44 protein-coding genes and 2 pseudogenes (2 of these 46 running past the window's edge) are annotated in these 57,671 nt (G+C 71.5%); 32 read left to right on the top strand and 14 right to left on the bottom strand.

Features of this window, described 5'->3' with window-relative positions; all coding sequences use genetic code 11:
* The 4 genes from rpsA to DTL70_RS06700 all read left to right on the top strand — a co-directional run.
* Nucleotides 1-1,295, top strand: partial view of a 30S ribosomal protein S1 gene (gene rpsA, locus DTL70_RS06715; protein ID WP_114020916.1) — the 3' portion only. 220 nt of this gene lie to the left of the window's left edge; the window shows 1,295 of its 1,515 coding nt (coding positions 221-1,515); its start codon lies off the left edge, out of view; its stop codon occupies nucleotides 1,293-1,295.
* A gap of 308 nt (nucleotides 1,296-1,603) precedes the next feature.
* On the top strand, nucleotides 1,604-2,578 hold the full coding sequence (locus tag DTL70_RS06710) for a proteasome assembly chaperone family protein (RefSeq protein WP_425470320.1): 975 nt from the start codon (nucleotides 1,604-1,606) through the stop codon (nucleotides 2,576-2,578).
* Nucleotides 2,579-2,616: 38 nt separating this feature from the next.
* Nucleotides 2,617-3,288, top strand: coding sequence for a dephospho-CoA kinase (gene coaE / locus DTL70_RS06705; protein ID WP_181860813.1), 672 nt, complete (start codon nucleotides 2,617-2,619; stop codon nucleotides 3,286-3,288).
* Between the two features lie 100 nt (nucleotides 3,289-3,388).
* Nucleotides 3,389-3,787: a tetratricopeptide repeat protein gene (locus DTL70_RS06700; protein WP_114020914.1), complete on the top strand. Its 399-nt coding sequence runs from the start codon at nucleotides 3,389-3,391 to the stop codon at nucleotides 3,785-3,787.
* 60 nt (nucleotides 3,788-3,847) lie between these two features.
* Here the strand turns inward: DTL70_RS06700 and DTL70_RS06695 are convergent, their stop codons facing one another.
* On the bottom strand, nucleotides 3,848-5,179 hold the full coding sequence (locus tag DTL70_RS06695; protein ID WP_114020913.1) for an amidase family protein: 1,332 nt from the start codon (nucleotides 5,177-5,179) through the stop codon (nucleotides 3,848-3,850).
* Between the two features lie 114 nt (nucleotides 5,180-5,293).
* Between DTL70_RS06695 and DTL70_RS06690 the strand changes: the two genes are divergently transcribed.
* Nucleotides 5,294-5,695, top strand: coding sequence for a hypothetical protein (locus DTL70_RS06690; protein WP_114020912.1), 402 nt, complete (start codon nucleotides 5,294-5,296; stop codon nucleotides 5,693-5,695).
* Between the two features lie 5 nt (nucleotides 5,696-5,700).
* On the opposite strand, the gene DTL70_RS06685 is transcribed toward DTL70_RS06690, so the two are convergent.
* Nucleotides 5,701-6,516 carry an endonuclease/exonuclease/phosphatase family protein gene (locus DTL70_RS06685; RefSeq protein WP_114020911.1) on the bottom strand — a complete coding sequence of 272 codons (816 nt, stop codon included), beginning with the start codon at nucleotides 6,514-6,516 and terminating at the stop codon, nucleotides 5,701-5,703.
* A gap of 163 nt (nucleotides 6,517-6,679) precedes the next feature.
* On the opposite strand from DTL70_RS06685, the gene DTL70_RS06680 reads away from it, so the two are divergent.
* Nucleotides 6,680-9,883, top strand: coding sequence for a DEAD/DEAH box helicase (locus DTL70_RS06680; protein ID WP_114020910.1), 3,204 nt, complete (start codon nucleotides 6,680-6,682; stop codon nucleotides 9,881-9,883).
* On the top strand, nucleotides 9,880-11,808 hold the full coding sequence (locus DTL70_RS06675; RefSeq protein ID WP_114020909.1) for an SWIM zinc finger family protein: 1,929 nt from the start codon (nucleotides 9,880-9,882) through the stop codon (nucleotides 11,806-11,808). Before DTL70_RS06680 ends, DTL70_RS06675 begins: the two co-directional genes overlap by 4 nt.
* Nucleotides 11,809-11,866: 58 nt before the next feature.
* Here DTL70_RS06675 and DTL70_RS06670 read toward each other — a convergent pair whose 3' ends face one another.
* Complete coding sequence (locus tag DTL70_RS06670; protein WP_114020908.1) at nucleotides 11,867-12,919, bottom strand: NAD(P)/FAD-dependent oxidoreductase; 1,053 nt, start codon at nucleotides 12,917-12,919, stop codon at nucleotides 11,867-11,869.
* 80 nt (nucleotides 12,920-12,999) lie between these two features.
* On the opposite strand from DTL70_RS06670, the gene DTL70_RS06665 reads away from it, so the two are divergent.
* From DTL70_RS06665 to DTL70_RS06645, 5 genes are all read left to right on the top strand, one after another.
* Nucleotides 13,000-13,611 (top strand): helix-turn-helix domain-containing protein, encoded by a 612-nt coding sequence (locus DTL70_RS06665; RefSeq protein ID WP_114020940.1) that lies wholly within the window; start codon nucleotides 13,000-13,002, stop codon nucleotides 13,609-13,611.
* 93 nt (nucleotides 13,612-13,704) lie between these two features.
* Nucleotides 13,705-14,442: a GPP34 family phosphoprotein gene (locus tag DTL70_RS06660; RefSeq protein ID WP_114020907.1), complete on the top strand. Its 738-nt coding sequence runs from the start codon at nucleotides 13,705-13,707 to the stop codon at nucleotides 14,440-14,442.
* A gap of 411 nt (nucleotides 14,443-14,853) precedes the next feature.
* Entirely contained in the window at nucleotides 14,854-15,579 is a 726-nt protein-coding gene (locus tag DTL70_RS06655) for a hypothetical protein (RefSeq protein ID WP_114020906.1), read from the top strand.
* Entirely contained in the window at nucleotides 15,572-16,012 is a 441-nt protein-coding gene (locus tag DTL70_RS06650) for a type II toxin-antitoxin system PemK/MazF family toxin (RefSeq protein WP_114020905.1), read from the top strand. The genes DTL70_RS06655 and DTL70_RS06650 overlap by 8 nt, the downstream gene beginning before the upstream one ends.
* Nucleotides 16,013-16,603: 591 nt before the next feature.
* Nucleotides 16,604-17,386 (top strand): PIG-L deacetylase family protein, encoded by a 783-nt coding sequence (locus tag DTL70_RS06645; protein WP_114020904.1) that lies wholly within the window; start codon nucleotides 16,604-16,606, stop codon nucleotides 17,384-17,386.
* A 115-nt stretch (nucleotides 17,387-17,501) separates the two neighbouring features.
* Here the strand turns inward: DTL70_RS06645 and DTL70_RS06640 are convergent, their stop codons facing one another.
* The 3 genes from DTL70_RS06640 to DTL70_RS06630 all read right to left on the bottom strand — a co-directional run bounded on the left by DTL70_RS06640 (nucleotide 17,502) and on the right by DTL70_RS06630 (nucleotide 20,765).
* The gene (locus DTL70_RS06640; protein ID WP_425470322.1) at nucleotides 17,502-18,860 is read right to left on the bottom strand and encodes an MFS transporter; all 1,359 of its coding nucleotides are present in this window, start codon (nucleotides 18,858-18,860) and stop codon (nucleotides 17,502-17,504) included.
* A 143-nt stretch (nucleotides 18,861-19,003) separates the two neighbouring features.
* Nucleotides 19,004-19,627, bottom strand: a complete 624-nt coding sequence (locus DTL70_RS06635) for a methylated-DNA--[protein]-cysteine S-methyltransferase (protein WP_114020903.1) — start codon at nucleotides 19,625-19,627, stop codon at nucleotides 19,004-19,006.
* A 151-nt stretch (nucleotides 19,628-19,778) separates the two neighbouring features.
* On the bottom strand, nucleotides 19,779-20,765 hold the full coding sequence (locus DTL70_RS06630) for a glycerophosphodiester phosphodiesterase (RefSeq protein WP_114020902.1): 987 nt from the start codon (nucleotides 20,763-20,765) through the stop codon (nucleotides 19,779-19,781).
* A gap of 205 nt (nucleotides 20,766-20,970) precedes the next feature.
* Between DTL70_RS06630 and uvrB the strand changes: the two genes are divergently transcribed.
* The 4 genes from uvrB (at nucleotide 20,971) to DTL70_RS06610 (ending at nucleotide 27,236) form a co-directional block, all read left to right on the top strand.
* Nucleotides 20,971-23,094: an excinuclease ABC subunit UvrB gene (uvrB, locus tag DTL70_RS06625; protein ID WP_114020901.1), complete on the top strand. Its 2,124-nt coding sequence runs from the start codon at nucleotides 20,971-20,973 to the stop codon at nucleotides 23,092-23,094.
* Between the two features lie 173 nt (nucleotides 23,095-23,267).
* Nucleotides 23,268-23,846 (top strand): TerD family protein, encoded by a 579-nt coding sequence (locus DTL70_RS06620; RefSeq protein ID WP_114020900.1) that lies wholly within the window; start codon nucleotides 23,268-23,270, stop codon nucleotides 23,844-23,846.
* 54 nt (nucleotides 23,847-23,900) lie between these two features.
* The gene (locus DTL70_RS06615) at nucleotides 23,901-25,928 is read left to right on the top strand and encodes a TerD family protein (protein WP_114020899.1); all 2,028 of its coding nucleotides are present in this window, start codon (nucleotides 23,901-23,903) and stop codon (nucleotides 25,926-25,928) included.
* A 261-nt stretch (nucleotides 25,929-26,189) separates the two neighbouring features.
* The gene (locus DTL70_RS06610; RefSeq protein ID WP_114020898.1) at nucleotides 26,190-27,236 is read left to right on the top strand and encodes a TerC family protein; all 1,047 of its coding nucleotides are present in this window, start codon (nucleotides 26,190-26,192) and stop codon (nucleotides 27,234-27,236) included.
* 102 nt (nucleotides 27,237-27,338) lie between these two features.
* Here DTL70_RS06610 and DTL70_RS06605 read toward each other — a convergent pair whose 3' ends face one another.
* Entirely contained in the window at nucleotides 27,339-30,806 is a 3,468-nt protein-coding gene (locus tag DTL70_RS06605) for a phosphodiester glycosidase family protein (protein ID WP_425470321.1), read from the bottom strand.
* A 459-nt stretch (nucleotides 30,807-31,265) separates the two neighbouring features.
* Here DTL70_RS06605 and DTL70_RS06600 point away from each other — a divergent pair, with 459 nt between their 5' ends.
* Nucleotides 31,266-32,762: a sugar porter family MFS transporter gene (locus DTL70_RS06600; protein ID WP_114020897.1), complete on the top strand. Its 1,497-nt coding sequence runs from the start codon at nucleotides 31,266-31,268 to the stop codon at nucleotides 32,760-32,762.
* Nucleotides 32,763-32,765: 3 nt separating this feature from the next.
* On the opposite strand, the gene DTL70_RS06595 is transcribed toward DTL70_RS06600, so the two are convergent.
* Nucleotides 32,766-33,200, bottom strand: coding sequence for a Rieske (2Fe-2S) protein (locus DTL70_RS06595; RefSeq protein WP_245979062.1), 435 nt, complete (start codon nucleotides 33,198-33,200; stop codon nucleotides 32,766-32,768).
* Nucleotides 33,201-33,304: 104 nt separating this feature from the next.
* Nucleotides 33,305-33,717 (bottom strand): annotated as a pseudogene (tnpA, locus tag DTL70_RS06590) (IS200/IS605 family transposase).
* A gap of 16 nt (nucleotides 33,718-33,733) precedes the next feature.
* Between tnpA and DTL70_RS06585 the strand changes: the two are divergent.
* From DTL70_RS06585 to DTL70_RS06575, 3 genes and pseudogenes are all read left to right on the top strand, one after another.
* A pseudogene (locus DTL70_RS06585) lies at nucleotides 33,734-34,961 on the top strand (RNA-guided endonuclease InsQ/TnpB family protein).
* A gap of 168 nt (nucleotides 34,962-35,129) precedes the next feature.
* A complete protein-coding gene (locus tag DTL70_RS06580; protein WP_245979061.1) occupies nucleotides 35,130-35,957 on the top strand; it encodes an alpha/beta fold hydrolase in 828 nt (275 codons plus the stop codon).
* A gap of 9 nt (nucleotides 35,958-35,966) precedes the next feature.
* On the top strand, nucleotides 35,967-36,866 hold the full coding sequence (locus DTL70_RS06575) for a helix-turn-helix domain-containing protein (protein WP_245979060.1): 900 nt from the start codon (nucleotides 35,967-35,969) through the stop codon (nucleotides 36,864-36,866).
* Nucleotides 36,867-37,137: 271 nt separating this feature from the next.
* Here DTL70_RS06575 and uvrA read toward each other — a convergent pair whose 3' ends face one another.
* Entirely contained in the window at nucleotides 37,138-40,182 is a 3,045-nt protein-coding gene (gene uvrA, locus DTL70_RS06570) for an excinuclease ABC subunit UvrA (RefSeq protein ID WP_114020894.1), read from the bottom strand.
* 207 nt (nucleotides 40,183-40,389) lie between these two features.
* Between uvrA and DTL70_RS06565 the strand changes: the two genes are divergently transcribed.
* The 12 genes from DTL70_RS06565 to pgi all read left to right on the top strand — a co-directional run bounded on the left by DTL70_RS06565 (nucleotide 40,390) and on the right by pgi (nucleotide 53,388).
* Nucleotides 40,390-41,091 carry a maleylpyruvate isomerase family mycothiol-dependent enzyme gene (locus tag DTL70_RS06565; protein ID WP_114020893.1) on the top strand — a complete coding sequence of 234 codons (702 nt, stop codon included), beginning with the start codon at nucleotides 40,390-40,392 and terminating at the stop codon, nucleotides 41,089-41,091.
* 10 nt (nucleotides 41,092-41,101) lie between these two features.
* Nucleotides 41,102-41,758 (top strand): MBL fold metallo-hydrolase, encoded by a 657-nt coding sequence (locus DTL70_RS06560; RefSeq protein ID WP_114020892.1) that lies wholly within the window; start codon nucleotides 41,102-41,104, stop codon nucleotides 41,756-41,758.
* A gap of 126 nt (nucleotides 41,759-41,884) precedes the next feature.
* Nucleotides 41,885-43,993 (top strand): excinuclease ABC subunit UvrC, encoded by a 2,109-nt coding sequence (gene uvrC, locus DTL70_RS06555; RefSeq protein ID WP_114020891.1) that lies wholly within the window; start codon nucleotides 41,885-41,887, stop codon nucleotides 43,991-43,993.
* 128 nt (nucleotides 43,994-44,121) lie between these two features.
* Nucleotides 44,122-45,066, top strand: a complete 945-nt coding sequence (gene rapZ, locus DTL70_RS06550) for an RNase adapter RapZ (protein ID WP_114020890.1) — start codon at nucleotides 44,122-44,124, stop codon at nucleotides 45,064-45,066.
* A gap of 5 nt (nucleotides 45,067-45,071) precedes the next feature.
* Complete coding sequence (locus tag DTL70_RS06545; RefSeq protein ID WP_114020936.1) at nucleotides 45,072-46,097, top strand: gluconeogenesis factor YvcK family protein; 1,026 nt, start codon at nucleotides 45,072-45,074, stop codon at nucleotides 46,095-46,097.
* On the top strand, nucleotides 46,088-47,065 hold the full coding sequence (gene whiA, locus DTL70_RS06540) for a DNA-binding protein WhiA (protein WP_114020889.1): 978 nt from the start codon (nucleotides 46,088-46,090) through the stop codon (nucleotides 47,063-47,065). The genes DTL70_RS06545 and whiA overlap by 10 nt, the downstream gene beginning before the upstream one ends.
* A 259-nt stretch (nucleotides 47,066-47,324) precedes the next feature.
* Entirely contained in the window at nucleotides 47,325-48,329 is a 1,005-nt protein-coding gene (gene gap / locus DTL70_RS06535; RefSeq protein WP_114020888.1) for a type I glyceraldehyde-3-phosphate dehydrogenase, read from the top strand.
* Between the two features lie 117 nt (nucleotides 48,330-48,446).
* On the top strand, nucleotides 48,447-49,679 hold the full coding sequence (locus DTL70_RS06530) for a phosphoglycerate kinase (RefSeq protein WP_114020887.1): 1,233 nt from the start codon (nucleotides 48,447-48,449) through the stop codon (nucleotides 49,677-49,679).
* A 96-nt stretch (nucleotides 49,680-49,775) separates the two neighbouring features.
* Nucleotides 49,776-50,552 (top strand): triose-phosphate isomerase, encoded by a 777-nt coding sequence (gene tpiA, locus DTL70_RS06525; protein ID WP_114020886.1) that lies wholly within the window; start codon nucleotides 49,776-49,778, stop codon nucleotides 50,550-50,552.
* A gap of 211 nt (nucleotides 50,553-50,763) precedes the next feature.
* A complete protein-coding gene (gene secG, locus DTL70_RS06520; protein ID WP_181856498.1) occupies nucleotides 50,764-50,997 on the top strand; it encodes a preprotein translocase subunit SecG in 234 nt (77 codons plus the stop codon).
* 258 nt (nucleotides 50,998-51,255) lie between these two features.
* On the top strand, nucleotides 51,256-51,543 hold the full coding sequence (locus DTL70_RS06515) for an RNA polymerase-binding protein RbpA (RefSeq protein ID WP_245979068.1): 288 nt from the start codon (nucleotides 51,256-51,258) through the stop codon (nucleotides 51,541-51,543).
* 189 nt (nucleotides 51,544-51,732) lie between these two features.
* The gene (gene pgi, locus DTL70_RS06510) at nucleotides 51,733-53,388 is read left to right on the top strand and encodes a glucose-6-phosphate isomerase (protein ID WP_114020884.1); all 1,656 of its coding nucleotides are present in this window, start codon (nucleotides 51,733-51,735) and stop codon (nucleotides 53,386-53,388) included.
* A gap of 479 nt (nucleotides 53,389-53,867) precedes the next feature.
* On the opposite strand, the gene pgl is transcribed toward pgi, so the two are convergent.
* The 4 genes in view from pgl to tal are tightly spaced (at most 5 nt apart) and all read right to left on the bottom strand, a layout consistent with a single transcriptional unit that may run on beyond the window.
* Nucleotides 53,868-54,644 carry a 6-phosphogluconolactonase gene (gene pgl, locus DTL70_RS06505; protein WP_114020883.1) on the bottom strand — a complete coding sequence of 259 codons (777 nt, stop codon included), beginning with the start codon at nucleotides 54,642-54,644 and terminating at the stop codon, nucleotides 53,868-53,870.
* Entirely contained in the window at nucleotides 54,641-55,792 is a 1,152-nt protein-coding gene (opcA, locus tag DTL70_RS06500; protein WP_114020935.1) for a glucose-6-phosphate dehydrogenase assembly protein OpcA, read from the bottom strand. Before opcA ends, pgl begins: the two co-directional genes overlap by 4 nt.
* Nucleotides 55,789-57,324: a glucose-6-phosphate dehydrogenase gene (zwf, locus tag DTL70_RS06495; protein WP_114020882.1), complete on the bottom strand. Its 1,536-nt coding sequence runs from the start codon at nucleotides 57,322-57,324 to the stop codon at nucleotides 55,789-55,791. Before zwf ends, opcA begins: the two co-directional genes overlap by 4 nt.
* Nucleotides 57,325-57,329: 5 nt before the next feature.
* Nucleotides 57,330-57,671, bottom strand: partial view of a transaldolase gene (gene tal / locus DTL70_RS06490; protein WP_114020881.1) — the 3' end only. The gene runs 777 nt beyond the window's last position; the window shows 342 of its 1,119 coding nt (coding positions 778-1,119); its start codon lies beyond the right edge, outside the window — the gene reads right to left on this strand; the stop codon is at nucleotides 57,330-57,332.

Genomic DNA, 57,671 nt, shown 5'->3' with positions numbered 1-57,671 from the left:
AGCACGACGTCGACCCCAACGAGGTCGTCGCCGTCGGTGACGAGATCGAGGCCCTCGTCCTCCAGAAGGAGGACAAGGAAGGCCGCCTGATCCTCTCGAAGAAGCGCGCCCAGTACGAGCGCGCCTGGGGCACCATCGAGAAGATCAAGGAAGAGGACGGCATCGTCACCGGTACCGTCATCGAGGTCGTCAAGGGCGGCCTCATCCTCGACATCGGCCTGCGCGGCTTCCTCCCGGCCTCCCTGGTCGAGATGCGCCGCGTCCGCGACCTCCAGCCGTACGTCGGCAAGGAGCTCGAGGCCAAGATCATCGAGCTGGACAAGAACCGCAACAACGTGGTTCTCTCCCGCCGCGCCTGGCTGGAGCAGACCCAGAGCGAGGTCCGCCAGACCTTCCTCACCACCCTCCAGAAGGGCCAGGTGCGCTCCGGCGTCGTCTCCTCCATCGTCAACTTCGGCGCCTTCGTCGACCTGGGCGGCGTGGACGGTCTGGTCCACGTCTCCGAGCTGTCCTGGAAGCACATCGACCACCCCTCCGAGGTCGTCGAGGTCGGCCAGGAGGTCACGGTCGAGGTCCTGGACGTCGACATGGACCGCGAGCGCGTGTCCCTGTCGCTCAAGGCGACCCAGGAAGACCCGTGGCAGCAGTTCGCCCGGACCCACCAGATCGGCCAGGTCGTGCCCGGCAAGGTCACCAAGCTGGTGCCGTTCGGTGCGTTCGTCCGCGTGGACGAGGGCATCGAGGGTCTGGTCCACATCTCCGAGCTGGCCGAGCGCCACGTGGAGATCCCGGAGCAGGTCGTCCAGGTCAACGACGAGATCTTCGTCAAGGTCATCGACATCGACCTGGAGCGCCGCCGCATCAGCCTCTCGCTGAAGCAGGCCAACGAGACCTTCGGTGCCGACCCGACCCAGGTCGAGTTCGACCCGACCCTCTACGGCATGGCCGCGTCCTACGACGACCAGGGCAACTACATCTACCCCGAGGGCTTCGACCCCGAGACCAACGACTGGCTCGAGGGCTACGAGAAGCAGCGCGAGGAGTGGGAGAACCAGTACGCGGTTGCCCAGTCCCGCTTCGAGGCCCACCAGGCCCAGGTCATCAAGTCCCGCGAGGCCGACGAGCAGGCGGCGGCCGAGGGTGCCACCGGCGGCGGCCAGGGCGGCGGCCAGGGTGGTGGCCAGGGCGGCGGCGGTTCGTACTCCTCGGAGGGCTCCGAGGAGGACTCGGGCGCGCTGGCCTCCGACGAGGCACTGGCGGCTCTCCGCGAGAAGCTGGCGGGTGGCCAGAGCTGAGGTTCTCCTCCCGGCCCCGAAGCCGGGAGGCGCCTCCGGCCGCTGAGCTGATTCGGCAGCCGCTGAGGTGATCAGCCGACACGAGGCCCGCATCCCCCACGGGATGCGGGCCTCGCTGCGTGTTCCCGCCCCTCCGACGCGCCGCCGTCCCCGCTGTTCCCGCCGGCAGGGCCGTCCGGGCCGGGCTCCGACGGCCGGTGGCGAGGATCGGCCACCCCCGAGCGTGCCGCGTGCGGTGCGCGTGCCGGGGCCCGGGACGGACGTGCGGGAATGCGGGAAGGCGGGGCGGCGTTGTCGGTGGTATGCGAATGGAGCGGGAATCCTTGTACGCGTGGGACCAGGCCGGGCTCGACGCCGTGGACGCGGTGATCGGGGAGCCCGACAGCGCTGGGCTGGTCATGCTGTACCACTTCGAGGGCTTCATGGACGCCGGTGACACCGGCGAACAGATCGTGGAGCAGTTGCTGGAGACCCGGCCGTACGTCACGGTCGCCCGCTTCGACGTGGACCGCCTCATCGACTACCGGGCGCGGCGCCCGATGATGACGTTCCGCAATGACAGCTGGGTGGACTACGAGACGCCCCGTCTGGAACTGCGCCTGATGCGGGACGCGACGGACGCGCCGTTCCTGCTGCTCTCCGGTCCTGAACCGGACAACGAGTGGGAGGGGTTCACCGAGGCCGTCCGCGAGATCGTCGAGCGGGTCAGGGCCCGGCTGTCCGTGACGTTCCACGGCATCCCGATGGGCGTCCCCCACACCCGCCCCGTCGGCCTCACCCCGCACGGCAACCGCACCGAACTGGTGCCCGCGCAGCGCTCCGTCTTCGAAGAGGCCCAGGTCCCCGGCAGCGCGGCCGCGCTGACCGAGCTGCGGCTGTCGGAGAGCGGCCGCGACGTCCTCGGTGTCGCCGCGCACGTCCCCCACTACATCGCCCGCTCCCGGTATCCGGACGCGGCGCTCGTCGTCGCCGAGGCCATCACCTCCGCGACCGGTCTCGTCCTGCCCGAGACGGCGCACGCGCTGCGCACGGAGGCACTGCGCACGCAGAACGAGATCGAGCGGCAGCTCGCGGAGGGGGACGAGGAACTGGTCTCGGTGGTCCGCGGCCTGGAGCAGCAGTACGACGCCGTGGCGGGCGCGGAGACCCGCGGCAACCTGGTGGCCGAACCCGTGGAGCTGCCCTCGGCCGACGAACTCGGCGCCGTCTTCGAGAAGTTCCTCGCCGACCGCGAGAGCGAGCAGGGCCGCGGACAGGGCCCGGACAACGGCGACCGGGACTGACCGGAGCGCTCGCCGTCGCACCGTATAGCGTGGCCCGCATGCTGAAGGTGGGTCTGACGGGCGGGATCGGAGCGGGCAAGAGCGAGGTGTCGCGGCTGCTCGCCGAACAGGGCGCCGTCATCGTGGACGCCGACCGGATCGCGCGGGAGGTCGTGGAGCCCGGCACGCCGGGTCTCGCGGCGGTCGTCGCCGAGTTCGGCGAGGAGGTGCTCACCTCGGACGGCAGCCTCGACCGGGCACGCCTCGGCTCTCTCGTCTTCGCGGACCCGGACCGCCTCGCCGCGCTGAACGCCCTCGTGCACCCCGCGGTGGGGGAGCGCTCGGCGCAGTTGGAGCGGGAGGCGGCCGAGGCGGACCCGCAGGCGGTCGTCGTCCACGACGTGCCGCTGCTGACCGAGAACGGGCTCGCGCCGCTCTACGACCGTGTGGTGGTCGTGGACGCGTCCCCCGAAACGCAGCTGGAGCGGCTCGTGCGGCTGCGCGGCATGGCCGAGGAGGAGGCCAGGGCCCGGATGGCGGCGCAGGCCGACCGGGAACAGCGGCTGGCCGTCGCGGACATCGTGATCGACAACGACGGGCCGCTGGAGGGGCTCGCGCCCCGGGTGCGCGAGGTGTGGGAACAGCTGCGGGAGGCCGGCCGGCGGCAGGCCGACGCCGCACCGCACACCGGCTCGGGCACGGGAGCCGGTGCCGACCCCGGTTCCGGCTGAGGCGGCGGGGTCGCCGGCGCGTGCTGCGGGAATGTACCGGGAATGAACACTGCCGATCCGGCGTTGTGCTTCGCCGGAACCCGAAGGAGAGGGCAGTGCCGTGACGAGCCCCGAGACGAACCTCATCCAGTTCCGTGCCGCGGAGCAGCTGCTGGAAGCGCGCGACCCGCGCGGCGCGGTCGACCTCCTCGACGGCGTGATCGAGGAGCACCCCGAACACCGGGGCGCGCGGCTGCTGCGCGCCCGCGCGTACTTCCTCGCCGCCCGCCTCAGGTCGGCCGAGCAGGAGTTCCAGTGGGTGCTGGAGCGCGAGCCCGACAACGCGTTCGCACACTTCGCGCTCGCCCGCACCCTCCAGCGGGCGGCGCGGGACCAGGAGGCCAGCGCGCACTTCAAGCTGGCCGCCGCACTCAATCCGCGGCCCGACTTCGTGGAGGCGGCCGGCTTCGAGGACTTCTCGCCTCCCGAGCCGGGCTCGACGGAGGACCTCGGCAACTGAGACCCCGCGCGCTGCCCGTTCGTGTGGTCCAGCGCCCAGCGGGCCGCGTCGTCTCGTTCGTCACACCAGCCCCTCCCGCTCGGCCGCCGCTGCGACGGCGAGCAGGTCGGCCTCCCTGCCGTGCGGTGCCACCAACTGCAGTCCTACCGGCGCCCCGTCCGCCGTCCGGCCGGCCGACAGACTCAGCGCGGGATGCCCCGTGATGTTGAAGGCCCAGGTGAGCGCGACGCTCAGGGCCGCCCCCGGTCCTTCGTGCCCGTGGGGTGGCCCCGGCGTGGTGGGCGTGGCGAGCATGTCCACCTCCGTGAAGATTTCCCTTACGGCGAGGGCGAGAGCGGACGCCGTACGCGCCGCCGCAGGCGACACGCGGTCCGTGCGCGCTGCATGGTGGTCCGTGCGGGGTGCACGGTCCGTACGGGCGTCGATGTCCGCACGGGCGGTCCCAAGGGAGGAACGTTCCCCGTCGGGGGCGCGCAGCTCCCGCCAGCACCGTGCGGGATCGGGTAGCAGGACGGTGACGGCAGGGCGCGCGGCGGTGATCCGCGCGCTCGTCAGAGCCTCCAGGAGACCGTGCGCCGTGTCCGCCACCTCGTCCTCGGTGTCCGCGAAACCGAGCGTCGCCGACCACGCCGTCCGGACGGGGCGCGGAGGCGTCGTACGGGGCGGCGCAACGGTGCCGATGCTCCCGCCGACGCCGTTGCCGCTCCCTCGGAGCGCCGCGACGTAGGCGGCGGCGTCACCGGCCGTACGGGCCAGCGGGCCGGGCGCGCCGCGGACCGTGCGGCCCTGTGCGGGCGCGAGTCCGCCCGTCGTCTTCAGCCCGATGACGGCGCACCAGGCGGCCGGGATACGGACGGACCCCGCACCGTCGCTTCCCGTGGCGAGCGGCACCATACGCGCCGCCACGGCCGCCGCCGAACCCGCGGAGGAACCGCCGGGGCTCCACCGGGGGCCGAGAGGGTTGCGCGTGGGTCCGCGTTCGGTGGCGCCCCAGGTCTGCCACTCGGTGCCGGGACCCGGCGTGGCGGTCGCGCCCACGGGCACACATCCCGCGGCCGTCAGCCGGGCGAGCCGAGGCGACGTCACCCGCTGCGTGTTCTTCACCCCCAGCGGGACTCCGGCGAGCGGCAGCCGCACGCCCGCGCGGACAGCGCGGTCGACCTCGGCGGCGCGCTCGGCAGCCCACGCGGGCCACGTCTCGGTGAAGGCGCGGACCGCCCCGTCGGACGCGGCGATCCGCGCCAGCGCGGCCTCGGTGACCTCCCTGGCGGTCAGACGCCCTTCCCACACCCCGGCGGCGATCTCGCACGCGCTCAGGCCTGCGTACGCGTCCGTGTCGAGCACCGCCGGAGTCCGGTGGCTTCCCCGGTCCTCGTCCCCGCCCCCGTTCATGGGGGAGACGGTACAAGCGGGAGGTGGCGCGGGCAGGAGACTGTGCGAGCGGGAACCGGTACAACCGCGAGGCGGGATGGCACGGTGTCGGTGGCGGCATCTACCGTATGGCGTATGGACATTGACGCCGCGCTCACTCTGGCCACGACCGCCGCCTCAGTCGCCGCGGGCAGCGCCGCGGGCGCGGCCGGGCAGTCGGCATGGGAGTCGCTGCTTGCCCTCGCCCGGCGCGTGGGCGGCCGCCGTCCCGACGGGGCGCCGGCGCCTGACGAAGGCGGTCTCGCGGCGGTCGACCCCTCCGACGAGGCGCAGGTCCGCGTGCTGACCGGCTGGCTCGGCGAGCAGGCCCGTGCCGACGAGGAGTTCGCCGCCCTCCTGCGCGGATGGGCGGAACAGCACGCCCCCGTGCTGCGGGCCGAGCGTTCCGAGGTCCACAACACCGTCTCGGGGTCGGCGCATGTGAGCGGTCCCGTGATCCAGGCGCGCGACATCCACGGCGGCGTCAACCTCGGCTGAGGGAATCAATCCGCCCAGGCGCCGGGCGGGTGGTCCGGTGGAACGAGATCGGCGACGAGCCCGTAGTGGTCGCTCACCTGCACCCCGTCCACCGGTTCGACCATGACGCGTCGGCATCCGGAGACGTGCAGCGTGGGGCCGTGCGGCCCGCAGCCGACCAGGATGTAGTCGAGGCGCCGCTCCGCCGCCTCCGGCATGTCGCCGCGGCGGACGAGCGGATTCTCGGGGGTGAACGTCGGCCCGGGCGCCCCGTCGGGGTGCGCGTTCGCCCACGCGTCCTGGTAGCGGACGCTCGTCCCGTCCAGTGACTGGAGGCCCCGCAGGAACCGGATGCTCGCCGCGTCGGGTGTGGCGTCGAAGTCGCCCAGGAGCAGCGTGTGCCGCGCGGAGTGCTCGTCGGCCATCTCCGCGACGAGCCGGGCGGTGACCAGCGCCTGCTGTTCGCGCTCCAGTTCCCATCCGTAGGGCCAGCTCGGCTTGTGGTGCGCGACGAGCAGCGGACCGAACGGCTCGGGGAACGGCAACAGAGCGGCCGCGACGCCGCACCACTCGGTGCGCGCCGTGCGGTCCGAGACGGCGAGCGGGTCGGCCGTGACGGCGGCGAAGGGTGTGCGTGCCGCGAGCACCGCTCCGACGCCGTCCGAGCCGTACCGGGGGTGGGGCGCGACGTGCCAGCCGTCGTCGGCGAGCGCGGCCACGTCGGCACGGGTGACCTCCTGGAGCGCCAGCACGTCAGGGGCCAGTCCGGCCAGCTCGCGGGCCAGCACAGCCCTTCGGCCGACGCCGTCGGCGTACTCGGGCGCCAGCACGTTCATGGTCATCACCCGCACGGGACGAAACGCTACCCCCACCGGCCGGCGCCGACCGCTGTACTGCTCCGACCTGGGAGGCCCTTGATCACGAACGGGATTGTCAGTGGCCGCTCCTAGACTCGTTCGCGAGTTGAGGGTGGTGTGAGCGGTGAGTGCGGAAGCGGTGGCGCGTATGGGGTCGGGAACGCGTGAGGGGCCGGCGAGCGGTGCGGATCTTCTGCGGTGCGCTGCGGTGTTCCTGCCGGGGGAGGTGCCACGGCAGGGGCGCGTGGCGTTCTGGTCGGTCGACGGGGGCGAGCTTCCCGAGGTGGGCGAGCCGGGAGAGCTGACGGTGCTGCGGCCGCACGCCGAGGGGGTCGGGCCGCAGGTGGTGGCGGCCCGCCGGCTGGGGGTGGGCGAGGCGCTGCCCGTCCTGATGAGGGCGCGTACCGCCGGGCGGGCACACCCGGCCGCCGCCTGCTGGGGCGCCGCAGCGCTGCAGGGTATGCGGCTGGTGGCCCGGGGGCGTCTGGTGCCGGGCCTGGGTGAGGGCGGCACGGACGTGTGGCGGGCGGGACCGCTGGACGAGGAGGACGTGACGCATCTGCGCGCCGTGGCCGCCGCGATGCCTCCGGAGGCACACGCGGTACCTGTGGAGCCGGGCCCCGCCCGACCGGATCCGCGCGCGCCCGGCCGGGCGGCGCCCGGGCCGCTGCGGGTGCCGGAGCCGGAAGGACTGGTGCGTGCCTTCCTGGACGCGGTCGCCGACGTGCTGCCCCGCACGCCGGCGGGGCCCGCGGCCGCGGGTCCCGCCTTCGCCGCGAGGGAGCCGCAGCGGCTCCCGGAGCGTTACCCGCGGCTGCGCCAGTGGGCCGCCGAGGTGGCGGCCGGCACCGAGGCCGGAATCCGGATCTCCCTTCGCCTCGACCTGTCGGCCGACCGCATCTTCGACGGCGGCCAGGACGAGCCCCCCGCTGCTGCGCAGGCGCAGGCGCAGGCGCAGGCGCAGGCGGAAGCGGAGGTGCGAGCGGCAGCCGATGGAGGGGTCCCTGGCGGTGGCTCCCGGGACGGCGGCGGCTCGTGGGACGGTGGTGGTACCCCGGTCGGCGGGGCCTCCGGGGGAAGCGGGTCCTTGCGGTCCGACCCCTACGTCGCCGCTGCCGTCGTGCAGGCGGCGAGCATCGCGGACGCCCTGCTGGTCGCGGACGTGGGCGCGTTGTGGCGGGGCGAGGCGGAGTATCTGGGGCCGCGCGCCCGCGTGGACACCGTGCTGGCCATCCGGCGTGCGGCCCGCGTCTGGCCGCCGCTGGAACGGCTGCTGGAGCGGCCGACACCGGACGTGCTGCCGCTGATGGAACCGGAGCTGGACGACCTGCTGGGCCGCGCGGCCCGCGACCTGGCCGCGGCGGACGTGGCCGTGCACTGGCCGCGCACGCTGGTGCGCGAACTGCTCAGCGCGACGGCGGTCGTCCGCACCGGTCCGCAGGCCCCGGGCTCGGCGGCGGACGGCTTCGGCTTCTTCAAGGAGGAGCAACTGCTGGAGTTCCGCTGGCAGATCGCCCTGGGCGGAGAGCCGCTCACCGACGGTGAGATGGACGCGTTGGCGGAGTCCCACCGCCCCCTGGTGCGGCTGCGGGACCAGTGGGTGCTGGTGGATCCGGAGCTGGTCCGCAAGGCGCGTAAGCGGCACCTCGGACTGCTCTCGCCAGGGGATGCGCTCGCGGCCGCGCTCTCGGGGGAGGCCGAGGTCGACGGCGAGCAGGTCACGGCGGTCCCCGAGGGCGCGTTGGCTGCCCTGCGCGATCGTCTCGACGAGGCGGCACGCCGCGCGACGTGCCCTCCGGGGGACCGGAGCGCTCCGGATGTGACGGCACCCGTCCGGCTGAACGCCGCGCTGCGCGGCTACCAGCTCCAGGGCCTCGCCTGGCTGGAGCTGATGACGTCACTGGGGCTGGGCGGCTGCCTCGCCGACGACATGGGGCTCGGCAAGACCGTCACCCTCATCGCGCTCCACCTGCGCCGTGCGGAGCGCGGCGAGACGGCGCCGACACTCGTCGTCTGCCCGGCGTCGCTGCTGGGCAACTGGCAGCGGGAACTGGCCAGGTTCGCACCCCACGTGCCCGTCCGGCGCTACCACGGCCCGGGGCGCACCCTCGACGGGCTCGACGGCGGCGAGGGCGGCTTCGTCCTGACGACCTACGGCACCCTGCGCGGCAGCGCCGAACGCCTGGCGGGCCAGAGGTGGGGGCTGGTCGTCGCGGACGAGGCGCAGCACGCCAAGAACGCGTACTCCGCGACCGCCCGCGCTCTGCGTACCCTTCCCGCCGCCGCACGCGTCGCCCTCACCGGCACACCTGTGGAGAACAACCTCTCCGAGCTGTGGGCGCTGCTCGACTGGACGACACCGGGGCTGCTCGGTCCGCTCAAGACGTTCCGCGCCCGCCACGCACGAGCGGTCGAGAGCGGCGAGGACCCGGAGGCGACGGAGCGCCTGGCCCGGCTCGTAAGGCCCTTCCTGTTGCGCCGCCGCAAGTCCGACCCGGGCATCGTCCCGGAGCTGCCACCCAAGACGGAGACGGACCACACGGTCGAGCTGACCCGCGAGCAGGCGTCGCTGTACGAGGCGGTGGTGCGCGAGACGATGGCCCGTATCGAGGCGGCAGAGGGCATCGAGCGGCGCGGCCTGGTGATGAAGCTGCTGACCTCGCTCAAGCAGATCTGCAACCACCCGGCGCAGTACCTGAGGGAGGGAACAGGGAGAGGCGCGGCCGCTCTTCCTTCGAGCCGCTCCGCTCCTTCGAGCCGCTCAGCCGACCGTCCCGCGTCGCGCTCCCCGGGCCGGTCGGGCGTTCCGGGCAGCGGCCTCGCCCGCTCGTGCAAGCTGGGTCTGCTGGACGAACTGCTGGCCACGATCCTGGCGGAGGGCGGTTCGGTGCTGGTGTTCACGCAGTACGTGGAAATGGCGCGGCTGCTGGAGGCGCACTTGGCCCAGCGGGGCATCGGCGCGCAGCTGCTGCACGGGGGCACGCCCGTTGCCCGTCGGGAGGAGATGGTGGACGCCTTCCAGGCGGGGGAGGCACCCGTCTTCCTGCTCTCCCTCAAAGCGGCGGGCACCGGCCTGAACCTGACACGGGCAGGGCACGTCATCCACTACGACCGCTGGTGGAACCCCGCGGTGGAGGAACAGGCGACCGACCGCGCCTACCGCATCGGCCAGACCCAGCCCGTGCAGGTCCACCGCCTGATGACGTCGGGCACCGTGGAGGACCGCATCGCCCAGCTTCTCGTGGCCAAGCGGCAGTTGGCCGACGCCGTACTCAGCGGGGGCGAGGCGGCGCTGACGGAGCTGACGGACGCGCAACTCGCCGACCTGGTGTCTCTGCGGAGGCAGCCGTGAACGGGTTCGCGGAAGACGACGGAGTGGCAGCGGCAGGGCCAGAGGAAGGGCCGGGGCCGGGGCCAGGGGCAGCGGAAGCGGACGGGCCGGGGGCCGGGGCCGGAGCGGAACGGGACACCGAGCGGTACCCGCTGCCGGAGGACGCCGATGGGTACGGCCTCCTGGGCAGCGCGTGGGTACGGGCGGTCCAGGCCGCAGCGGACGGCGGCGCACGCGATACGGCACGGCTGGCGCGGGGGCGTGCCTACGCGCGGGAGGGCGGCGTGTTCACGGTGCGGGTGGGGCCCGGCCGGGTCTCCGCGTACGTCAGCGGCAGCCGCCCGCGCCCCTACCGCGCCCAATGGCGTCTGCCTCCGCTGTCGGAGCGGGGGTGGCACACCTTCCTGGAGACGCTCGCGGCCCGCCCCGCGCACGTGGCCGCCGTGCTGGACGGTGCGATACCGCCGCGGGCCCTCGCCGAGGCCGCCTCCGCCGGCGCCCGGCTGCTGCCCGCGCCGGGCGATCTGACCCCGCTGTGCAGCTGTCCCGACCAGGGCTCTCCCTGCAAGCACGCCGCCGCCCTCGGCTACGAGGCGGGCCGTCTCCTGGACAGCGACCCGGGGCTGCTGTTCCGGCTGCGCGGTCGCGCCGCGGAGGCCGTAAGGGAGGAACTCCTCAAAAAAGCCGCGGCGCACGAGGCCACCGCCCTGCTGGGCCGTTCCCCGGATCAGGGCCGGCCCCCGGGCCCGGGCCCGCTTCCCGCCGGTCCGGAGCCGCATGGGGGAGCCGAGCCGCACGAAGGAGCCGAGCCGCACGAAGGAGCCGAGCCGCACGAAGGAGCCGAGCCGCACGAAGGAGCCGAGCCGCACGGGGGAGTGCGGCCGGGCCCGGAGGCGGAGCCTCCGGGTGGAGGACCGACGGGTGGAGGGGAGCCGCCCGGCGGCGCCGGGCACGAGGATGCCCACTGCGGAGGCGCGGCGGCGCCTGGCTCAGCGGAGCCGGACGCCGATGCGCCGGGTGTCGCCGCGTCGGGCTCTACCGGGCCGGGCTCCGATGGGGTGCGCCCTGCCGAGCGGGCCGTCCTGGGAGCGGACCCCGGCGGGGACAGCACTCCGGGTGGCGCCACCGCCCCCGGTGGCAGCGACACTTCTGGCAGCTCCGGCCCCATGGGTACCGTGCTCGCCCGGGAGGTGTTCGCGACGTCCGTACGGCCTCCCTTGCCGGCGCCCCTGCCCCCGCCGGAGGAGGCGGACGAGCATCGGGTGGTGTATCCGGAGCTGGCGGGTGCGCCCAGCGCGGACGCCCTCGCGTTCCTGGCAGCGGACGCGGCGACCCGCGCCAGGCAAGCCCTCGGCGCGGTCGGGGAGGAGCCCGACGGCGAGCAGCCGGGGGCGGGGTCGGTGTCAGGGCAGGACCCGTTGCCGGAGCTGTCGCTGTGGCACGACACCATCCGGCTCGCCGCCACCCACCCGCGGCTCACCGGCCGTCGCACCCTCTCACCACTGTTCGCCGCGCTTGCCCGGTCGGCGGGGCGCGAGGCGCTGGAGCTGGCCCGTGCCGCGGCAGCCTGGCGGCAGGGCGGGCAGCCAGGGCTCGAGATGCTGGACACCGTCTGGGACCCGCCTGCCGGCCCTTTCGACCGGGGCCGCAGCGCCCTCGCCGCTCTGGGCATCACCATGACCATCCACCGCAACCGCCTCACCCACACCTCCCGGCCTGTGCAACTGCGGTACGGCAAGGACGGCCGCTGGTACCCGTACCGCGGGGAACCCGCCACGGTCGGCGGCTCGGCGGCGAGCGGAACGGCCGAAGCGGATGCTCAGGACGGCCGCGCGGGGAGGAATACAGGGGCAGGGGCAGAGATAGGGGCGGAGGCGGAGTGGTGGCCCGAGGGAACGGCCGCTTTCGATCCCGTACGCGCACTGACGGGCCTGCGGGAGCGGTGAAGGACTCCCGTGCGGCGCTCTGCTGCGCCATGGGACCCGTCAGCCATACGGCCTTCTCTCACGCCGCCTCCGCCGAGCCCCCCTCGTGCGCTGGGCCTGCCGCGCTCGCGCGGCCGCGTGCGGCTGTGACGGCCTGCTCCGTCTCCTCCTTGACGAGGTCGGCGTTGATCTGAGCCGCCGCCGCGGCGCCCGCTGCCGCCGCGGCACCGACCTGGGCGGCCAGATCGGTGACGTTGCCCGCGACCCACAGGCCCGGCACCTCGGTGCGTCCGGTCGCGTCGCCGGGCACGTACTCGCCCAGGGGGTGCTCGGCGGTGTGCAGGCCGAGAGCGGCGAGGAACCCGGCTCTGGCGACCAAGCGCGAGGCGACGGCGACGGTGTCGCGGTCGATCACCGTGCCGTCGGCCAGCCGGATTCCCGACAGCCGGTCCTCGGTGATCCGCAAGCCCGCCACTTCTCCCTCGACCACGCGGATGCCGCGGGCGGCGAGTTGTTCGGACTGCTCCGCGGTGGGCGGCGGCATGGTGTGCGAGAACAGCGTCACGTCCGCGCTCCACTGGCGGAACAGCAGCGCCTGATGCACCGCCATCGGGCCGCCGGCCAACACCCCGATGGACCGGTCGCGGACTTCCCAGCCGTGGCAGTACGGGCAGTGCACCACGTCACGGCCCCAGCGCTCGTGCAGTCCCGGTACTTGCGGCAGCTCGTCCACCAGGCCGGTGGTGAGCAGCAGTCGGCGGGCGCGGACGGTGCGGCCGTCGCTCAGCGCCACCTCGAAGCCGTCGCGGGTGCGGGTGGCCGCGTTCACCTCACCGGGGACCACGTGTCCGCCGTAGTGGCGCACTTCCCGGCGGCCGCGCGTGAGGAGTGCGGCGGGGCTCATCCCCTCTCTGGCCAGGAGCCCGTGCACGGCGTCGGCCGGGGCGTTGCGTGGCCGCCCGGCGTCGATGACGGCCACCGAGCGCCGGGCCCTGGCCAGCATGAGCGCTCCGTTGAGTCCGGCGGCGCCGCCGCCGATCACCACGGCGTCGTAGCCGTCGGCGAGCGGGTCGGTCGGATCGTTCAGCTCGCCGGACGCGGCGTTCAGGCCCTGGTTCTGTTCTTCGGTCATCGGTGACCACCTCCACGAGAACCGTGCACGTGGACCCGGTGCAACAGCAAGCATGGTTGCTGTTGTGGCAAGCTGTGTCCATGGACGACGACCTCGATCAGGCGCTCGACGCGGTGGGACCCAGAATTCGTGCGCTGCGCAAGCAGCGCGAGACCACGCTGGCGGAGCTGTCGGCGACGACCGGGATCTCGGTGAGCACCCTCTCCCGGTTGGAGTCCGGGTCCCGCCGCCCCACCCTCGAACTGCTGCTCCCGCTGGCGCGCGCTCACGGCGTCTCCCTCGACGAGCTCGTCGACGCCCCTCCCACCGGCGACCCGCGTATCAACCTGCGCCCGGTCACCGCCCACGGCATGACCATGCTGCCGCTCACCCGCAAGGCAGGCGGCATCCAGGCCTACAAGCTGGTGCTCCCCGGAGCCGAGGCGCCGAAGCGGCCCGACCCGCAGACCCATGAGGGCTACGAGTGGCTCTACATCCTCAACGGCCGGCTCCGCCTCGTTTTGGGCGAACACGATCTGGTGCTCGCCTCCGGGGAGGCGGCCGAGTTCGACACCCGCGTGCCGCACTGGTTCGACGCGGCCGGCCCCCAACCAGTCGAGTTCCTCAGCCTCTTCGGCAGGCAGGGCGAACGCGTCCACCTCCGCGCCCGCTCCCGCGCCAAGTCCGCCTCGCCCGACACCGACGAGACGTAATGCGCCGAGCGCCGTGAACCCACAAGGGTCCCGGTGCATCAAAACAGTGCGTGCGGCCCGTGCTGGGCGGGCGACCGTCGATCAGGGAGGAACATGTCCGGTTTCCACCCCCACTCCCCTCCGTACCCGCGTCCCTTTCCTCAGCCCCTCTCCCTGCCAGAGGAGTTCGCTCTGCTGTCCCACCTCCCTTCGGGCAAGGTGCACGGAAAGCTGCGGGCGGTGGCCGGCTGTGCGGCAGCCGAACTCGGCGAACTCGCCCTGCGGCGCAGGGTCCTGGTCCGGCCCCGGGAAACCACCGTGCTCGGCGTCCGCGCTCAGATCACGCACCGCGCCGGGCTCGAACTGCTCGACATCTCGCCCACCGGCCTGCCGTGGGCCGACGAGGTACTGGCCGAGCTCAGCCGCTTCCCCGTTTCCCGGGAGGGGTGGATCAATATCCGGCAGTGGCTGCGGGAGCGCCGCCGTCACGCGTTTGGCGTGCACACGGCGGTGCTCATGGAGCGCGGTGTGCTCCGTCAACGGTCCGGGGTCCTCGGGGGGAAACGCTGCGTGCCCGATGAGGGGGTACGCGGTGCGGTGGTCGCGCAGCTGCGGGCGATCGGGTCGGGGCAGCGCGCGGTCGACGCGCACGGGCTGTTCCTGTGCGACCTGATCCGCGCCGTCGGGCTGCACAGAACGCTGCGCGTCCCGATGGGGCTGCGCACGACGCCGTACCGCAGTCGCGGCGCCGGCTCGGCGGAGTCCGTCCCCGAGGAGCTGCGCTGTGCCAGTAGCGCGCTCGTCGCCCTGGTCCCGAGCCGGGACACGTCGATGGGCTCACAGGGGGTGTGAGCGCGGCGCGTGGTCCGGCGGTCGATGCGGGGGCGCCGCCCGCTCGGCCGCCTCGTCCGGCCTTCCCTTTTCGCATGCGGCGGAGAAGACGGCCGCCACCGTCCGGCGTGGGCCGGGCGGAAGGCAACTGTGACCACTGTCACCGGCGACCAGCCCGAACGTGCGGCACCGAGCCGGGAGCGGCATTTCAACTCCGCGTGCGTGCACGGCATTTACGACGGCACTGTGCATGGCTCGCCGAGCCCACCCGACCGCTCCGGGCGCCCCTCTCCGGCCCGTAAGTGAGCCGCTCCCGCCCCTGTGCGGTCCTGCGGTGGCCCCGGGCGGGGAAGTTGTCAGATTCGCCGAGTACTCTGCGCCGAACGAAACAGCGCCGTCCACACCACGGCGAACCGAGCGAGGAGTGGTCCGATGGCCTTTCGCAAGGCGACGATGAAGAAGCAGGTGGCCGAGGTCATCGCCCAACAGGCCCCGGGGGATCAGCCGCTGGTCTCGGTCTGGGCCGTCGCCGGCCCGACCCCGTGGCTCAGCGTCGGATTCCTGGGCCTGATCGGCCAGTTCCTGATCAAGTACTACTTCATCACGGTCACCGAGCAGGCGTTGCTCTTCCACCGGATGTCCCGCTTCTCGCAGCGGCCGAAGGAGATCGTGCACGCCATCCCGCGCGAGCAGGCCCACACCCTCTTCGGCGAGATCCAGCTCAACCCGCTGTGGAGCTTCTACCACATGGCGCTGCCCGGCGAGGCCAAGCAGGTCCGGATCAACGTCCACCGCATGTGGCGCAACGAGCTGGAGCAGCTGCTCGCCATCGTCAACGGTGCCGCGGGGCCCCAGGGCTACGCCCAGCCCCAGCAGGCGTACGCGCCGCCCCAGCAGGGGTACGCCCCCCAGCCGCAGCAGGCGGCCCCGCAGGCCCCGCCGCAGGGACAGCCGTACGCGCAGCCGCAGCAGGCACCCGGCGGCTACCAGCAGCCCCAGGCGCCCCAGCAGCAGCCCGGCCCCTACTACGGAGCCCCGCAGCCCGGAGCCCCGGCCGCCCCGCCGCAGCAGCCCCCGCAGCCCGGTCCGTACTACGGCAACCCCGGCCAGCAGCAGGGCGGAGCTCCCGTCGACCCCCGCAGCAACCCTTATGGGTGAAGGGCCGACGGCGCCCCCCGGTGCCGCGACGAGCGAGGTCGACCCGCGATCGGTCGGCCCCGTGCGCATGACCTACGCGCCGGACCCCGACGGCGACCCCGATCCGGGCGAGATCGTGTGGACGTGGGTGCCGTACGAGGAAGCGGACGGCCGGGGCAAGGACCGGCCGGTCCTCATTGTCGCCAGGGAAGGGCGCGGCACCACGGGGCCTGTCCTGGCGGTCCAACTCACCTCCCGACAGCACAACGGTGACCACGAATGGGTGCCGCTCGGTTCGGGCCCGTGGGACAGCGAGGGCCGCGAATCGTGGGTCGGACTCGACCGCGTACTGCGCGTCCACGCGGACGGCATGAGGCGCGAGGCCTGCGCCTTGGACCGCGCCCGCTTCAATACGGTGGTGCACCGCCTCCAGCAGGTCTACGGCTGGCGCTGAGGCCCCCGCGGGCGGCGGCGCGGTAGCAGGGCGGACCTCGCAGAGCCGCCGGCCTGTGGCATCGGCCCGACACCGTCCCTGGAGCCCCGGCGCCGGGGCCGGGGACCCAGCGACGCCCGGTGCCGAAGAGTCGACTCAGGAGCGCCCGACCACCCGCCACCGGCCGTCTGCCGCCCCCGCAAGCCGACCGCGCACCGGATCCCCGCAAGCCGACCGTGTGCCGAGCCTTGAGCGAACCGGCTGTCTGCCGGGTGCCCGGAATCCGGTCGTCGACCGCTGGTCAGAGCCCTGGCCGCCCGGCGGGACTCCGCAAGCCGGCGGCCTGCCGGACGCCGCGAGCCGGGCCGTCCGCCCGGAGGCCCGAAAACGGTCGTTCGCCGGAGGACCCGCGTCCCGCGGACGCAGGCCGCTGGGACGTCCCGGAACAGGACTTCCATCGACAAGCGGGGTCCGCCGCACGGCGGACCCCGCTCGGCGGATCCCGCTCGGCCGAAAGGCCGAACCCGCCGGGGCGGGGAACAGCGTGCGCGCGCGGGGGCGTTGCCCTGGTGACCGGCGCCAACGGGGGCGCGGTGACGGAAGGTGGGACTGATGGCGGCCACAGCACAGACCGCGGAGGGACACGGGGCCGTTCCTCGGCTCGCTGCGATGCCGGAGGACTGGTCGCGGGCGCTCGCGGTCGTCGCGCACCCGGACGATCTGGAGTACGGGGTGGCGTCCGCCGTCGCCGAGTGGACGGCAAGCGGCAAGGAGATCACGTACGTGCTGGCCACGCGGGGCGAGGCGGGTATCGACACCCTGGAGCCGGCTGAGGCGGCCCGCATCCGCGAGGGGGAGCAGCGTGCCAGTGCGGCCGTCGTCGGCGTCACGGAGGTGGAGTTCCTCGACCACCGGGACGGTGTGCTGGAGGAGGGCCCGGCGCTGCGCCGCGACATCGCCGGGGCGATCCGCAGGCACAGGCCCGAGCTGGTCGTCACGCTCAACCACTACGACACCTGGGGCGGCGCCCCCGGCAGCCCGTGGAACACGCCGGACCATCGTGCGCTGGGCCGCGCCGTCCTGGACGCGGTGGGTGACGCGGGCAACCGCTGGATCTTCACCGACCAGCTGGAGCAGGACGGTGTCCTGCCGTGGCCCGGCGTGCGGTGGGTGGCCGTCGCCGCCGCGCCGACCGTGACCCACGCTGCTGCGGTGGGGGAGGAGGCCGCTCGTAAGGGCCTCGCCTCCCTGCTGGAACACCGCGCCTACATCGAGGCGCTCACCGACGAGGACCCCGAGACGTACGCGCGCTCGATCGTCCACGGCGGGCTTGACCACTACGCCGAGCGCAACGGGGGCCGCCGCGCGGTCGCCTTCGAACTCCACCCTCGCTGACGGCCCTCGCAAGCCGCGCGCCGCCCCGCACAGCGGCGTGCGGTCCCTCACAGGCGTCGCGCCGCCCCGCCGTGGCGCGACGCCCCGCCGTGGAGGGCCGTCGCCGGAGCGGAGCTCAGCCTTCCGGTTGTCGGCGCGGCACGGCAGCGAGGGCGAGCGCCGCGACGGGCACGAGCAGCGCAGCGGCCATGACGTTGAGCCAGCCGTAGCCCGCCTGGGCCACGACCAGCCCGGAGAGCGCCCCGCCGACGCCCGCCGACGCGTTCATGATGGTGTCCGAGAAGCCCTGCACGGCGGCTCGGGCATGCTGCGGCACCGCGTCGGTCAGCAGCGCCGAGCCCGACACCAGCCCCGCCGACCAGCCCAGTCCCAGCAGGAAGAGCCCTGCGGCGGATTGGGCGTGGCCGGCGCCCGCCGTTCCGGCCAGCGCCGTCGCGCAGGCCAGCAGCGCGATGCCCATCAGGATCACGCTGAGGCGGCCGACGCGGTCCGCGAGCCAGCCCATCACGGGTGAGAAGGCGTACATGCCGGCGATGTGGCCGCTGATCACGAGCCCGATCAGGTCGACTCCGGCGCCGTGCCCGCGGAGGTCGACGGGGGTCATCACCATCACGGACACCATCACGGTGTGCGAGCCCGCGATGGCCGCGAGAGCCACGCGGGCCCGGGACGAGCCGCGCACGGCGGCCAGCCCGGCGCGCAGCGACCGTTCGTCCCCGTTGCCACCGGTCCCGCTGCCGTGCCTCTCCTCGCGGGCTCGCGTCAGCGCGCGAGCGGTCAGCAGGGGATCGGGGCGCAGCATCAGGTGCAGTACCGCTGCGGCCACCAGGAAGACTCCGGTGCCCCACAGGAACGGCCCGGCCGCCTGCGGCAGCCCCAGCGCCGCGATGCCGGCCCCGGCGGGCGCCGCGATGTTCGGTCCCACCACGGCGCCGACGGTGGTGGCCCACACGACCGTCGAGATGGCGCGCGCACGGTGTTGCGGCTGAGCGAGATCGGCTGCCGCGAAGCGTGCTTGGAGATTGGCGACGTTGCTCGCGCCGAAGGCCGCCATGCCGACCAGCAGCAGGGGGAAGCTGCGCAGGGCGGCCGCCACCACCACCGTCACTCCGCCCGCGGCGGCCACCGCGTACGCCGTCGCGAGGCCCGAGCGCCGGCCCCGCCGGGCCATCAGCGCGGCGAACGGCAGTGACAGCAGTGCCGTTCCGATGACCGACGAGGTGGATGCCAGCCCCGCGACGGCTTCGGAGCCACCGATCTGCTCGGCCAGCACCGCTGCCAGGGCGACGGCAGTGGCGTTGCCGAGCCCGCCGAGGATCTGGCTGACGGCCAGCGCCGTGCGCACCCGCCGCCGCACGGCTTCCAGGTCGGTGCCGTCGAGCAGGCCGGCTTCGGCGTGGCCGGTCGCCGGGGCGCCGGCGGCTGTCACCTCCGCTTCTTCCGCCTCGTCAGCACCGTCGGCCGTTTCGCGTATGTCTGTCACACGGCGCAGTCTCGCAGCGGTCCGGGCGGTGCCACCATGGACTTACGGACGAATCCCGAACGTACGCACGTCAGACGGGTGTGCGGTGGACGACTGTGCGCCCTCGCCGTGCGGGGCGGCGCTGCGGAGAGGGCTCAGAACAGCGGCTGGGGAAGGATGCCTTCGAGCGCGAGGAGGCGGCGCTTGGTCTCCAGGCCGCCGCCGAAACCGCCGATCGCCCCGGAACTCTCCAGCACCCGGTGGCAGGGCACCACGACAGGCAGGGGGTTGGCGCCCATGGCCAGGCCGACGGCGCGCGCGGCGCCCGCGTCGCCGACCCGCAGGGCGAGGTCCTGGTAGCCCACGGTGGTCCCGTACGGCACGCCGGCCGCGAGCTCGCGCAGGACCCGCTCGTGGAAGCCGCCGGTCAGCGACCAGTCCAGCGGGACGGTGAAGGGGCCGGTGGCGCCGTCGAAGTAGTGGTCGAGTTCGGTGACGGCCGTGGCGAGGTGGGCGTCGGCGGCGGGGGAGGACCCCGCGGCGCCCAGCCGCCCCGACAGCCGTGTCAGGGCCTTCTCCAATATGCGGCCCGACGCATGGAAGACCACGTTGACCAGGCCCTTGTCGGTGGCCGCGAGCAGCAGCGGCCCGATGGGGGTCTCCCGCACCGCCCGGGCCGAGGCGGTGGCCGGAGCCCCGGCGGCCGCGGCCGCCGGCGTGTCCGGTCCCGCCTGTCCGTCCGACGGCCCGCCGGGAGGCTCCACCGTGGTGTCAGTCATACAGGCACCCTAGAGCCGCCCACTGACAACCCCCGCCGACAGGTCTCCGGGGCCCACGGAGCCACGGGCGACGGGCCCGCGGACGGCGGGGCCCGCCGCCGGCCGGGTCGGCCCGGCCGACCCGGCCGGCGGGCGTCTCACCGACGGTGGCTCAGCTCGTGGGGGTGGCGGCCTTCGCCACGGCGTCGCTGACCACGTCGGGCTTGTTGGAGATGATGCCGTCCACCCCGGCGTCGGCGACCTTGCGGGCGGTCTCGGCGTCGTTCACGGTCCAGGTGAACACCTCCAGCCGCTTGTGGTGCGGGCCCTTGAGCGCGTGGACGGCGTCCACGTACTTCTTGGTGGCGTCCGCCGAGGTGGGGTTGATCTGGTCGGCGAACTTCGCGTAGTCCTTCAGTTCGTTCGTCTTGGGCGTGCCCAGGAAGCCTGTCTTCACCGCCGGGTTCTGCTGGTGCACCTTGGTGATCGCGTTCTTGTCGAAGCTCTGGATGATGAGCTTGCTCTTGGTGTGCTTGCGGTCCAGCCACCCCTCGGTCCGCAGCTCGCCGAGGGTCTGCCGCTCGATGTCGGGGTAGAGCTCGGGCGACTTCAGCTCCAGCAGGAGGTCCTGTCCGTTGCGGGTGATGCGGTCCAGGTACTCCGCCAGGGTCGGGATGCGCTCGCCTTTGAACTCGCTGCCGAACCAGCTGCCCGCGTCGAGCGTCTTGATCTCCTTGAGGGTGAAGTCGGTGACGTTCCAGGGGCTGCGGTCCGGGAAGCGGTCCTCGACGTCTGTGGTGCGGGAGAGCGTGGTGTCGTGGATGACGACCAGCTTTCCGTCCTTGGTGCGCTGCACGTCGTTCTCGACCCAGTCGATGCCCATCTCGTGCGCCTTGTCGACGGCGGCCAGAGTGTTCTCCGGCGCGTCACCGGATGCTCCTCTGTGCGCCACCGTCAGCGGTGCGTGAGGGGGTTTTCTGCTCTCCGCCGTCGGCGAGGGAGCGTCGGACTGCGGCGAGGCGGCGGAGTCTACGACAGGCTCCGGCGTCTGTCTCGCCGACCGCTCGGAGGCCGTGGCGGCCGGAGCGGCGGTGAGGAAGAGCGCGCTCATACCCAGCAGCGCGCCTGTGGCGGCAGCGGTCAGCGGGCGTATCGACATGCGGGACTCCTCGCTTGTGCCTGCACGGACTGCGGAAACAGTTCCCGATGCGCAATACAAACAAGCGGGGACAAAGTGGCGTAGAGCTGAACGAGCAGTGTCCAAGTCTGTGACCTGCAATGAAAGAAATTGGCAGCTATCTGCCAGTGGGGGGTAGTTTGCGAGCCCGGGGCGGGTGTCAGCGCCGAGTCGTACGGTGGTGAGCATGCGGCCCAACACCGAGATCGAACGCAAGGTGGCGCCCTTCGAGGTCGTCAGCCCCTATCAGCCCAGCGGTGACCAGCCGACCGCCATCGCGGAGCTCGCACAGCGGGTGACCGGCGGTGAGAAGGACGTGGTCCTGCTGGGTGCGACGGGTACGGGCAAGTCGGCCACCACCGCGTGGATGATCGAGAAGCTCCAGCGTCCGACCCTGGTGATGGCGCCGAACAAGACGCTGGCGGCGCAGCTCGCCAACGAGTTCCGCGAGCTGCTGCCGAACAACGCGGTCGAGTACTTCGTCTCGTATTACGACTACTACCAGCCGGAGGCCTACGTCCCGCAGACGGACACCTACATCGAGAAGGACTCCTCGATCAACGAGGAGGTCGAACGGCTGCGTCACAGCGCCACGAACTCGCTGCTCACCCGCCGTGACGTCGTCGTGGTCGCCTCCGTCTCCTGCATCTACGGCCTGGGCACCCCGCAGGAGTACGTGGACCGCATGGTGAAGCTGAAGGTGGGGGACGAGTTCGACCGGGACGAACTGCTGCGCCGCTTCGTGGACATCCAGTACACGCGCAACGACATGTCGTTCACCCGCGGCACCTTCCGGGTCCGCGGGGACACGATCGAGATCTTCCCGGTCTACGAGGAGCTGGCGGTCCGCATCGAGATGTTCGGTGACGAGGTCGAGGCCCTCTCCACGCTCCATCCGATCACCGGCGAGGTGATCTCGGACGATCACGAGCTGTACGTCTTCCCCGCCTCGCACTACGTGGCGGGTCCGGAGCGCATGGAGCGCGCCATCACGGCCATCGAGGCGGAGCTGGCCGAGACGCTGACGTCGATGGAGAAGCAGGGCAAGCTGCTGGAGGCCCAGCGGCTGCGGATGCGCACGACGTACGACATCGAGATGATGCGCCAGATCGGCACCTGCTCGGGGATCGAGAACTACTCGCGGCACATCGACGGCCGTGACCCGGGCTCGGCCCCGCACACCCTGCTGGACTACTTCCCCGACGACTTCCTGCTGGTCATCGACGAGTCGCACCAGACGGTCCCGCAGATCGGCGCCATGTACGAGGGCGACGCGGCGCGTAAGCGCACCCTGATCGACCACGGTTTCCGGCTGCCCTCCGCGCTGGACAACCGCCCGCTGAAGTGGGAGGAGTTCCTGGGGCGCATCGGCCAGACGGTGTACCTGTCGGCGACCCCCGGCCCCTACGAGCTGGCCCGCTCCGACGGATACGTGGAACAGGTCATCCGTCCGACCGGCCTGATCGATCCCGAGGTCGTCGTGAAGCCGACCGAGGGGCAGATCGACGATCTGGTGCACGAGATCCGCACGCGCGAGGAGCGCGACGAGCGGGTGCTGGTCACCACTCTCACCAAGAAGATGGCCGAGGACCTGACGGACTACTTCCTGGAGCTGGGCATCCAGGTCCGCTACCTGCACAGCGACGTGGACACGTTGCGCCGCATCGAGCTGCTGCGGGAGCTGCGCGCCGGCGAGTACGACGTCCTGGTGGGTATCAACCTGCTCCGTGAGGGTCTCGACCTGCCCGAGGTCTCCCTGGTGGCCATTCTCGACGCCGACAAGGAAGGCTTCCTGCGCTCGGGTACGTCCCTCATCCAGACGATCGGCCGTGCGGCGCGCAACGTCTCCGGGCAGGTCCACATGTACGCCGACCAGGTCACCCCCGGTATGCGGCGCGCCATCGACGAGACCAACCGGCGCCGTGAGAAGCAGGTCGCCTACAACGAGGAGCACGGCATCGATCCCGAGCCGCTTCGCAAGAAGATCGGTGACATCGTCGCGGACATCGCCCGCGAGGAGATCGACACCGAGGCCCTGCTGGACACCGGCTACCGCCAGCGGGACGAGACGGGCAAGGGCGGCAAGGCCGCGAAGGGCAAGGCGCCCACCCCGGCCAAGAGCAAGCGGGCGAAGGAGGCGGAGCTGACCGACCGTCCCGCCGCCGAGCTCGCGGAGACCATCGAGGAGCTGACCGAGCGGATGCGGACCGCCGCGGCCGAGCTCCAGTTCGAGGTGGCGGCGCGGCTGCGCGACGAGGTCGGCGAGCTGAAGAAGGAGCTCCGTCAGATGAAGGAAGTGGGGCTCAAATAGCGCGCGTGTCCCGCTGCTCCTCCGGCGACCCGCGGGGCACCCGCCGAGTGTTGCAAGACCGACACAAGAAGCGGGCGGCCACCCGGCCTGTCAGTGCTCTTGCGTAGGGTTCTGTGCCTGGTGGCCGTCGCTCGTGCGGCGGCCCCTGTTCACAGGTCAGAGAGGGGACGCACGTGACGGTCAACTTGTCCAAGGGCCAGGCGATCAGCCTGCAGAAGAGCGACGGGGGCACGCTCACCGCGGTGCGCATGGGGCTGGGCTGGCAGGCGGCGCAGCGCCGGGGGCTGTTCGGCAAGCGCACCAAGGAGATCGACCTCGACGCCTCGGCGGTGCTGTTCGCCGACAAGCAGCCCGTCGACGTGGTCTTCTTCCGTCATCTGGTCAGCGACGACGGCTCGGTCAAGCACACCGGTGACAACCTGGTGGGCGGCGCGGGCCAGGGCGGCGACGACGAGGCGATCATGGTCGATCTCCAGCGCGTCCCGGTCCACATCGATCAGATCGTCTTCACGGTCAACTCCTTCACGGGCCAGACCTTCGCCGAGGTGGAGAACGCGTTCTGCCGTCTCATCGACGAGACCACCGGCCAGGAGATGGCCCGCTACACGCTCACCGGCGGTGGCCAGTACACGGCGCAGATCATGGCGAAGGTGCACCGCCAGGGCGACGGCTGGCAGATGACCGCCCTCGGCGACCCGGCCAACGGCCGCACGTTCCAGGACCTGATGCCGGCGATCCTGCCGAAGCTGTGAGCGCGGGCTCGGTCCTGTCGCGGGTGTGATGAACCACTGGGGGAGAGCGCGAGGATGACGGCGGAGCTGGTCCGGGGGCAGAACCATCCCCTGCCCGGGAGCCGGGTGGAGATCCGGGTGACGGCGGACACGCCCGTCATCGCCGGGGCGACGTTCAACGACGAGCACGGCCGGATGCGCGACGCCGGGTGGATCGCCCATCCGGCCGAGCCGCACCTGCCGGGCGTCGAGGTCTCCCGGCAGGCCGCGGCCGTCCACCGGCTCGCCGTCGACCTGGCGGCCGTTCCCGAGGACGTCCACCGGGTCAACATCATGCTGGCCCTGCCGGCCCGTACGGGCGGGCCGGGCCGGTTCGCCGGGCTGGCCGCCCCCTGCTTCGCGGTGACGGGCCTGGACGGCCAGGAGATCGCCGGATACGAGGTGACGGGGCTGTCCGCCGAATCGGCCGTGGTCGCTCTGGAGCTGTATCCACGGGCAGGCACGTGGAAGGTGCGGGCGGTCGGTCAGGGATACGCGGAAGGTCTCGCCGCGATGCTCGCCGACCAGGGCTTGTCCGACGCGCGAGGCCTCGCCGACACCATCGACGAGGCCGTGGCCGCCGGAATGGCCCGCTCCGTGGCGCCGCCGCAGCAGCCTGCCCGTCGCCCCGAGGCCGTGGGCACCGAGAGCGCCGGCGCCGTAGGCGCCGCGAGCACGGGCCGCCCCCGCGGCGAGCAGCCCGCCGCCTCCGCGGACCAGCCGTCGGAGCCTGCCCGGGGCGGGGCGCCCGTAGCGGGCGGAGGTACCCGGGACGGGGCCCCGGTGGCGGGCGGCGGCCCCATCGACTACCGGCATCCCCGGCGCGCGGCCGCCACACCACCCGCCGGGCGGCAGCCGTCCCCGCAACCGCCGGTCCCGACCGCGGGGCCGCAGCCCATCGCGGCTCCGCAGGGCGGGCCAGGACAGGACGCGGGGCCCGTCGCGGGTGACGCGCCCGGATGGTCGATGGAGGAGCGCCTCCACAACCAGGTGTGGGGCATGTTCGAGGACCTGGCCCGCACGGTCGCGGCCTACCGCTCCGCCGTCGACTTCGCCGACACCCGGATGGAGCGCGAGCTCGAAGGGGTGCTCGGCGATCCCCGCGCCCGCGTCAGCCCCGTTGCCGACGCGGCCCGCGCCGAGGCGCGTGCCAAGCACGGCGCACTCGTCGAGCAGGCCCGCACCGTGCTGGAGCGGGACGTTTCCCAGCTGGAGGCGGAGGCCGAGGTGGTCGAGCCCGCGCTGCCGCCCGCGCTGGCCCGCTGGGACAACCCGGTCTGGCAGGCGTACGAGCCGCCGGCCGAGCGGCCGATGTCCCTGCGCGTGGGGGATCTGAGCCTGGCCGAGAGCGGCGGGCTGCGCATCCCGCTGCTGGTGCGGCTGCCGCTGGAGCGCGGGCTGTGGATCGACAGCGGGCGGCCGCGCGGGAGCGAGGCGGGGTCGGCGGACCAGGACGAGCTGCGGCGCCTGGCGGCGCAGACGGCCACGGTGCTGGCGGCCCACTTCGTCGCCGTCCACCCGGTCGACCAGCTGACGCTCCACGTCATCGACCCGGCGGGTGCGGCGGCCACCGCGCTGCTCCCGTTGGTCGAATCGGGCGCGCTGCGCAATCCGCCGGCCGCGGGCGCCTCCGGAGTGGCGCGCACGCTGGAGCGCCTGACCCAGCGGGTGGATCTGGTGCAGATGGCTGTACGCAGCAAGGCCACCGACGCGCTTCCGCCGGATCTGGACCTGGCGGACCAACTGCTGATCGTCCACGACTTCCCGCACGGCTTCGACGACCGCGCCGTCAACCAGCTGCGCTACCTCGCGGACGAGGGTCCCTCGGTCGGCGTGGGCCTGATGATGGTCGCCGACCGGGACGAGGCGCGCGGTTACGGCCCCGTACTCGATCCGCTGTGGCGGTCGCTGCTGCGGCTGACCCCGGTGCCGGACGACCACCTCGCCGACCCGTGGGTGGGCCACGCGTGGACGTACGAGCCGCCGGTGGTGCCGAGCGGCAGCCAGGTCCTTGCGCAGGTGCTGCGCCGCGTCGTGGCGGCCCGCGGGTCCACGGAGGCCTGAGCACCCTCCGCTCGTGTTCCTTCCGGTCTCCGGACCGCTTCGCCGGCGGCCCGGGCGGGCCCCCACCACCCGGGGCTTTACCTTTTCATGGGATTGCTTTACTCTTTCTTGCAACGGAGGGGAGTATTCCCAGCCACGCGGCGACCCCGTCAGTACGGGCCGGTCAGGGACGGTCCCGGGGCGCTGGCCCGGTCGCTGTGGGCGCGGTCCCGGGTGGAAGAGACCTCCGGCCCATGCTCGAATGCAAGCCGGAGGAATTTCATGGACGTATCCATGACCACTTGGGTGCTGACCATCGTGGGTCTGTGCGCCCTCATCGCCGTCGACTTCTTCATAGGCGGCCGCAAGCCGCACGAGGTCTCCCTCAAGGAAGCCGGGATCTGGACCACGGTCTGGATCGTCCTCGCCGGGCTCTTCGGACTCGGCGTCGCCCTGCTCGGGGGAGGCGAGGCCTCGGGAGAGTTCTTCGCCGGTTTCATCACGGAGAAGTCCCTCAGCGTCGACAACCTCTTCGTCTTCGTCCTGATCATGGCGAAGTTCGCGGTGCCGACGATCTACCAACAGCGGGTGCTGATGGTGGGTGTCCTGATCGCGCTGGTGCTGCGCGGCATCTTCATCGCGGCCGGTGCGGCCATCATCTCGACCTTCTCCTGGGTCTTCTTCATCTTCGGCGCGTTCCTCATCTGGACGGCCTGGAAGCTCATCCAGGAGGCCCGCTCCGACGAGGAGGACGAGGAGGACGAGGAGTTCGAGGAGAACCGGCTGCTCAAGGCCGTCGAGCGCCGTTTCCCCTCCACGGACAAGTACCACGGCACCAAGCTGACGATCGTCGAGAACGGCAAGCGGCTGATGACGCCGATGCTGATCGTGATGCTCGCGATCGGCACGACGGACGTGCTCTTCGCGCTGGACTCCATCCCGGCGATCTTCGGTCTCACCCAGGACCCGTACATCGTCTTCACCGCCAACGCGTTCGCCCTGATGGGGCTGCGCCAGCTGTACTTCCTCATCGGGGGGCTGCTGAAGAAGCTGGTCCACCTCTCATACGGGCTCTCGGTGATTCTCGGCTTCATCGGCGTCAAGCTGGTGCTGCACGCCCTTCACGAGACCGGGGTGCACGTCCCGGAGATCAGCATTCCGGTTTCCCTGGGCGTCATCTGCGCCGTGCTGATCGTCACCACCATCACGTCACTGATGGCCTCCAAGAAGCAGGCGCAGGTCGAGGACGCCGCCGAGGGGGACGGCGCTCGCTCCACCAGGAAGGGGCAGGACGCCGACGCCGAGCACAGGGCCGACGTCGACTCCTGACAACCGACCTCCCGGCTCCGCCCCGTCACTCCTTCCGGTAGGGGGCGGGGCCGGGAGTTGTTCAGCGGTTCGGTGAGCGGCGCACGGCGGTCCGGTGGTCGCTCAGCGGGTGACCGTCACCCTCTGCGCGGCGCGCTCCCCGTTCACGAGCACCGAAAGAGTGACCGTGCCGGGCCTCTTCCCGGTCAGGGCGCCGCTGCGGGGGTCGTAGGAGGCCACACAGCGCCCCCGGGGCACGTGCCCCTGCACGCACAGTCCCGGCGACCCCGGCCAGTCCGCGCTCACCGGCCAGCCGACGGGGACCCGGCGGGTGACCGGTCCGCTGCCCTGTTCGACGGTGGCCGTCGCCGTCGCCTCGCCGCCCACCGCGAGCCGTGCCGGTGCCTCGAGCGTCAGCCCGTCCACGTGGGCGCGGGTCTGGGCCGCGATCCAGTCGCCGTCCCGCCCGGGACGCCCCCTGTCGACACCCAGCAGCGACCAGCCGGTGAACCCGCCCGCGTCCGGCGCGGACGCGGGCGCCTTGCCGGCGTTTCCGTTCACGAGATAGGGCACACCGTCCACCCGGGAGGCGTCGAACGCTCCGACGTGTCCCGCCACCAGTACCGCACCCTTGCCCGAGCGGGCACGGAAGTCGGCGAGCCAGTCCTCCAGCAGATCGGCCTCCATCCGGTCGGTGAGCCGACTGGCCTTCTGCGGTGTCGGGTCGCGCGGCGGCACGTGCTCGATGACGGCGACCGAGGTGACGCCGCGATCCCGCGCGGCGTCGTCCAGCTGCCGTCGCACCGCGCGGAACTGCGCGTATCCGCCGCCCCGCACCGTCAGCGAGGAGGTGTCGAGGGTGATGAACCGCGTCCCCTTGTGGTCGAACGTGCGCTGTGACGGGCCGAACTCCTCGACGAAGTTGTCGATCGAACCACCCATCACCTCGTGGTTCCCCGGCACGTAGTACCAGTCGACGGCGTCGCCCAGCTCCTCCTCCAGCAGCCTGCGGGCGAACCGCAGGTCCTCCGGCGACCCCTCGTCCACCAGGTCACCGTTGACGACGACGAAGTCGGGCCGTGCCGCACGGATCTCCCGCAGCGTGCGCCGGGCCTGCCGCACCGCCTCACTGTCCGGGTCGCGTGCCACGAACTGGGCGTCGGACATCACCGCGAACCGCCAGTCCCGCCCGGCCACATCCGAGGCGGTGGAGATCAACGGATCGTGCGGGCGCGCGGCGGACGGCAGGTCGACATCCGGCGGGGTGCGGGCCACCAGCTCGTCCAGCACCACCTCGCTCTTGTACTGGGCCGTCGGCCGGGTCTCGGCCAGATAGAAACGGTGCAGCTTCAGGGGGTACGCCACCCCTTCGGGCACGTCGAAGGTGACCTGACGCCAGCCCCGCCAGTCCACCAGCGGGCCGCGCAGCACCTGGTCGGTGCCCGCGGCGTCCTTGAGGTGGAGGGAGGGCCAGGCACCGGAGCCGTCCCCCTTGATCCACAGGATGAAGCCGCGCGGCTGGCCGGGTACCGCGCGGTCGGTGGGCGGGTTGGCGTAGGCGGCACGCGTGGCCGTCGACCCGGTGAAGTCGTAGCTCAGCTTCAGTCCGCCTCCCTCCTTGCCCGACGGTTCGGGAGCCACGGAGCCCTCCGCGCGGGCCGCGCTGAACGTCCACGCGGAAGCGTCCTCGAAGTCGGCGACTTTCTGTTCGCGGAGTCCCACGGTGACGGCCAGGCGGGTCGTGTGCCCGCCTACCGTGACCGTCACGGTTCCCGACGCCGATTCCTGCCCGCCCCGTGCCTTCACGGTGAACGCACCGGTCGCGGCGTCCTCGTCCGGGGCGACCGAGAAGAGCGAACGGTCGTACGACAGCTCTGCGTCGGCGGGTTCGACGGGGGCACTGTTGCCGTCCGCGTCGTAGCCGACCAGCCCGAAGGAGGCCGTCGCCTGACTGTCGGCCAGTCCGACCCGGTCGGTGGTGGGCCGGACGCGGTCCAGCTCCCCGAGTACACGCAGCTTCGTCGACCCCTTCGCCGTGCCCCGCCGCGCGGTGACCGCCGTGCTGCCGTCCCGGCGTGCGTGGAAGACGCCTCGCGCGTCGACCCGTCCCACGCCGGGCCGCGACGCGTGCCAGGCGGGCCGGGGTGAGCCGGTGGCGGGGCCGTACGTCTCGTCGTATCCGGCGGCGCTCAGCCGCCGGGTCAGACCGGGGAAGACCCGGTCCGGGTGACCGCCCGGCACGGTGTCGGCCGTCGGTGCCTCGTCAGGGTCGATGGCCGTCTCCACCCGGAAGCCGGCCAGCCGCCCTGAGCCGGCGGGGGCGGTCAACGCCAGACCGTTGGGCACCTCGCGCTCCTCCCCGTCCGACGGCGCGTTCTCCAGTTGAAGCTCGTGAGCACCCGGCTCCCGGGCCAGCAGCGTGGAGGAGCCGCCGCCGTCGAGGTTGAGGGCGTTGTAGGCGCCCAACTTCTTCATCATCCGGGCCAGCTCGGTCAGCGTCACGCCGCCGGAGGCCTGTTGGCGGCCGTCCACCGTCAGGACGTGCATGGTGCTTCCGTCCCTGGAGAATCCGACCGCGGTGCGCGGCGCCGCCGTGTTGTTCGGCCTGCCCTCCCAGTCCTGTGGTTCCCCGTCCACGACCAGCAGCCCTCGTCCGCCCACCGCCGTCCGCGGCAGGGACGAACCGTCGGCCGTACGCACGTGGTACTCCACCGTGACCGGATCGCCCGTGCTCAGCGCCGCCAGCCGTTCGGCGCCGTCGCCCCTGCCGAGGAGGACGGTCACCCCCTGCGGGATGTCACCCTTTCCGGGCTTCTGTGCGACGGAGGTGACCCTGCCGTCCTCGACGGTCACCTCTGTCACCTCGGGTTCCTGATCGACCGTCAGCGCCCGGTCGGCCTCCCCCCAATGTGCGTCGTACAGGCCGATACCGTCCTCGGACACGTTCGCCGCGTCCCGGCCGGCGAGCGGTGCGTTACCACCCGGAAGCGTGACGGTGCCCGCGAAGTACAGGTCCAGGATGCGGCCCGCGGCCCCGGGCCCGATGCCGACCGCCTCCGCTGTGCCGGGGGCGGGGGAGTGGGTCGGCTCGCCGTCGCGAATGCCGGGACCGAGGGGGGCGCCCGTCTCGTTGATGTCGAAGAAGTCGGCGTTGATCGCGGCCACCGTCCGGCGGCCCTTGCCCGGATCGTGTGCCTTCGCGAGTTCGCTGACGGTCCGGCGATCGGAGACCTTACCCGTGGACAGGTAGTCCACGCCGGCGTTCCGGCCGCCGCCCAGGTCCACGGAGAGCGCGTCGGCCCGCAGCCACTTGTCGGGCTCCAACCGGGAGAAGGAGGTGAGCTCGGCGCCGGGAGCGAGGGGGCGGGTCGTACGGGTCAGCTTGATGCCGTGCCCGGACGAGTCGCCTGTGCCGTCTGCGCTCCTCGCGCTGTCGGTGCTGTCGGTGCTGTCGGCGGCGGTCGGAAGTGCGGCGCTCCGGGGCGTCGGACCTCCGGGTGTCTGCGGTGTTTCCGCCAGTGCCGCCCCGGCGGGCAGCAGGCCCGTCAGCAGAGCCGAGACGGCCGCTGCCGCGGGCAGCGCCGCCCTCAGGCGGTCTCGGCGTCTTCGGGCGCTCCCGCCCCCGCTCCCGGTCGTCGAGCCCCGGATGCCCCGGGCGCGCCGTGTGCGTGTCGTGGACCTGCTTGCGCGTGCGTGGACTCGTCTCACAACGTCCCCCACAGACAACGGTTTTCTCGGCACTTTCTGCGCACAGTGCGGCACAGGGTCCCAAGACGGACCGGTCTACACCAGAGGGCGGGAGCGAAGTCGGGGGAAACATCGCCCCGCTGGAGGCACACACGACGTGACGGCCGGGGAAACCGCGGCGTTGTGCTCGAACCGCCCTGCATCGATGCGCGAACATGACTCGAAAGAGCTATTTTCGCGCAAGACTCCGCAGGTAGGGGTCGATTGCCGTTGACAACTGCGTGAAACCAGCGGAAACCTTGCAGGAACACGCATCGCGTCGCATGCCGTTTGGTCTCTCAGACACCACCGAAGGACCGCACCATGGCAACACCGAGCATCGCCCAACCGCCACCCTCATCCACCCACCGCACCGGTCGCCTGATCGTGGCGACCGGTGCCGTCGTCGGCGTCGTCTACGGCTACGACACCGGGTCCATCTCCGGCGCCCTGGTCTTCCTGAGCAAGGACTTCGGGCTGAACGCGAGCGAGTCCGGGTTCGTCAACAGCATCCTGGTGCTCGGCAACATCCTGGGCGCTCTGATCGCAGGCCGCCTGTCCGACGCGCTCGGCCGCAAGCCCACGATGGTGATCGTCGCCGCGGCGTACGCCGTCTTCTCGGCGCTCTCCGCGCTCTCACCCACCGTCGTCGTCCTCGATCTGGTGCGCTTCCTGCTCGGCGTCACCATCGGGATCTCCATCGTGGCCGCACCGCTGTTCATCGCCGAATCCACGCCGGCCCGGCTGCGGGGCGCGGCCGTTGCCGGTTACCAGGTCGCCTGCGTCGCCGGCATCACTCTGACCTACTTCGTCAACTGGGGTCTCTCCGGCGGCGGACACTGGCGGATCATGCTCGGACTGGCCGCGATCCCCTCGGCGCTCGTCATCGTCCCGCTGCTGCGGCTTCCCGACAGCCCACGCTGGTACCTCCTCAAAGGCCGGGTGGACGAGGCGGCCCGCGTGATGGCCACAACCGATCCGGACGTGGACCCGGTCGCCGAGAGCGCCGCCATCCAGCGCGAACTGGACGCCGAGCGCGGCGGCCGCGGCGGCTCCCTCGCCCGTATGGTCCGCCGGCCCTTCCTCCGGGCGACCGTCTTCGTGATCGGCATGGGCTTCTTCTGCCAGATCACCGGCATCAACGCCGTGACCTACTACAGCCCCCAGATCTTCGAGACCCTCGGCTTCCACGGCGACGGGCAGAACTTCCTGCTGCCGGCGATCGTCGAGCTGATCTCCCTGGCCGCCACCGTGCTCGCCCTCTTCGTCGTCGACCGCGTCGGCCGCCGTGTCGTCCTGCTCTCCGGGATCGGCACCATGCTGGCCACCCTCGTGGTGCTGGCCGTGGTCTTCGGCACCCACTCCCTCAGCGGCGCCGGCATCTGGATCGGCTTCGGTGCCCTCGCGCTGTTCACCGCCGCCTTCAACTTCGGCTTCGGTTCCCTCATCTGGGTGTACGCGTCCGAGGCGTTCCCCGCGCGGCTGCGCTCGCTGGGCGCCTCCGTGATGCTCACAGCCAACCTCGCGGCGAATCTCCTGGTCGCCCAGTTCTTCCCGTCGGTGCTTGAGGAGCTCGGCGCGACCTGGGCCTTCGGAGGGTTCGCCGTCCTGGTGCTGCTCGCGCTGGCCTTCATGGCCCGGATGGCACCGGAGACCAAGGGCCGGCAGCTGGAGGAGATCCGCGGCTACTGGCAGAACGGCGGCCGCTGGCCGGACGACGCGTCGTCCGGTTCACCCGAAGGGAGAAGGCTCAGCCCGGGTGGCAGCACCGCCGAGCTTCGCACGGGCATCGCCACCTCGGGCGAACGGCCACACCCCTGAGCGTCAGCTCTCCGGGCCGGCGACCAGCTTGCCGTCCCGCACCTGCACCGGCACCGAGGGCAGCGCCTTGGTGGCCGGGCCGTGAGCGACCTTGCCCGAATCGACGTGGAACCGGCTCCCGTGCAGCGGGCAGACGGCAACGTCCCCGTCGACCTCGCCCAGCAGACTGCCCTGGTGGGTGCACACGGCGCTGAACCCCTTGAAGTCGCCCTTCTCGGGCTGGGAGACCAGCAGCTTCTGCTCGGGATACAGCTTGGCACCTCCCACGGGCACGGCCTTGGCCTCGCCCAGGTCGACGGGCTTGTCGGGGCCCTCCGCATCGTCGGAGTCGGACCCGCCGCACGCGGCGGCCGTCAGTCCCAGCGCTGCCAGCGCTGCGCCGCACAGCACGGTGCGGCGCGTAGCCGGTGATTCCTTGCTCGTCGTCACGCGCCGCACTCTACCTTTGGCCTCGGCCAGTGCTCCGCTCTTCAGGGCGGGGGTGAAGGCCATCTCAGACCTGCTTTGACCCGCGCCGTGGGCACGGGGCCGCGGTGTTGTCCTCAGCTCGTGGGGCGCTTCTGGTTCTCGATGTACTGGCGTACGACGGTCAGGGGCGCCCCGCAGCTTCCGGCGAAGTAGGAACCGGATCAGAAGTGACCACCCCGCAGGTATCGGCGCACGTGGGCGTCGTAATCCTTGCGCAGCAGCCGGGCGGATATGCCCTTGGGGGAGTTGGCCAGCTTGGAGAGCTGGACTTTGGGCGGATAGTGCACGAGCAGGTGAACTGCTTCAACTCGGTGAAGTCGGCGCAGACCTCCCGCATGATCTCTTCACAGCGCGTCAGTATGGCGTCCGTCATGGCCTTGCGCCGGTACTTCGTGACGAAAACCAAGTGAAAGTGAAGGTTGCAGACGACATGACCGTTGGTGCGGACATTGGGGTTTTGGGTTCCAGTGTGGTGACATGAACCAATATGTAGGATGATTGCTATGCAGCTTCGGTATGGGTTCCGCCTGTACCCGAACGGCCCGCAGTGCTCGGTGTTGGCCAGGTCGTTCGGGTGCTCGCGGGTTGTCTTCAACGACGCACTCCGCGTCCGGGAGGACGCCCGCGCCGCAGGGCTGCCGTTCGTTTCCTCCGGCGAGCTGTCCAAACGGCTCACGGCGTCGAAGAAGACTCCGGAGCGGGCATGGCTCGGTGAGGTGTCCTCGGTGATCCTCCAGCAGTCCCTTCGGGACCTGGACACCGCATACCGAAACTTCTTCGACTCCCTCAAGGGCAAGCGCCCCACGATGGGGCCGCCCCGCTTCAAGAGCCGCAAGGACAACCGGCAGGCCGTACGGTTCACTGCCAACGCCGGATGGAAGATCACCTCCGGCGGAAAGCTGCGCCTGCCGAAGATCGGCGACGTGAGCGTGAAGTGGTCCCGCTCCCTGCCCTCGGTTCCGTCCACGGTGACCGTGATCAAGGATGCGGCCGGACGGTACTTCGCGAGCTTCATCGTGGAGACCGGGCCGGAAGAGGTCTTGCCGCCAACCACGCCCGAGGTCGGCATCGACCTGGGCCTGTCCCACTTCGCGATCCTCTCGGACGGCACGAAGATCGATTCCCCGCGTTTCCTGCGCCGGGCCGAGAAGAAACTCAAGCGCGCACAGCGGTCCCTGAGCCGGAAGGCCAAGGGGTCGAACAACCGAGGCAAGGCCCGGCTTAAGGTCGCCCGCGCTCACGCGCAGGTCGCCGATGCGCGGCGCGAGTTCCACCACCAGCTCTCCACCAAGATCATTCGCGAGAACCAAGCGATTGCGGTGGAAGATCTGGGGGGTCAAGGGACTCGCCCGCACACGCATGGCCAAGTCCGTGCACGACGCCGGATGGTCGCAGTTCGTGTCCATGCTCGGATACAAGGCCGCCCGGTACGGGCGCACCCTCGTGAGGATCGGCCGGTTCGAGCCGACCTCACAGGTGTGCTCACAGTGCGGCATCAAGGATGGCCCCAAGCCCCTCCAAGTCCGGGAGTGGACGTGCGAGAACTGCGGGGCCGTCCTCGACCGGGACATCAACGCGGCGGTCAACGTCGCCAAAGCCGCAGGTCTTGCGGTTACAGCCTGTCGAGCGCAGATAAGACGGACACCCGTGCCCGCGCAGCGCAAAGAAGCAGGAACCCACCCGAAGGCCAGCCGCACCCCCGGCAGCCAGGCGGGGATCGCCCTCCTTTAGGCGGGCGAGGATTTCAAGTCCTCTTCTGTCCGTTCCGGACACCGGCCCGAAGCGGGCACGCGGTCGCCCGAGGCGGGCACGCGGCTCGCCCGCCGCTCGCTCGGGTGCGGGCTCCGCGGCGACATTCGTACAAGACAGGCGGCCCGCGGCCTCCCCATCATGAGCCGCATGAGCGGATACGTTGAGCAGGCGCACGGGATGCACGTGGTCCACGACGGCGCGCGGGAGGCGCCACCGCTGTTGCTCGTCCACGGCTCGGGGGCCTCGGGCGACACGTGGGGCCCGATGCTCCCCGCACTGGCCGACCGCCGTCATGTCGTCCGTGTCGACCTCCCCGGCTGCGGTCAGTCCCCGCCCGCACCGTCCTACGACGTACCGGTGCAAGCCGCGCGGGTGGCGGCGATGCTCGACGACCTCGGCCTGCGCCACGTCGCCGCGGCCGGGCACTCCAGCGGCGGCTACCTCATCACGGCGCTCGCCGAGCAGCGCCCCGACCTGGTGGGGTCGCTCACGCTGATCAGCACAGGCCCGAGCCCCGACGCGCTCCTTCCGCAGCCGGCCGTCCTCCGGGCGCTGTTGGGTCCGCCGCTCGGGCCGCTGCTGTGGTCGGTGCGCTCAGACGCGTGGATCCGCAAGGGAATCAGAGCCACGACCGCGCGTCCGGTGGACATCCCCGACGGCATGGTCGCGGGGACGGGGGCCCTCACCTACCGGGCCTTCCGGAAGATCGCGAGCCGGAACACCGCGTACCTCGCCGAGCGGAGCGTGCCCGAGCGTCTCGCCGTACTCGACGTGCCCAAGCTGGTGATCTTCGGCGCCGCGGATCCGCGGTGGGAGCCGTCATCGGCACACCAGTACGACACGGTGCCCGGCACCCGGGTCGAGCTGCTGCCCGGTGTCGGACACGTGCCGCTGCTCGAAGCGCCCGAGGCGACCAGCGAACTGCTGCTCGGCTTCACGGCGGCGGACGCTGACACGCCGCCCGCCCTGGCCTAGGTGCGTGCGATGCTGCGGACCGGGACATCAGCCGGGGCACCGACCGGGACGCTCGACTGGACGCTGTGGGACATCGCCGTCCCCTCCCCCTCACGTCGGCTGCCGGAAATCAGCATGGCCGGTTTCCGCCCCCGTGTTCCCGCGCTCGCGGACATCGCAATGATCCCGCACCCCTCCGTCACCCTGCTCTTCGACCTGAGCGACGGAGCGGACCTCGTCCACGACGCCGGTGGCCGGTACGGACGCGGCAGCGTCGCCGTCGGACTCCTCCCCGGCGACTTCCGGGCGAGTGGCCAGGTGGGCGAGGTCCTTCAGATCAGGCTGCAGCCGGTCGCGGCGGCTGCTCTGCTCGGGGAGCAGGCCGACCTGAGAGGGGAGGCGGTGTCGTTGCAGGACGTGTGGGGCCGCGACGTCGCGCAGGCCGAGGAGCGCCTGCGTGCCGCCGGATCGTGGGACGAACGGTTCACGGCAGCGCGGAACATCCTTCTCCGAAGGCTGGCAGAACTCACACGGCTGGACACCCGCCCGCAGGTCGACCGGGAGGTCGCTCATGCCTGGCGGCGGACGCGCGGCAGCCGGGGGAGGGTGCGGGTCGCCGGCCTGGCGGACGAGGTCGGCTGGAGCCGCAAACGCCTGTCGGCCCGCTTCCGCTCCCAGCTCGGCATCACGCCCAAGCGCGCCGCCCGACTGGTGCGCTTCGACCACGCCGCCCACCTCCTCGCGGCGGGCCGCACCGCCGTCGGTGCCGCTGCCGAGAGCGGGTACGTCGACCAGCCGCACCTCCACCGGGAGGTCAAGGAGTTCACCGGGCTGACGCCCGCGGCCGTGGCCACCGCGCCATGGCTCGCGATCGACGACGTCGCGTGGCCCGCTTCCCCACCGCCCGCCCCGACGCCCCAGCGGCCGTGATCCCGGACGAACCGCACACCGCGGCGCACCCGCCCTGCCGCTGTGCGGGGCGCCCTGTGAGGGGTGACACGCGGGGAAGTCAGCGTGCTCTCGAACGTCGGCCCGGGGCCCGCCGTATCCCGACCGGACGTCGGCCACGGGACCGCTGAACCCGGATGCCGTACTGGTCCCGGGTGCCGTACTGGCCCCGGGGCGGGCGCCGACCGGGTCGGGCGGCGCCCCAGGCGGCGGGCGCCCCCGCCCTTCGGGGGCCGGGCCGCGCCCGGCCCCGTCAGCGCTTGCGCGCCGCCGCCGCCTTCGTGCCCGCCGTCTTCTTGGCGGCCGCGTCCGTCTTCTTGGCGGTCCCCTTCGCCGCTGCCGTCTTCGTCCCAGCGGAAGCCTTCCCAGCAGAAGCCTTCCTGGCGGGAGCCTTCCCGCCGGAAGCCGCGGCCCTCTTCTTCCGCGTCGCCGGCAGGGCCGACGACGCGTCGCTGACGCGCTCTCCGAGCATGTCCCGCAGGAACTTGCCGGTGTGGCTGGCGGTCTCGGCCGCGACCTGTTCGGGTGTTCCTTCCGCGACGACCATGCCGCCGCCGTTGCCGCCCTCGGGGCCCAGGTCCACGACCCAGTCGGCCGTCTTGATCACGTCGAGGTTGTGCTCGATGACCATGACGGAGTTGCCCTTGTCGACCAGGCCTTCCAGCACGCTGATCAGTTTCCTGATGTCCTCGAAGTGGAGACCGGTCGTCGGCTCGTCCAGGACGTAGACGGTCCGGCCGGTGGAGCGCCGCTGGAGCTCGCTCGCGAGCTTCACCCGTTGTGCCTCACCACCCGAAAGAGTGGGCGCGGACTGTCCGAGCCTGACGTATCCGAGTCCGACGTCGTTGAGTGTCCTCAGGTGCCGCGCGATGCCGGGGACCGCCTCGAAGAAGTCCAGGGCCTGCTCGATCGGCATGTCCAGGACCTCGGCGATGTTCTTGCCCTTGTAGTGGACCTCCAGGGTCTCCCTGTTGTAGCGCGCGCCGTGGCAGACCTCGCAGGGCACATACACGTCGGGCAGGAAGTTCATCTCGATCTTGATGGTGCCGTCGCCCGCGCAGTTCTCGCAGCGGCCGCCCTTGACGTTGAAGGAGAAGCGGCCCTGCTGGTAGCCGCGGACCTTCGCCTCCGTCGTCTCGGCGAACAGCTTGCGTACGTGGTCGAACACCCCGGTGTAGGTGGCCGGGTTGGAGCGCGGGGTGCGGCCGATGGGGGACTGGTCGACGTGGACGACCTTGTCGACCAGGTCGTCGCCCTCGACGCGCGTGTGGCGGCCCGGCACCGTGCGGGCGCCGTGCAGTTCACGGGCGAGGTGGGTGTAGAGGATGTCGTTGACCAGTGTCGACTTTCCGGAGCCGGACACGCCGGTGACGGCGGTGAAGACGCCCAGCGGGAAGGAGACGTCGACGTCGCGCAGGTTGTTCTCCCGCGCGCCGCGCACCGTCAGCTGCCGTGCCGGGTCGATGGGGCGGCGTACCTGCGGGGTGGGGATCTCCCGGCGGCCGGAGAGGTACTCGCCGGTGAGGGACTCCTCGTTGTCCAGCAGTTCCTTCAGCGGGCCGCTGTGGACGACCTTGCCGCCGTGTTCGCCCGCGCCGGGGCCGATGTCCACGACCCAGTCGGAGGCCTTGATGGTGTCCTCGTCGTGCTCGACGACGATCAGCGTGTTGCCCAGGTCGCGCAGGCGTACCAGGGTCTCGATCAGGCGGTGGTTGTCGCGCTGGTGGAGGCCGATGGACGGCTCGTCCAGCACGTAGAGCACGCCGACGAGTCCCGAGCCGATCTGGGTGGCCAGCCGGATGCGCTGGGCCTCGCCGCCGGACAGCGTGCCGGCGGCGCGGTTGAGGGTGAGGTAGTCGAGGCCGACGTCGACGAGGAAGCGCAGCCGCTCGTTGACCTCCTTGAGCACTCGTTCGGCGATCTTCTTGTCGCGGCCCGAGAGCGTCATCTCGCGCAGGAAGTCGGCGCACTCGGTGATCGACATCGCGGAGACCTCCGCGATGGACTTGCCCTGCAGGGTGACGGCCAGGATCAGCGGCTTGAGCCGGGTGCCCTCGCAGGCGGGGCAGTTCACTTCGCGCATGTAGCCCTCGAAGCGTTCCCTGCTGCTGTCTGTCTCGGCCTCGGAGTGCCGCCGCTTGACGAAGGGGACGACGCCCTCGAAGGCGGTGGTGTAGGCGCGTTCGCGTCCGTACCTGTTGCGGTAGCGGACCTCGACCTGTGTTTTGTGGCCGTACAGCAGCGCCTTCTTGGCGCGCGCGGGCAGGCCCGCCCAGGAGATGTCCGTACGGAAGCCGAGTGCGTCGGCCAGTGCGCCGATCAGCCGCCCGAAGTACTCCCGGGTGTGCCCGTGCGACCAGGGGTGCAGCGCGCCTTCGTCCAGCGACTTGTCCTCGTCGGGGACGATCAGCTCGGGGTCGACCTCCATCCGGGTGCCGATGCCGGTGCACTCCTGGCAGGCGCCGAAGGGGGAGTTGAAGGAGAAGGAGCGCGGCTCCAGTTCCTCGAACGACAGGTCGTCGTAGGGGCAGTACAGGTGCTCGGAGTACATCCGCTCACGCTGCGGGTCGTCCGGCTCCAGGTCGACGAAGTCGAGGATGACCATGCCGCCGGAGAGTCCGAGCGCGGTCTCGACCGAGTCGGTCAGCCTGCGCTTTGCGGTGGCCTTGACGGTGAGGCGGTCCACGACCACCTCGATCGTGTGCTTCTCCTGCTTCTTGAGCTTGGGCGGCTCGGAGAGCTGGATCGTCTCGCCGTCGACGCGGGCGCGGCTGTACCCCTTGGTCTGGAGCTCGTTGAAGAGGTCCACGAACTCGCCCTTGCGCTCGCGCACCAGCGGTGAGAGCACCTGGAAGCGGCTGCCCTCCTCCAGGCCGAGCACCTTGTCGACGATGGCCTGCGGCGACTGGCGGGCGATGGGGCGGCCGCAGACGGGGCAGTGGGGCTTGCCGATGCGGGCGTAGAGCAGGCGGAGGTAGTCGTAGACCTCCGTGATGGTGCCCACGGTCGAGCGCGGGTTGCGCGAGGTCGACTTCTGGTCGATGGAGACCGCGGGGGACAGGCCCTCGATGAAGTCGACGTCGGGTTTGTCCATCTGCCCGAGGAACTGCCGGGCGTAGGCGGACAGCGACTCCACGTAGCGCCGCTGGCCCTCGGCGAAGATAGTGTCGAAGGCGAGCGAGGACTTCCCCGAGCCCGACAGTCCCGTGAAGACGATGAGCGAGTCACGGGGGAGGTCTATCGAGACGTTCTGCAGGTTGTGCTCGCGAGCGCCACGGACGAGAAGACGGTCGGCCACGCCTGTTGGCACCTTTCATGTGGGAAGGGGGGCCCGCAGCGGAGCGGGGGTCCCCGACCAAGAGTAGGACGGCGCCGCCCGGAGTGTCGTGCGCTTCGGGTGTGGGAGCCTCGCTCGACCATATAGCACGTTCATTCGAATTGCGGGCGGCCTCGCCACCTCCGTGCCGTCTTCCACACGAACGAGTGGTCGCACTAGCTTTGGATCATGACCACGCCTGCGCACGACGCCGAACTCGTACGGACCGCGACCGGGCAGCTGCTGAGCGCCACCGTCAAGCTGGATCCCCCGGAGGTCACCGAGCCCTCCCAGCTTCCGGGCTGGACCCGCGCCCACGTGCTCGCCCACCTCGCCCGCAACGCCGACGCCCTCGTCAACGTGCTCGCGGGTGAGCCGATGTACGCCAGCGCCGAAGCCCGCGACGCCGACATCGAGGAGGGCGCGCGCCGCTCCCTCGACGAGCTCGTCGACGACGTGCGCGCCGGCTCCTCCCGTCTGGAGAGCGCCTTCGCCGCGCTCGGCGACGACGACTGGAACCGCACCGTCACCCTCCGCAACGGTGTGACCGATCTCGCCTCCTCCCTCCCGTTCCGCCGCTGGATCGAGGTCGAGCTGCACCATGTCGACCTCGGCATCGGCTACACGCTCGAGGACCTCCCCGGCACCTTCGTGGACCGGGAGCTGACCACCATGGCGCGCCGCTTCCTCGAGCACCCCGACATCCCCGTCGCCCTGGAACTGCGCGCGGAGGACGGCAGGACCTGGCGCACCGGCGCGAAGACGGAGGGCCCCGAGGGGCCCCTGGTGGTGGTGGGCAGCTCCGTGGCGCTGGTGGGCTGGCTCACGGGCCGGACGACCGGCAGCGGCCTCTCGGCGAGGGGCCCTTTGCCGGAACTGCCGTCCCTTTAGGGTGAGAGCCATGCCATACACCGGAACGGTCCAGGTCGGCGGACCCGCGGACGTGCACGAGCTGCGGGACCTGATGATCTCCAAGGTCGCCGTCGGCCCCATGGACAACAACGCCTACCTGCTGCGCTGCCGGGCCACAGGACAGCAGCTGCTGATCGACGCCGCCAACGACGCGGGCACCCTCATGGAGCTCATCGGCGGCGACGGCATCGCCTCCGTCGTGACCACCCACCGGCACGGCGACCACTGGCAGGCGCTCGCCGAGGTGGTGGACGCCACCGGTGCGCGCACGTACGCGGGACGGTACGACGCCGAGGGCATCCCCGTGCCCACCGACGTGCCCGTCGAGGACGGGGAGACCCTGCGGGTCGGCGAGGTGGAGCTGACGGCGCGGCACCTGGTCGGGCACACCCCCGGCTCGATCGCGCTGGTCTACGACGACCCGCACGGCCATCCCCACCTGTTCACCGGCGACTGCCTCTTCCCCGGCGGGGTGGGCAACACCTTCGGGGACGCCGCGAACTTCGTCCGCCTCCTCGACGACGTCGAGCACAAGCTCTTCGGCCAACTCCCCGACGAGACCTGGGTCTACCCGGGCCACGGCAGCGACACCACTCTCGGCGCCGAGCGCCCGCGGCTGGGGGAGTGGCGCGAGCGGGGCTGGTAGGACGAGCGACTGGCGGACGGCGCGCTCACGCGTCCCGCGGCCGCCGCGCGAGAGGTCCGTCGGGCGTGCGGCCGCGGGTCGTGCGCCCGATGATCGCTGTCACCCCTCCCCAGTAGGGTGTGACGTATGGCAGACCCCTCCACCTACCGTCCGAAACCGGGAGAGATCCCCGACTCGCCCGGGGTCTACCGCTTCCGTGACGAACACCGCAGGGTGATCTACGTCGGCAAGGCCAAGAGCCTCCGCCAGCGGCTGAACAACTACTTCCAGGACCTCGCGGGCCTCCATCCGCGCACCCGCACGATGGTGACGACGGCCGCCTCCGTGGAGTGGACGGTGGTGGGCACCGAGGTGGAGGCGCTCCAGCTCGAGTACACCTGGATCCAGGAGTTCGCACCCCGCTTCAACGTCAAGTACCGCGACGACAAGAGCTACCCGTCCCTCGCGGTGACGATGAACGAGCAGTTCCCCCGCGTCCAGGTGATGCGCGGCCCCAAGAAGAAGGGCGTGCGCTACTTCGGCCCCTACGGCCAGGCCTGGGCGATCCGCGAGACGGTCGATCTGATGCTGCGCGTCTTCCCCGTGCGCACCTGCTCGGCCGGGGTCTTCAAGCGCTCCGCGCAGATCGGCCGGCCGTGTCTGCTGGGCTACATCGGCAAGTGCTCGGCCCCCTGCGTCGGCCGCGTCTCACCCCAGGAGCACCGCGAACTCGCCGAGGAGTTCTGTGACTTCATGGCGGGCCACACCGGCTCCTACCTGCGCCGCCTGGAGCGCGAGATGCAGGACGCGGCCGAGGAGATGGAGTACGAGCGGGCCGCTCGGCTGCGCGATGACATCGACGCGCTCAAGCGCGCCATGGAGAAGAACGCGGTGGTGCTCACCGACGCCACCGACGCCGATCTGATCGCCGTGGCGGAGGACGAGCTCGAGGCCGCCCTCCAGATCTTCCACGTGCGCGGCGGCCGGGTGCGCGGCCAGCGCGGCTGGGTCACCGACAAGGTGGAGGCGGTCGGCACCCCCGAGCTGGTCGAACACGCGCTCCAGCAGCTGTACGGCGCGGAGCAGGGCGACGCGTCCGAGGGCGGCGGCAGCGGAGGCGTCCCCAAGGAGGTGCTGGTCCCGGCGTTGCCTGAGCCCGTGGAGCCGATAGCGCAGTGGCTGACAGAACGCAGGGGCGCCCAGGTGAGCCTGCGCATCCCGCAGCGCGGCGACAAGCGGGCCCTGATGGAGACGGTCAAGCGCAACGCCGAGCACGCTCTCGTGCTGCACAAGACCAAGCGGGCCTCCGACCTGACCACCCGCTCGCGCGCCCTGGAGGAGATCGCCGACGCGCTGGAGCTGGACTCGGCGCCGCTGCGCATCGAGTGCTTCGACATCTCGCACCTCCAGGGTGACGACGTGGTGGCCTCCATGGTCGTCTTCGAGGACGGCCTCGCCCGCAAGAGCGAGTACCGCCGCTTCCAGATCAAGTCCTTCGCGGGCCAGGACGACGTGCGGGCCATGCACGAGGTGATCAGCCGCCGGTTCCGCCGCTACCTGGTCGAGAAGCAGAAGACCGGGGAGTGGCCGGAGGAGGAGCTGGGCGGCGAGCTGGAGGCGGGCCCCGAGGGCGGCTCCCCGCTCCCGCGGCCCGAAGCCGCGCCCGTGCACGAGTCCGTGCCCGGGCTCTGCGGGGAGCCGTCGCCAGAGCCCGTGCCCGCCCAGGGAGCCGTCAGGGACGAGGAGGGCCGCCCCAAGAGGTTCGCCTACCCGCCGCAGCTCGTGGTCGTCGACGGCGGTCAGCCGCAGGTCGCGGCGGCGAAGGCGGCGCTGGAGGAGCTGGGGATCGACGACGTGGCGGTCTGCGGGCTGGCCAAGCGGCTGGAGGAGGTGTGGCTCCCCGGCGACAGCGACCCGGTGGTGCTGCCCCGCTCCAGCGAGGGGCTCTACCTGCTCCAGCGGGTGCGGGACGAGGCCCACCGCTTCGCGATCCGCTATCAGCGGGGCAAGCGCGGCAAGCGGCTCCGCAGCAGCCCGCTGGACGCCGTCCAGGGGCTGGGGGAGACCCGGAAGAAGGCGCTGCTCAAGCACTTCGGCTCGGTCAAGAAGTTGCGGGCTGCCCGTGTGGAGGAGATCTCCCAGGTGCCGGGCATCGGCCGTAAGACGGCCGAGACGGTGGCCGCGGCGCTCGCCGAGGGCGCGCCCGCGGGCCCGGTGGTGAATACCGCGACCGGTGAGATCGTTGAAGAGGAGTGAGTGACCGGCGCCGGGATCGACGTGCGGGCGGACGGGGCCGGACGGTCGGTGGAACGGTGGCTCCCGTGGGATCGGCGGCACCGGCGACGCCGCACCGTACGAAGATCGACATTTCGGGGGATGACAGCATGAGCGCGGAGCGTGAGCAGCGCGGAGACGGAGCAGTGGTGAGTACGCTCAAGCCGGCGCAGCCGGAGGAGGCGGCGGGTGCGACGATCCCGGAGTTGGTGATCATCTCGGGGATGTCGGGCGCGGGCCGCAGCACCGCGGCCAAGTGTCTGGAGGACCTGGGCTGGTTCGTCGTCGACAACCTGCCGCCCGAGCTGATTCCGACGATGGTCGAGCTGGGCGCCAGGTCGCAGGGGAACGTGGCCAGGATCGCCGTCGTCGTGGATGTGCGCGGCCGTAACTTCTTCGACAACCTCAAGGGCTCGCTCGCCGACCTGGCGACGTACAACGTCGCCCGCCGCATCGTCTACCTGGAGGCCTCGGACGAGGCCCTGGTCCGCCGCTTCGAGTCCGTGCGCCGCCCGCACCCGCTGCAGGGCGACGGGCGCATCGTGGACGGCATCGCGGCCGAGCGCGATCTGCTGCGCGAGCTGCGCGGGGACGCCGATCTGGTGATCGACACCTCCAGCCTGAACGTGCACGAGCTGCGCGCCAAGCTGGACGCCCAGTTCGCGGGTGAGGAGGAGCCCGAGCTGCGGGCCACCGTCATGTCGTTCGGCTACAAGTACGGCCTGCCCGTGGACGCCGACCTCGTCGTCGACTGCCGCTTCCTGCCCAACCCGCACTGGGTCCCCGAGCTGCGCCCTTACACGGGCACCAGCGAGGAGGTCTCCAGCTACGTCTTCAACCAGCCGGGCGCCAAGGAGTTCCTGGACCGCTACACGGAGCTGCTGCAACTGATCGCCGCCGGCTACCGCAGGGAGGGCAAGCGGTATGTGACCGTCGCCGTCGGGTGCACCGGCGGCAAGCACCGCAGCGTCGCCATGTCCGAGAAGCTGGCACGCAGGCTCTCCGACGGCGGCGTGGAGACGGTGGTCGTCCACCGTGACATGGGGCGTGAGTGACGCCCATGGCCCGTAGGAGCCTGAGGCATCTGGCCGGGCCGCGCGGCGCACTGCGCGGCTTCCCTTCCAAACAGCCCAAGGTGGTGGCGCTCGGCGGCGGTATGGGCCTGTCGGCGTCGCTGACGGCGCTGCGCCGCATCACCGGGGACCTGACCGCCGTGGTCACCGTCGCCGACGACGGCGGCTCCAGCGGCCGGCTCCGCGACGAGCTGGGGGTGCTGCCGCCCGGTGACCTGCGCAAGGCGCTGGCCGCGCTGTGCGGAGACGACGAGTGGGGCCGCACCTGGGCGCAGGTGATCCAGCACCGCTTCGAGAGCAGGGGCGAGCTGCACGAACACGCGGTCGGCAATCTGCTGATCGTCGCACTGTGGGAACAGTTGGGCGATCACGTGCAGGCGCTGGATCTGGTCGGCAAGCTGCTGGGCGCGCACGGCCGGGTGCTGCCCATGTCGGCGGTGCCGCTGGAACTGCGCGCCAGCGTGCGCGGGCACGATCCCGCGCGCCCCGAGGAGCTGTCCACCGTCCGCGGCCAGGCCACCGTGGCGCTCACCCGCGGGGAGGTCCAGGAGGTGCACCTGGTCCCCGCCGACCCGCCCGCCGTGCCGGAGGCCGTGCAGGCGGTGCTGGACGCCGACTGGGTGGTTCTCGGCCCCGGCTCCTGGTTCTCCTCCGTCATCCCGCATCTGCTGGTGCCCGAGCTGCTGGAGGCGCTGACCGAGACGAAGGCCCGCAAGGTCCTCTCACTCAACCTCGCTCCGCAACCGGGAGAAACGGACGGTTTTTCCCCGCAGCGTCATTTGGAGGTTTTGGGGCGACACGCCCCTAAACTCACCTTCGACGTGGTGCTGGCCGACCAGGATGCCGTGCCCGACCAGGACTCCCTCAGTGAGGCCGCCGATCAGCTCGGCGGGAAGGTCGAGCTGGCACCCGTGGCGGCAGCTGGGGGAGCTCCCCGGCACGACCCGGAGCTGCTGGCCGCCGCGTACGACCGTATTTTTCGGATGCATGGAAGGATCGGCCCATGGCGATGACGCCTGCGGTGAAGGACGAGATCTCCCGGCTCCCCGTCACCCGCACCTGCTGCCGGAAGTCAGAGGTCTCGTCGATCCTGCGCTTTGCGGGTGGGCTGCACCTGGTGAGCGGGCGGATCGTGATCGAGGCGGAGCTGGACACGGGCATCGCCGCCCGTCGGCTGCGCAAGGACATCCTGGAGATCTTCGGGCACTCCTCCGACCTGGTGGTGATGGCGCCCAGCGGCCTGCGGCGCAACAGCCGGTACGTCGTGAGGGTGGTGGCCGGCGGCGACCAGCTCGCCCGCCAGACGGGCCTCGTCGACGGCCGCGGGCGCCCGATCCGCGGCCTGCCCCCGCAGGTGGTCTCGGGGGCCACCTGCGACGCGGAGGCCGCCTGGCGGGGCGCGTTCCTCGCCCACGGCTCGCTCACCGAGCCGGGGCGCAGCTCGTCCCTGGAGGTCACCTGCCCGGGGCCCGAGGCGGCGCTGGCGCTGGTCGGCGCGGCCCGCAGGCTGCAGATCGCCGCCAAGGCCCGCGAGGTGCGCGGTGTGGACCGCGTCGTCGTCCGTGACGGTGACGCCATCGGCGCGCTGTTGACGCGGCTGGGCGCGCACGAGTCGGTGCTGGCGTGGGAGGAGCGGCGGATGCGCCGCGAGGTGCGCGCCACCGCCAACCGGCTGGCCAACTTCGACGACGCCAACCTGCGCCGCTCGGCCCGCGCCGCCGTCGCCGCGGGCGCCAGGGTGCAGCGCGCGCTGGAGATCCTGGGTGACGAGGTGCCCGAGCACCTGGCCGCCGCCGGACGGCTGCGGATGGAGCACAAGCAGGCCTCGCTGGAGGAGCTGGGCGCGCTGGCCGACCCGCCGCTGACCAAGGACGCCGTGGCGGGCCGCATCCGCCGGTTGCTCGCCATGGCGGACAAGCGTGCGCAGGACCTCGGAATTTCGGGTACCGAGTCCAATCTGACCGAGGAAATGGTCGGCTGAAAGGCCGGATAAACGCTTCTCAGGAGAGCAGTGGAACGCTCTTCTGATGAGCGGAGGAATGCCGCTCCCGCGAGCGTGGAATTACTTGTCCGACGAGCGGGAAAACGCTCGCCTGAGCGGCGAGTTCGAGCGGCTGCCCGGCCCGCCCGGCCGATGTGGGACCCACCCCGATGGAGAGGTAGGGTCGGACTCGGTCGGGGACATCCAAACAGCACTCGCCGGTGTCTCGTACCGGCGTACCTAGCGAGGAGATCGGTTCGTGACGATCCGCGTAGGCATCAACGGCTTTGGCCGTATCGGTCGTAACTACTTCCGCGCGCTGCTGAACCAGGGTGCGGACATCGAGATCGTCGGTGTCAACGACCTGACCGACAATGCCACCCTGGTCCACCTGCTCAAGTACGACAGCGTTCTCGGCCGCCTCCCTTACGAGGTCGGCCACACCGAGGACACGATCACGGTCGGCAAGCAGACCTTCAAGACGATGGCGGAGAAGGACCCGGCCAAGCTCCCCTGGAGCGAGCTGGGCGCCGACATCGTCGTCGAGTCCACCGGCATCTTCACCAAGCGCGACGACGCCGCCAAGCACCTGGAGGCGGGCGCCAAGAAGGTCCTCATCTCGGCCCCTGCCAAGCAGGAGGACATCACCGTGGTGATGGGCGTCAACCAGGACAAGTACGACGCCGCCGAGCACAACGTGATCTCCAACGCCTCCTGCACCACCAACTGTGTGGCCCCGATGGCGAAGGTCATGGACGAGAACTTCGGCATCGAGCGCGGTCTGATGACCACGGTGCACGCCTACACCAACGACCAGCGCATCCTGGACTTCCCGCACAAGGACCTGCGCCGCGCCCGGGCCGCCGCCGAGAACATCATTCCGACCACGACCGGTGCCGCCAAGGCCACCGCGCTGGTCCTCCCGCAGCTCAAGGGCCGCCTGGACGGCATCGCCATGCGCGTCCCCGTCCCCACGGGATCCGTCACCGACCTGGTGCTCGACCTCAAGCGCGAGACCACCAAGGACGAGGTCAACGCCGCCTTCAAGAAGGCCGCCGAGGGCCAGCTGCAGGGCATCGTCGAGTACACCGAGGACGCGATCGTCTCCTCGGACATCGTCAACCAGCCCCCGTCCTGCACCTTCGACGCCTCCCTCACGATGGTCGACGGCAACCAGGCCAAGATCATCGGTTGGTACGACAACGAGTGGGGCTACTCCAACCGTCTGGTCGACCTCACCAGCTACGTCGGCTCCCAGCTCTGAGTCCGGGCGGCCGCGGATGAACGACAGGGCTCGTGCCCCGCGCACGAGCCCTGTCCCATGCCGCGTCCGGCCGGTGCACACCCCCTGCACCCTCGACTGGAGCCTCAGGAGCCAGCCATGAAGACGATCGACGAACTCGTCGCCGACGGCGTGCGCGGCAAGCGGGTCTTCGTCCGCGCCGACCTCAACGTCCCGCTCGACGGCGACACCATCACCGACGACGGCCGCATCCGCGCGGCCGTGCCCACGATCGAAAAGCTCGCCGAAAACGGCGCGCGGGTGGTCGTGGCCTCGCACCTGGGCCGCCCCAAGGGCGCCCCTGACCCGCAGTTCTCGCTGGCGCCCGTCGCGCGACGGCTCGGCGAACTCCTCGGCAAGCAGGTCGCGTTCGCGACCGACACGGTGGGCGACAGCGCGAAGGCCACCGTCGGCGAGAGCGCCGACGGCGGGGTCACGCTGCTGGAGAACCTCCGCTTCAACGCCGGCGAGACGAGCAAGGACGACGCCGAACGCGGCGCCTTCGCCGACGAGCTGGCCGCGCTGGCCGACGCCTACGTGGGCGACGGCTTCGGCGCCGTGCACCGCAAGCACGCCTCGGTCTACGACCTGCCGGCCCGCCTGCCGCACGCGGCCGGCTACCTGATCGCCACCGAGGTCGGTGTCCTGAGGAAGCTCACCGAGGACGTCGAGCGGCCCTACGCCGTCGTCCTCGGGGGCGCCAAGGTCTCCGACAAGCTCGGCGTCATCGACCACCTGCTGGGCAAGGCGGACCGGCTGGTCATCGGCGGCGGCATGGCGTACACCTTCCTCGCGGCCCAGGGCTACGAGGTCGGCAAGTCGCTGCTGCAGAAGGACCAGATCCCCGCGGTCAAGGGCTACCTGGAGCGCGCCGAGCAGCTGGGCGTGGAGTTCGTGCTGCCCGTCGACGTGGTGGCCGCGGCCGAGTTCCCCGACCTGAAGACCAAGGCGCCGGCCGATCCGACGGTGGTCGCCGCGGACGCGATCCCCGCCGACCTGGAGGGCCTGGACATCGGCCCCGAGAGCCGTAAGCTCTACGCCGCGAAGCTCGCCGACGCGGCCACGGTCTTCTGGAACGGTCCGATGGGCGTCTTCGAGCACCCTGACTTCGCCGACGGCACCAAGGCCGTCGCCCAGGGCCTGCTCGACGCCGCGTCCTCTGCGGAGGGGAACGGGGCCCTCACGGTCGTCGGCGGCGGCGACAGTGCCGCCGCGGTCCGTCAGCTGGGCTTCGACGAGAACGCGTTCGGACACATCTCGACCGGCGGCGGCGCCAGCCTCGAATACCTCGAGGGCAAGACGCTCCCTGGCCTGGCCGCACTGGAGGACTGACGCCGTGAGCGTCGCGCACGCGGCCGCCGGGCCGCGGACAACCACGAGACTCGCACTGCGCCGCGTGGGCACAGAAGCGAACAAGACAGGAGAGGCATGGCTACCCGTACCCCGCTGATGGCGGGCAACTGGAAGATGAACCTCAACCACCTCGAGGCCATCGCCCACGTCCAGAAGCTCGCCTTCGCGCTCACGGACAAGGACTACGAGGCCGTGGAGGTCGCGGTGCTGCCGCCCTTCACCGACCTGCGCTCCGTGCAGACGCTGGTCGACGGCGACAAGCTGCGGATCAAGTACGGCGCCCAGGACGTCTCCGCGCACGACTCCGGCGCCTACACCGGTGAGGTCTCGGGGCCGCTGCTGGCGAAGCTCAACTGCACCTTCGTCACCATCGGCCACTCCGAGCGCCGCCAGTACCACGGCGAGGACGAGCCGGTCGTCAACGCCAAGGTCAAGGCCGCCCTCAAGCACGGGCTGACCCCGATCATGTGCGTCGGCGAGGAGCTGTCCGTCCGCGAGGCGGGCAACCACGTCCCCCACACCCTCGCCCAGGTCGACGGCGGCCTCGAGGGCGTGGCCGCGGAGTCCGTGGCCGGGCTGGTCATCGCCTACGAGCCCGTCTGGGCCATCGGTACGGGCAAGGTCTGCGGTGAGGAGGACGCCCAAGAGGTCTGCGGCGCGATCCGGCAGCGGATCGGCGAGCTGTACGACGACGAGACGGCGCAGCAGGTCCGCATCCAGTACGGCGGCTCGGTCAAGTCCGGCAACGTCGCCAAGATCATGGCGCAGCCCGACATCGACGGCGCCCTGGTCGGCGGTGCCTCCCTGGACGCGGAGGAGTTCGTCAAGATCATCCGCTTCCGCGACCAGTGAGGCCCTACCGGGACCGGGTGAAGTCCCACCGGGACCGGTGAGGTCTCTTCGCGGCGGGTGCGAGCCCCCGTACCGGGGCGCGCTCCTGTGCAGCGTGTGACGAGGGGCGCTCGCCCGTCGTAGGCTTACGGGGCCGGGGCACACGCGCCGGCCCCGTAAGCACTTTGTAACCGAAAGTGTTCAGCGACGATCCGAGAGAGTTGGTCCAGCCGTGGTCATGGGGTTCTCTATCGCCCTCATCGTCTTCAGCGCGCTGCTGCTGCTGCTGGTGCTGATGCACAAGGGCAAGGGCGGCGGCCTCTCCGACATGTTCGGCGGCGGCATGCAGTCCTCCGTCGGCGGTTCGTCGGTCGCCGAGCGCAACCTCGACCGGATCACGGTCGTCGTCGGCCTGCTGTGGTTCGCCGTCATCGTCGTGCTCGGCCTGCTGATGAAGTTCAAGTGAGGTCTCCCGGCCGGCTGTTCGCCAGTTGACGCCTGCACAACGGCTGACAGGGCGTCGCACCCCCTGCCTATCATGAGGGCTCGCGTCCGGTACCGACGCAGTAACTCCGGTCACCGGGCGCGCGTTGGGCCCTACGTACACTAGGGCCGCCCGCAGCGGAGCGCGCGCATGGCCGCTGCTCCGTAGCACCGTGAGGCAGGAGTTACGACCGTGGCAAGTGGCAACGCGATTCGGGGCAGCCGGGTCGGAGCGGGGCCGATGGGCGAGGCCGAGCGAGGCGAGTCCGCGCCCCGCCTCCGCATCTCCTTCTGGTGCTCCAACGGGCACGAGACCCAGCCGAGCTTCGCCGGCGGCGCGGACATCCCGGAGACCTGGGACTGCCCGCGCTGCGGTTTCCCCGCAGGCAAGGACCAGGACAACCCTCCGGACCCGCCGCGTACGGAGCCGTACAAGACCCACCTCGCCTACGTGCGGGAGCGGCGCAGCGACGCGGACGGCGAGGCCATTCTCGCCGAGGCGCTCGCCAGGCTCCGCGGAGAGATCTGAGCGCGCGGCCCGCCTCTCCGGGCCGCAGCGCGCCACCCCGTAGCCCACAGCCTCCGCAGCACACCCGCACAGCACCGAACGATGGACGGCTCGGCCGCACACCGCCCCTGCGGTCCGCGGTCGAGCCGTCCATCGTCTAGGTTGGAGAGCGGCGGGGATCATTACGAGAGGAATGGGCTGATTTCGCTGATGAACGCTGAAGGCCGCACCCAGCTCGACCAGATGCCCGAGTGGCTCGCGCTGACCCAGCACCGCGAGGGATTCGGCCGGACGCACCTGCGGCGGCTGTTCGACGACGACCCGGAGCGCGCCGGACGCTACACCGTGTGGGTCGGTGATCTCTACATCGACTACTCCAAGCACCTGGTCACCGACGAGACGCTGCGCCTGCTGCGGCAGCTCGCCGAGGCGGCGGGCGTCGCACCGCTGCGCGACGCCATGTTCGCAGGCGAAAAGATCAACGTCACCGAGGACCGCGCTGTCCTGCACACGGCGCTGCGTACCCCGGAATCGGCCACCGTGCGCACGGACGGTGAGAACGTCACCCCCAAGGTGCACCAAGTCCTCATCCGCATGGGCACCTTCGCCACCAAGGTGCGCGAGGGGCACTGGGCCGGCCACACCGGCAAGCGCATCAAGAACATCGTCAACATCGGTATCGGCGGCTCCGACCTCGGCCCGAAGATGGCCTACGAGGCGCTGCGCCCCTACGCGCGGCGGGACATGAACTTCCGCTTCGTCTCCAACGTCGACGGCGCGGACCTGCACGAGGCCGTCCGCGACCTCGACCCGGCCGAGACGCTGTTCATCGTCGCGTCCAAGACCTTCACCACGATCGAGACGATCACCAACGCGAAGGCCGCGCGCGCCTGGCTGCTCGGCGCGTTCGACGGCGACTCCTCGGCCGTGGCCAAGCACTTCGTCGCCGTCTCCACCAACGCGGAGAAGGTCGCCGAGTTCGGCATCAACACCGACAACATGTTCGAGTTCTGGGACTGGGTCGGTGGCCGCTACTCCTACGACTCCGCCATCGGCCTCTCCCTCATGGTCGCCATCGGCCCCGAGTGCTTCGGCGACATGCTCGCCGGCTTCCACCTCATGGACGAGCACTTCCGCACCGCGCCCTTCGAGTCCAACGCGCCGCTGCTGCTCGGCCTGCTCGGCATCTGGTACGGCAACTTCCACGACGCCCAGTCGCACGCCGTACTGCCCTACAGCCACTACCTGTCCCAGTTCACCGCCTACCTGCAACAGCTGGACATGGAGTCCAACGGTAAATCCACCACGCGCGGCGGCGACCCCGTGCGCTGGCAGACGGGACCCGTCGTCTGGGGCACCCCGGGCACCAACGGCCAGCACGCCTACTACCAGCTGCTGCACCAGGGCACCAAGATGATCCCCGCCGACCTCATCGGCTTCGCCGACCCCATCGCCGAACTCGGCGACCTGCGCGACCAGCACGACCTGCTCATGGCCAACCTCTTCGCCCAAGGCCAGGCGCTCGCCTTCGGCAAGACCGCCGACGAGGTACGCGCCGAGGGCACCCCCGAGGCCCAGGTGCCGCACCGCACCTTCCCCGGCAACCGACCCACCACCACGATCCTCGCCTCGGCGCTGACCCCGTCCGTTCTCGGCCAACTCGTCGCCCTGTACGAACACAAGGTCTTCGTCCAAGGCGCCATCTGGGACATCGACTCCTTCGACCAGTGGGGCGTCGAACTCGGCAAGGTCCTCGCCAAGCGGCTGGAACCCGCCCTCACCGACGGCGCGGACGTCTCCGGCCTCGACGCCTCGACCACCACACTGGTCGAGCGCTACCGCTCCCTGCGGGGGCGCACAGCCTGAGGGCACCCGCGCACGCCCACGTGCGTGTGCCGCGTGCCCGCGCAGCACAGCACACGCCGCACCTCTGCACACGCTGCCCGGAGGGGCGGAGACCGGCGAGGTCTCCGCCCCTCCCGCATGCCCTCCCGCCCTCCCGTCACCCGATCGGGCGGCGGTCTCCAAGGCGGCGCCCCTGGGCACCCGGACTGCACGTCCGTGCGGAGGCGGGCCGCGCGGGCGCGGAGCCCGTCCCAGGCAAGCACGAAGCTGCGGCCCGGCGTGCAGGTGCGGCAGCGGTGGTTGAGTGCTCTCCCGCAGGGGCAGAAAAGCCCGACCGTTTTCACCTCGACCTCACGGTCAACGCCTACAAGTTCGATGCCGACCGGGAGGCGTTGCGGGAGCCGTTGGGGAGTTGGTGCAGGCGGTCATGGCTGAGGTGGAGAAGAAGGTGCCGTGTGAGGGGGCGGGGGACAGGGGGTAGGCCCCTGTCCCCCGGGGGCTCACGTGGTGGCGGGAAGCCGGGAGGCGGCGGCTTCGTCGAGCAGCCAAAGGGTGCGGGAACTCCCGCACACCGCCGCGGCGGGCGCCTGGAGCTCGCCGGAGCCCGCAAGGGCGCAGGCGACCGCTCCGGCTTTGTCCTCCCCCGCGGCGAGCAGCCATACCTCTCGTGCTGCCCGGATGGCGGGCAGTGTGAGGGAGAGGCGGGTGGGTGGCGGTTTGGGCGCGCCGTGGACCCCGACGACTGTCCGTTCCGTTTCCCGGAGTGCGGGGTGTTCGGGGAAGAGGGACGCGACGTGGGTGTCGGGTCCGACGCCGAGGAGGAGGACGTCGAAGGCGGGGACGCGCGCGGTGGCGTCGGGCCCCGCCGCGGCGGCGAGTTCCGTGGCGTAGGCCTCCGCCGCGGCTTCGGCGTCGCCGGCGTACGGCCCGTCGGAGGGCGGCATCACGTGGAGGCGTGCGGGGTCGAGCGGTACGGCGTCCAGGAGCGCTTCGCGGGCCTGGGTGTGGTTGCGTTCGGGGTCGTTCTCGGGGAGGAACCGTTCGTCGCCCCACCACAGGTCGAGCCGTGACCAGTCGATGCGGTCGCGGTCGCCGGAGGCGGCGACCGCGGCGAGCAGTGCGTTGCCGTTGCGGCCTCCGGTGAGGACGGCGGAGGCGGTGCCGTGTGCGGCTTGGGCGTCGGCGAGGCGGGTGAGGAGCCGTGCGGCCGTGGCCTGGGCGAGTTCGTCCTTGTCGCGGTGGATGAGGATGTCGCGTCCGGTGGCTGCCGCGCTCACTTTTGGCCCTTCTTCGCCGCCCGGGTCTTCGACGGTGACGCCGAGGTGGCCTTCTTCTTCGCCGGCGTGGGGGAGGCGGCGGTGGTGGGCTGCTCGGTGGCTGCGGTCTCGGGGGAGGCCGCGTCCTGCGCCGTTTGCGCCGAGGTCTCCGTCACGCCGGAGGCCTCCGTCGGTGCGGGGGCGGGTGAGGCGGGTGTGGGGTGTGCGGGGTCGGGGCCCGAGATCTTGTTGACGCCGAAGCGGACGGCTTCGGCGTACGCCTCGTCGGGATCGAGTCGCCGCAGTTCCTCGGCGAGGAGTTCGGCGGTGGTGCGCCGCTGGAGGGCGACGTGGCGGTCGGGCTGGCCGGGGACGGCGAGTTCGGCGAGGGCGCCGTCGGCGCGGTCGAGGCAGATCTGGCCGTCGGCGGTTTCCAGCCGTACGCCGGTGATGCCGGGGCCTTCGGAGATGCGGCGTTCGACGGGGACGCGCAGGCGTTCGGCGATCCAGAGGGCGAGGAGTTCGCTGGAGGGGTTGTACTCCTCGCCTTCGACGACGGCCGAGTCGATGGTGGCCAGTTTCTGGTCCAGCGAGGCGGCGAGCATGCTGCGCCAGGGGGTGATGCGGGTCCAGGACAGGTCGGTGTCGCCGGGCGCGTAGGTGCTGGCGCGCATGCTGAGGGCGCCGACGGGGTCCTCCGTGGCGGCGGCGTCGGTGATGCGCCGCTGTGCGAGTTTGCCGAGGGCGTCCTCGGCCGGGTTGGGTGGTGCGTCCTCGGGCCACCACACGACCACGGGTGCGTCCGGCAGCAGGAGCGGCAGGACGACGCTGTGGGAGTGCGAGGCCAGTTCTCCGTGCAGCCGCAGGATGACCGTTTCGCCGGAGCCCGCCTCTCCCACGTCGGCGCCGACGCGGACCTCGGCGTCGAGCCGGTGGCGCGCCCGGTCGCGGGGGGAGCGTCCTGGGCGCCGGACGACGACGAGGATGCGGGAGGGGTGCTCCTTGGAGGCACCGCTCGCGGCCTTGAGCGCGTCGTAGTGGTTGCCTTCGTCGGTGACGATGACGAGGGTGAGCACCATGCCCATGGCAGGCGAGCCGAGGGAGCGGCGCGCCTTGACCAGTTCGGCGTTGATGCGGCTGGACGTGGTGTCCGTGAGGTCGATGTTCATGGCCGCCGCCAAATCCGTCCGTCGCGTGCGAGCATCTCGTCGGCGCTCTGGGGCCCCCAGGTGCCGGCGGAGTACTGCTCGGGCTTGCCGTGTGTGTCCCAGTACTCCTCGACGGGGTCGAGGATCTCCCAGGAGCGTTCGACTTCCTGGTGCCGGGGGAAGAGGTTCGCGTCGCCCAGCAGGACGTCGAGGATGAGGCGTTCGTACGCCTCGGGGCTGGACTCGGTGAAGGATTCGCCGTAGGCGAAGTCCATGGTGACGTCGCGGATCTCCATCTGGGTGCCGGGCACCTTGGAGCCGAACCTGATGGTGACGCCTTCGTCGGGCTGGACGCGGATGACGAGGGCGTTCTCGCCCAGTTCCTGGGTGTCGGTGGTGTCGAAGGGGGAGTGGGGGGCGCGCTGGAAGACGACGGCGATCTCGGTGACGCGGCGGCCGAGCCGCTTGCCGGTGCGCAGGTAGAAGGGGACGCCTGCCCAGCGGCGGTTGTCGATCGCCAGCTTTATGGCGGCGTAGGTGTCGGTTTTGGAGTTCGGGTCAATGCCCTCTTCGTCGAGGTAGCCCGGCACCTTTTCGCCGCCTTGCCACCCGGCCGCGTACTGGCCGCGCACCGTGTGCTTGCCCAGGTCCTTCGGCAGCCGTACCGAGTTGAGGACCTTGAGCTTCTCGGTGACGAGCGCCTTGGCGTCGAAGGAGGTGGGTTCCTCCATCGCGGTCAGGGCGAGGAGCTGGAGGAGGTGGTTTTGGATGACGTCGCGCGCGGAGCCGATGCCGTCGTAGTAGCCGGCGCGGCCGCCGATGCCGATGTCCTCGGCCATGGTGATCTGCACGTGGTCGACGTAGCTGCGGTTCCACAGCGGTTCGAACATCGTGTTGGCGAAGCGGAGGGCCAGGATGTTCTGGACCGTCTCCTTGCCGAGGTAGTGGTCGATCCGGAAGACCGAGCTGGCCCGGAAGACCTCGTGGATGACGGAGTTCAGCTCCCGGGCCGACTTCAGGTCGTGCCCGAAGGGCTTCTCGATGACGGCGCGGCGCCAGGATCCCGGCCCCGCGTCGGAGAGGCCGTGCTTCTTGAGCTGGGAGACGACCGTGGGGAAGAACTTGGGCGGTACCGAGAGGTAGAAGGCGAAGTTGCCGCCGGTTCCGCGGGACTTGTCGAGTTCCTCGATGGTGGCCCGCAGGGTTTCGAAGGCCTCGTCGTCGTGGAATTCGCCGGGGACGAAGCGCATGCCCTGGGCGAGCTGCTGCCAGACCTCCTCGCGGAAGGTGGTCCTGGAGTGTTCCTTGACCGCGTCGTGGACGACCTGGGCGAAATCCTCGTCCTCCCAGTCGCGGCGTGCGAAGCCGATGAGGGAGAAGCCGGGTGGGAGGAGTCCGCGGTTGGCGAGGTCGTAGACCGCGGGCATCAGCTTCTTCCGGGACAAATCACCCGTGACGCCGAAGATGACCAGGCCCGACGGCCCCGCGATGCGCGGGAGCCGCCGGTCCTGAGCGTCACGCAGCGGGTTGTCCGTACCGCTGACGTTGCTCAATTCGCTTACGCCTCCTTCGGGGCGAGGCGCTGCAGCTCGGCCTCCGTGGACGTGAGCAGGTCCTTCCAGGAGTCCTCGAACTTCTGGACGCCCTCGTCCTCGAGCACCTTGACGACGTCGTCGTAGGAGATGCCCAGCTTGGCGATGCCGTCGAGGACGGCCTGCGCGTCCTCGTAGGAGCCGCGGACCGCGTCGCCCTCGTTGTCGCCGTGGTCGCCGACGGCCTTGAGGGTGGCCTCCGGCATGGTGTTGACCGTGTTGGGTGCCACCAGCTGGGTCACGTACAGCGTGTCGGGCAGCTCGGGGTCCTTCACGCCGGTCGACGCCCACAGCGGACGCTGCTGATT

Source organism: Streptomyces diacarni, assembly GCF_003323715.1.
GTDB lineage: Bacteria > Actinomycetota > Actinomycetes > Streptomycetales > Streptomycetaceae > Streptomyces > Streptomyces diacarni.
This window is presented reverse-complemented; position numbering and strand designations above follow the sequence as displayed.

Coding starts and splice junctions, on each gene's coding strand:
- DTL70_RS06710 (WP_425470320.1), top strand. CDS start 1,604: ATGGAGCGGGAATCCTTGTACGCGTGGGACCAGGCCGGGCTCGACGCC.
- coaE (WP_181860813.1), top strand. CDS start 2,617: ATGCTGAAGGTGGGTCTGACGGGCGGGATCGGAGCGGGCAAGAGCGAG.
- DTL70_RS06695 (WP_114020913.1), bottom strand. CDS start 5,179: ATGAACGGGGGCGGGGACGAGGACCGGGGAAGCCACCGGACTCCGGCG.
- DTL70_RS06690 (WP_114020912.1), top strand. CDS start 5,294: ATGGACATTGACGCCGCGCTCACTCTGGCCACGACCGCCGCCTCAGTC.
- DTL70_RS06685 (WP_114020911.1), bottom strand. CDS start 6,516: ATGACCATGAACGTGCTGGCGCCCGAGTACGCCGACGGCGTCGGCCGA.
- DTL70_RS06680 (WP_114020910.1), top strand. CDS start 6,680: ATGGGGTCGGGAACGCGTGAGGGGCCGGCGAGCGGTGCGGATCTTCTG.
- DTL70_RS06670 (WP_114020908.1), bottom strand. CDS start 12,919: ATGACCGAAGAACAGAACCAGGGCCTGAACGCCGCGTCCGGCGAGCTG.
- DTL70_RS06665 (WP_114020940.1), top strand. CDS start 13,000: ATGGACGACGACCTCGATCAGGCGCTCGACGCGGTGGGACCCAGAATT.
- DTL70_RS06660 (WP_114020907.1), top strand. CDS start 13,705: ATGTCCGGTTTCCACCCCCACTCCCCTCCGTACCCGCGTCCCTTTCCT.
- DTL70_RS06655 (WP_114020906.1), top strand. CDS start 14,854: ATGGCCTTTCGCAAGGCGACGATGAAGAAGCAGGTGGCCGAGGTCATC.
- DTL70_RS06650 (WP_114020905.1), top strand. CDS start 15,572: ATGGGTGAAGGGCCGACGGCGCCCCCCGGTGCCGCGACGAGCGAGGTC.
- DTL70_RS06645 (WP_114020904.1), top strand. CDS start 16,604: ATGGCGGCCACAGCACAGACCGCGGAGGGACACGGGGCCGTTCCTCGG.
- DTL70_RS06635 (WP_114020903.1), bottom strand. CDS start 19,627: ATGACTGACACCACGGTGGAGCCTCCCGGCGGGCCGTCGGACGGACAG.
- DTL70_RS06630 (WP_114020902.1), bottom strand. CDS start 20,765: ATGTCGATACGCCCGCTGACCGCTGCCGCCACAGGCGCGCTGCTGGGT.
- uvrB (WP_114020901.1), top strand. CDS start 20,971: ATGCGGCCCAACACCGAGATCGAACGCAAGGTGGCGCCCTTCGAGGTC.
- DTL70_RS06615 (WP_114020899.1), top strand. CDS start 23,901: ATGACGGCGGAGCTGGTCCGGGGGCAGAACCATCCCCTGCCCGGGAGC.
- DTL70_RS06610 (WP_114020898.1), top strand. CDS start 26,190: ATGGACGTATCCATGACCACTTGGGTGCTGACCATCGTGGGTCTGTGC.
- DTL70_RS06600 (WP_114020897.1), top strand. CDS start 31,266: ATGGCAACACCGAGCATCGCCCAACCGCCACCCTCATCCACCCACCGC.
- DTL70_RS06580 (WP_245979061.1), top strand. CDS start 35,130: ATGAGCGGATACGTTGAGCAGGCGCACGGGATGCACGTGGTCCACGAC.
- DTL70_RS06575 (WP_245979060.1), top strand. CDS start 35,967: ATGCTGCGGACCGGGACATCAGCCGGGGCACCGACCGGGACGCTCGAC.
- DTL70_RS06565 (WP_114020893.1), top strand. CDS start 40,390: ATGACCACGCCTGCGCACGACGCCGAACTCGTACGGACCGCGACCGGG.
- DTL70_RS06560 (WP_114020892.1), top strand. CDS start 41,102: ATGCCATACACCGGAACGGTCCAGGTCGGCGGACCCGCGGACGTGCAC.
- uvrC (WP_114020891.1), top strand. CDS start 41,885: ATGGCAGACCCCTCCACCTACCGTCCGAAACCGGGAGAGATCCCCGAC.
- rapZ (WP_114020890.1), top strand. CDS start 44,122: ATGAGCGCGGAGCGTGAGCAGCGCGGAGACGGAGCAGTGGTGAGTACG.
- DTL70_RS06545 (WP_114020936.1), top strand. CDS start 45,072: ATGGCCCGTAGGAGCCTGAGGCATCTGGCCGGGCCGCGCGGCGCACTG.
- whiA (WP_114020889.1), top strand. CDS start 46,088: ATGGCGATGACGCCTGCGGTGAAGGACGAGATCTCCCGGCTCCCCGTC.
- DTL70_RS06530 (WP_114020887.1), top strand. CDS start 48,447: ATGAAGACGATCGACGAACTCGTCGCCGACGGCGTGCGCGGCAAGCGG.
- tpiA (WP_114020886.1), top strand. CDS start 49,776: ATGGCTACCCGTACCCCGCTGATGGCGGGCAACTGGAAGATGAACCTC.
- DTL70_RS06515 (WP_245979068.1), top strand. CDS start 51,256: ATGGGCGAGGCCGAGCGAGGCGAGTCCGCGCCCCGCCTCCGCATCTCC.
- pgi (WP_114020884.1), top strand. CDS start 51,733: ATGAACGCTGAAGGCCGCACCCAGCTCGACCAGATGCCCGAGTGGCTC.
- opcA (WP_114020935.1), bottom strand. CDS start 55,792: ATGAACATCGACCTCACGGACACCACGTCCAGCCGCATCAACGCCGAA.